Genomic DNA, 57,671 nt, shown 5'->3' with positions numbered 1-57,671 from the left:
TTTTTCAAAAACTTTTAATCGTTTATGTGAAGCTCATCAACATGTCAGTATTCCTTGCGACGAAGAATAATATACCATCATTTTCGCTCTTGTACAATAGTTTTACCGAAAAAAAGATAACTTTTATTTAGCTGTTTTTCAAGGGTTTACAGTATGTACAAGATACAGCGCTCAAATCACTTTTTAATACAAGATATAGTAAGATGATAACCCTTGAATCACACCCTAATTATGATACTCGTTTTCCGAATTCCTATTCCTACTTCCTCATAAAACCAAAAAGCCAGCACAGTGCTGGCTTTTTGATCTTAACTATTTCTCAGAATGACGCATTTGCGGGAATAATAGTACGTCACGAATAGATGGTGAGTTTGTTAACAGCATCACTAGACGATCGATTCCGATTCCTAGTCCACCTGTAGGAGGCATACCGTATTCAAGTGCTTCTACAAAGTCTTCATCCATCATATGCGCTTCATCATTACCTTCAGCGCGTTCTTTTAATTGTTCTTCGAAACGCTCACGCTGATCAATCGGGTCGTTTAGCTCAGAGAATGCATTCGCATGCTCACGGCCAACGATAAATAGTTCAAATCGATCAGTAAAGCGAGGATCTTCAGGATTCTTCTTCGCTAAAGGTGAGATTGCAACTGGGTGACCGTACACGAATGTAGGTTGAATCAGTTTTTCTTCTACAAAGTGCTCAAAGAATTCATTTACAACATGACCATAAGACATGTTCTCTTTTACAGGTACATTATGTTCTTTAGCTAGAGCGCGCGCTTCTTCATCAGTCATTTCTGGCCAGAAGTCTACGCCAGCTGTTTCTTTAATCGCATCGACCATGTGTACTCTTTTCCAACGCGGCTTAAGATCTACTTCATAATCTCCGTAAGTTACAGTTGTTGTGCCTAAGACATCTTCTGCGATGTGTGCGACTAAATTCTCCGTTAATTCCATGATATCAAGGTAATCTGCATATGCTTCATACAGCTCGATCATCGTAAATTCAGGATTATGACGAGTTGATACTCCTTCATTACGGAATACACGGCCGATTTCATACACTTTCTCTAGTCCACCCACGATAAGGCGCTTAAGGTGAAGCTCGATTGCGATTCGCATGTAAAGCTCCATATCAAGTGCATTATGATGCGTAATGAATGGTCGAGCTGAAGCTCCTCCAGGAATTGAATGCATAGTTGGTGTTTCTACTTCTAGATAACCATTGTCGTCTAAATAACGGCGCATAGAACGAATGATTTTAGAACGAGAAATAAACGTATCTTTTACTTCCGGGTTCATGATTAGATCTACATAACGTTGACGGTAGCGCTGTTCAACATCTTTTAGTCCATGAAACTTATCAGGCAGTGGACGCAGGGATTTTGTTAGTAACTGAAAGTCCTTCGCTTTAACAGAAAGTTCTCCTACTTTCGTTTTAAAGACAAGTCCTGTTACGCCTACCCAGTCACCGATATCAATCGTATTGAATAGTTCGTATTGCTCATCACCAACAGCATCTAATCTTACATAGATCTGAATCTTTCCAGACAAGTCTTGAATGTGAGCAAATCCAGCTTTCCCTTTTCCGCGTTTAGTCATGATACGACCCGCTAGAGTTACTGAGATCTCTTCATTATCAAGTTCTTCTTTTTCTTTTTCTCCGTATTCAGAAACAAGATCCGCTGCAGTATGTGTACGGTCGAACTTTGTACCGAAAGGATCTACTCCTTTTTCAGTTAATGCAGCTAATTTTTCTCTTCTAACACGAAGCAAGTCATTTAATTCTAATTCTTGGCTCATGGGAACACTCCTAGCTTTTAGCAGTTTTGAATATCAAGTATGGTATAAGATAAATCTTCGCCGAAAGGAACAGTAACAGTAAATGTCGCGTGTACAGTTTTTCCAATCGCAGCTTTCGCAATGAGAGACTGAACAGAAATCATATTTTCGCGTGGATCAGCTTCAAAAGGATGTACGATCGTATACGTGTACCGTTCTTTGTAAACTGTATCTTCTATAGTAATGGTTGAGCCGGGTTCTACATGGTAACCCGGTTCCCTAACCATTGGCCATGTGACAGATTGAGCTAAAATATCTTTTATCTCAGACACCCGCTTATGAATGAATTCTTTTTCTGACGTGTTTCGGCATTCCTTTTTACGTTTTGATAGGTATTGTAGTTCTTTTTCTAGATTCCTAGTGCCTTCTTGGGTGAGTTTGAGCATAGCCATAAGCTATTCCTCCTCCATTATAATAAAAAACACCGGATGCTGAATCTGTTGTATTTAAGCAAACAACAGCCAGTCATCTGATGATCTGGCTGTATGTTGCTAGTGTTAGCTGATTTTTTGTATTTCTTCTAATTGATCTACATAACCAAACAATAGTTTACTCATTTCTTCACGAGTAGTCATCTGGTTGATCTCATTTCGAACAGAACCCGTTTGAGGCAAGCCTTTGAGATACCAAGCGGCATGCTTTCTCATCTCTCTCGCAGCAACATCTTCACCTTTAAGGTCGATTAAACGATCCATATGAAGCATGCAGATGTTCATCTTTTCACGAGCAGTAGGTTCAGGTGCGATGATTCCGTTCTCTAAATATTGAACGGTGCGATAAAGCATCCACGGGTTACCAAGTGCAGCTCTTCCGATCATAACTCCGTCTACTCCATATTGATCCATGCGGTCTTTCGCTTCTTGAGGGGAAGAGATATCACCATTACCGATAACCGGAATAGATACATTCTTCTTCACTTCACCGATGATGTCCCAATCCGCTACTCCTTCATACATCTGAACACGCGTACGGCCATGTACAGCAACAGCGGCTCCTCCGGCACGTTCAACTGCTTGAGCATTTTTAACAGCATAGATATGATCTTCATCCCAACCGATACGCATTTTAACAGTTACCGGTTTTTGAACAGCATCAACCGTAGCCGCTACCATCTCATAAATCTTGTCTGGGTCCAGCAGCCACTTTGCTCCCGCATCACATTTTGTGATTTTCGGAACCGGGCATCCCATATTGATATCTATAATGTCTGCGTTCGTATTTTTATCTACGTATTTAGCCGCAGCAACTAAAGATTCACGTTCTCCTCCAAAGATCTGCAGGCTAAGTGGTTTTTCACGTTCATCTACATAAAGCATCTTTAAAGATCTTTCGTTCTCATGGAGAATCCCTTTGTCACTTACCATTTCTGCGCAAACGAGCCCGGCACCGAACTCTTTTGCGATCAAACGGAAAGCAGGATTACACACACCAGCCATCGGTGCTAGAACTACTGGATTCTTCAAAGTAATATCTCCGATTTTCAAGTTAACGATCACCTCGTTCCTTTTACTGTCTTTATATATCGATTACTTATTGTAATTCTTCTACGTTAATGCTGAATTGATCTGCTATTCTTTTAAGCAGATCTCCTTTAGGCTTTCGGCTGCCCCTTTCCACCTCACCAAGAACCGAAACTGAGATTCCGATGTCTTTAGCAAGCTGTTCTTGGGTATAACCTTTTAACTTTCTGAACGCACGGATGCGTCTTCCCAGTCGGTCTTCTTCCATATGCGTACACCTTCTTTATCTCTTTGTTCGCAAAGGACTTGATGTAACGAAATTGAATTCTCCGGGTAAATATCATCTGGAGCAATTTCACTTAGAGGTATGAGAACAAACGCCCTTTCAAGCATACGTGGATGCGGAATGGTTAACTCTTCCGTCTGTATACTTACACTATTATACAATAAAATGTCAAGGTCTATTGTTCGCGGTCCCCATTTTTGAACCCTTTTCCGGTCTAGTTTCGTCTCTACGTCTTGCAGTTTACTCAAAAGTGCCTGTGGAGAAAGGGAGGTTTTGAGTTTTAATGCTAAATTTAAGAATAATGGCTGATCCGTCACACCTACTGGATCTGTCTCGTAGATCGAAGAAACAGATTCAATACTTATGTCGGCAAGCTCTTCTAATAGAGAAATGGCTTGTTTCAGCAACCCTTCTCTATCTCCCATATTGGAACCGACAGATAGATAAGCAATGTTGTTACCGACCATCTATACACGTCCCCTTGTGATCTCAACGGCTACCGATTCATAATGCCCAGGGATCGGAGGATCTGGTTTGATCACTCTGACCATCACTTCGTCAACCATAGTAAACTTTCCAAGTATAGAAGCAGAGATCGCTTCAGCCAATGTCTCTAAAAGCTTGACCGGCTCACCTTCTACGATTTCTTTAACAGCTCCGTACACTTCTCCATAGTTGACTGTATTGTCTAGTTCATCGGACAGTCCCGCTTGGGAGAGGTCCATTGATAATACTACGTCCACATTAAAACGCTGTCCAAGCTTTTGCTCTTCGTTAAACACACCGTGATAGCCATAAAACTTCATACCGTTCACATACATTTTATCCATGAGACACCGCTCCTTTTTTGAGCATGATGTCCATCATCTTTGTCATTCTGCTCATTTCTTTTACATCGTGAACACGAACGATCGAACAACCACGTTCAATACCGAGGCAAACTGTCGCACCTGTTCCTTCCACGCGCTCTTCCACTGGCAGGTCGAGGGCCTTGCCGATCATCGATTTACGTGAAGTTCCTAATAAGACAGGATAGCCCATCTGAACAATTTCATTCAGTCTTCTAATCGTTTCAAGGTTTTGTTCGAACGTTTTCACAAAACCAACACCTGGATCTAGGATGATATTGTCAGGATTAACGCCTGCCTTCACCGTAATCGCAATACTATGCTCTAAATCTGCAATTACATCCGGCATGAATTCTTGATAGTTCGTATCAAAACGATTATGCATGAGGATGACTGGAACATTCGTCTCGGCCATCACACCTGGCATATCCGGATCAAATTTGGCTCCCCACACATCGTTGATGATATGAGCACCTGCTTTTATCGCTTGATAGGCAGTTTCTGCTTTATACGTATCAATCGACAACGGAACGTTCACTTCTTTTCTTAATGCTTCTATCACAGGAATCACACGTTCCAACTCTTGTTCGAGCGGAACTTTATCTGCACCCGGCCGAGTAGATTCTCCACCGATATCAATCATATCAGCGCCGTCTTTCACCATCTGCTTCGCGTGATGGATTGCCTGTTCGATTCGGTTGTGATGCCCGCCATCCGAAAATGAATCCGGAGTTACATTAAGAATACCCATCACATATGTTTTTTTTGAAAAATCAAGTACGTACTCACCGCAGTTCATTTTTTGCTGCTTTAGCATCATTTCGTGCATGGAGGATCTATCCTTTCAAAAAACTCAAATACTTCTATATTGTTTCTTCGTATGTTTCATGTAGAGTTCCCTAAACTTCTGATACATTTCACCTTCAGCTCCAGAGAACGTTGTATCTTGAAAATGACTGACTGGAACGAGCTCTTGTATCGAGTTCGTCAGGAATACTTCATCGGCTTCCGTTAAGGTCTCTATATTATAATTCCCCGTTTCTAGAGGAATGTTCAACAGTTTAGAAGCGTGCATGACCCATTTTCTTGTAATCCCCTCTAAAATCCCAGTGGACGAGTGAGGGGTAAAGAGCATGTTATCTTTGTACCAAAAAAGGTTCGATACTGTCCCTTCACTGATATAGCCTTCTCGAGTCAGGAAAATGCCTTCTTGATTCATGTTAGAAAGCTCTCTTTTGCCCAAGATACTGTTTAAATAATGATGAGACTTCAGCCGCTTTTCACCTTCTGGCGTATTCCGTTTCGTCTTGAGTTGAACCAACTCTTTTTCGGCTACTGCACTAGTTTTCATGAGAGGCTTTGTATACAGAATAACAACAGGTTTCATATATGGCTCCGTCTGCAATCCGATATCACCCACGCCAGCTGATACGTTCAGTCTAAAATAAGCGTCATCCATCTTATTTTTAGCTAGAAGCGTACTCACCATCTCAATAACAGTGTCTGAATCTATAACAAGATCAATATTTAATTCGTTCAACGCTTCACGCAACCGGTTCAAGTGTTCGTCGATTAAAAAAGGAAAACCATCATAGGTTCTGAATGTTTCAAACGCCCCTAAGCCATACATGAAGCCATGATCATACGGTGAGATCATAGCATCATCTTTGGAAACCAATTTTCCGTTTAAATAGATGTACATGAAACTTCCTTGCCTTTATAGTAATCAATAAAATTTCTAAGCAATTTCTTTCCGTCTTCCGTTAGTATGGACTCCGGATGATATTGAACGCCTTCGATCGGAAGCTCCTTATGGCGAATCCCCATGATTTCCCCTTCACTTGTCCAAGAAGAAATCTCAAAGCAATCAGGCAGTGTTTCTCTTTTTACGATCAATGAATGATAGCGTGTTGCTGGAAACTCTTGCGGAAGCCCGTTATATACTGTCTTTCCGTCATGAAGAACAGGGGAAACCTTACCGTGCATCAATCGCTCTGCACGCACCACATCTCCGCCGAATACTTGTGCGATCGACTGATGACCTAAGCAAACTCCGAAAATGGGGATCTTCCCTGCAAATTGGGAGATCGCTTCTAGGGAGATACCTGCTTCATTCGGAGAACATGGTCCCGGAGAAATCATTAAGAAATCCGGATTCAATTGCTCGATCTCCTGAATCGTTATCTCATCGTTTCGTTTTACGACAAGCTCCTCACCCATCTCACCTAAATACTGAACGAGGTTGTACGTAAAAGAATCGTAGTTATCAATCATTAAAATCATCTCGTCTCTTCTCCTCTCATGTGCTGTCTTATACCAAAATTGACCCGAGCTCACTCTGCTCTTTGGCACGCCACAGCGCCTCTGCTTTTTTTAAACTCTCCTTGTACTCACTTTCAGGTATGGAGTCAATAACGATACCCGCACCCGCTTGAACGTGTGCAGTTTCATTTTGACATACCATCGTCCGAATTGCGATATTCATTTCCGTATCGCCGTTAAAACCAATCCATCCAATGCTTCCAGTGTATACACCTCTTCGAACGGGTTCTAATTCTTCAATGATCTCCATCGTTCTCACTTTTGGAGCACCCGTGATCGTACCACCTGGGAATGTCGCTTTGATGCAATCAAACGCATCAAATTCTGGCCGTAATGTGCCCACTACATTCGAGACAATATGCATCACGTGTGAATACCTTTCAATCACCATGAACTCATCCACATTCACGCTGCCATAAACCGAAACTTTTCCAAGATCGTTTCGTTCAAGATCGACGAGCATCACATGTTCAGCTCGTTCTTTTTCATTTTGGATCAGCGTATTTGCAAGCTCGATATCCTCTTCCTCTGTTCTGCCACGCGGCCGTGTTCCCGCTATCGGACGCGTGCTGATCAGGTCACCCTTTTTCTTTACTAAAAGTTCAGGTGAAGCACTAACTAGCTGGAAGTCTGGTGTTTCTAAGTAACTCATATATGGAGATGGGTTGATTCTTCTCAATTCTTCATAAATGTTTAAAGGAGTTGTTCGTAGAGCCTTTGACTGACGAACAGAAAGATTCACTTGGAACACATCGCCATCAGAAATATATCGTTTAATCTTTTTAACCGCGTCTACAAAAACATCTTCTGTCATTGTAACGTGTTTAAAATCTTCAATAGAGTAGTTCAGGTTCTCTTGATCCACTTCTGTAGAAGCAGAAAACGGTGCTTCCCACATTTCTTTATAAGCTCGCAGCTTGTCTATGCAATAAGAGTCATCCTTATTTTCAGTCAGCGTTATCATCCATAACATACTCGTTTCATGTTCATAAACAAACACATCTCTAAACAGCAAGAAGTACAAATCTGGAAGACGTAAATCATCTTCTGAAGTTGCTGGCAGTTTTTCAAACTCGCGTGTCAGATCATAGCTCAAATAGCCGATCGCTCCACCCGTAAAGTCTGGAAGTCCTTCTACTCGCTCCACATCAAAATCTTTGAACCAGTTCTGAAACTGCTCATATATAGGCCCTTTTAAAACAGTCGAGCCTTCATCTGTTTTTATTGTTAATACATCTTGTTTTCCAGTGACTTCGGCAAACGGAGAAAGTCCGATAATGCTATACTTTCCTGTTCTCCCGCTCTCCAGCAAAACGTGGCGAGGTTCAGTTGCCGCTAATGATTTATATTTGTAAAACCACTCTTCTTTAGATAGAGGTATACATGAATGCATGACATGCCATTTTTTGTTCATCCCCATATGGTCACTCTCCCAAAAATCTTCTGCTTACATTGTACATGAGGTGTTTCACTTTGGCACACCTTTCTCCCAATTTCCTGCATTTACATGGGTATTATCTCCACTTCGAAAGTCTTTAGGAATGATGACCTTGTGCAGTAAGGAAAAAATGAGAATTGTTTTAGAAAAAGCTCTGTAAGAGAGTAAACCAACTAATGGAGCAATGTTGAGGACTTAAACACCAAATTTCTTAGCCCTATACCCCAAACATAATAAAAAAGCCCCCCAAAAAGGGAGGCTCATTTAAGGAATTAGTCTTCAAATTGGTATAGCGGCGTACTTAAGTAACGTTCCCCGTTACTTGGGATGATGGCTAATACCTTTTTGCCTTTTCCAAGCTTTTTAGCGACTTTTAACGCTGCCGATATGGCTGCACCCGAAGAGATACCGCCTAAAAGCCCTTCTTCACGCGCTGCTTTTCTCGCCCATTCGAAAGCTTCATCGTTTGAGATGGTTAACACTTCATCATAGATGTCTGTTTTTAGAATATCCGGCACAAAACCTGCACCGATTCCTTGAATCTTGTGCGGTCCTGGTTTACCGCCAGATAATACAGGAGAATCAGTTGGTTCTACCGCATAGATCTTGATGTCTGGGTATTTCTCTTTTAAAACCTGACCTGCACCTGTAATTGTTCCACCCGTGCCGATTCCAGAAACGAACGCATCGAGTCCGTCTGGGAATTGTGAGACGATCTCTTGACCAGTCGTGTTTCGATGAATAGCAGGGTTCGCTTCATTCTTAAACTGTTGTGGCATGAAGTAGCCTTTTTCTTTCGCTAGTTCTTCTGCTTTTCTAATCGCTCCGCCCATTCCCTCTGGTCCAGGAGTCAGTACAAGATCCGCTCCATAAGCTCTCAAAAGGTTTCTTCTTTCTAAACTCATCGTTTCAGGCATGACAAGAACTGTTTTGTATCCTTTTGCTGCAGCAACCATCGCTAAACCAATTCCTGTGTTGCCACTAGTAGGTTCAACAATCGTATCTTCTGGTTTCAATTTTCCGCTTTTCTCTGCATCTTCAATCATCGCTAATGCGATACGGTCTTTTACACTGCTTCCCGGGTTCATGAACTCTAACTTTAGGTAAACATCTGCCATATCCTCTGATGTGATGCGATTCAATTTCACTACAGGTGTTTGACCGATCAGATCTGTTATCGATTGTGCCACTCTTGCCATTTGCCATCACTCCTAAAACCGAGTATTTTTATTGGATTAATTGTAGCAACCCTGGAAATACTCTGTCAATTTTATTGCATACGTAGATCGTCTATTACCATGGTACGCAGATATTTTTATTTCATGTATAAAACAAAACCCGGAGAAAAGTCCGGGTTTACGCTTTTGCTTGATCAAGCAAGGTTTGAAGTTCTTCTTTTGTAAAGATATAAGTGGCGTTACAGAATTGACAGTTCGTTTCTGCTTGGCCATCTTCTTCTATAATATCTGAGATTTCTTGTTCACCCAGACTTACGATCGCCTGTCCAAAGCGCTCATGTGAGCACGTGCACTGAAAACGTACCGGGGATTTCTCAAGGATTTGGACTTGATCTTCTCCTAAAAGCTCAAATAAGATTTCTTCTGGTGTCATTCCTTTTTCGATCAATCGAGAAATCGGAGGAATCGCGTTGATTCTTTCTTCAAGTAAATCAACGATTGCATCCGAAGCATTCGGCATCACTTGTACGATAAAACCGCCTGACGCCTTGATCGAATTATCCGGATTCACGAGAACACCAACACCTACTGCAGAAGGTACTTGTTCTGAAGAAGCAAAGTAATACGTGAAGTCCTCTCCTAGTTCACCTGAAACCATCGGCACTTGTCCTGTGAACTTTTCGCGCATTCCGATATCTTTTAGAACTGATAAGTATCCTTCTTTTCCTACCGCTCTTGCTACATCCAGCTTTCCTTTGCTGTTCAGTTCAAAGTGAGTATGCGGATTCGTTACATAACCACGTGTCTCACCTTTTGTATTGCTGTCTACGATGATTACTCCGATTGGTCCGCCGCCTTCAACCTTCACCGTTATGCTGTTGTTCTCACCCTTTAACATCATACCCATCATGGTCGATGCAGTCATCGCTCTTCCTAAAGCAGCCGAAGCTGTCGGCCATGTGTCATGTCTTCTCTGTCCTTCACTTACCATCTCAGTAGAAGAGATCGCATAAGCGCGGATCTGCCCGTCATACGCAAGGGCCTTTATTAAATAATCATTCATTAAAACTCACCCTTTAACCATTCTTATTTTTATCGTATATCATTAATAGACCTTTTAATGTTAAAAATGGATCAACATGATCGATCACGTTGCTTTCCGCTGCAATTAGGTTTGCAAGTCCTCCGGTCGCAATTACTTTCGGTTCAACCTCAGACTGTTCTTTCATTCTTTTTACAATACCCTCTACTTGTCCTACATATCCATATAGAATACCTGCTTGCATAGCGTTAACCGTGTTCTTCCCGATCACACCTTCAGGCTTAGCGATTTCTATACGCGGCAACTTTGCAGCTTTCGTATAAAGAGCTTCTGTAGAGATATTTATTCCAGGCGCGATCGCTCCACCCATATACTGTTTGTTTTCATTGATATAACAATACGTAGTAGCTGTCCCGAAATCAACGATGATCAGCGGTGCATCATATTCATGAATAGCAGCAACTGCGTTAACAATCCGATCGGCTCCAACTTCTCTTGGGTTTTCATACTTAATATTAAGACCCGTTTTAATTCCAGGTCCCACCACTAATGGACGCTGGTTAAAATATTTCACACACATGCGTTCTAAGGCAAACATGATTGGTGGCACGACTGAAGATATGATGATTCCTTCAATCTGTTCTTTATGGATATTAACGTGACGGAACAGATCGAGTATAAGCATGCCATACTCATCCTCTGTTTTTTCACGTGAGGTATGAATTCTCCAATGATGCTTCAGTTCATCATTCTCGTAGAGTCCTAAAACAATATTCGTATTTCCGACATCAAACACAAAAATCATGGAATTTGTCCCCGCTTCTTATCTTAAGTTTCTATAATAGTTATAACACAAAACGTATAGGAGTAAAGCAAGGTGGCTTATTGGGAATTTTTCGCTTATTCAAGGGGGCGTTGAAAGTGGTTGATTTCCGTTACAGGTACTCGCTTTCCGCGGGGCAGACGGTGAGCCACATTCGTACGTTTCACGTATAAGTGTCTCACCTGCCCGCCTGTCCCGCAGGAGTCTCGCACCCTACACTCCAATCAACCTGTCAGTGAAGAAAAAAAACAAAAAACCAAATAAAATAATAATAGAAGCGTCTATTTCAAAGAAGGCATTTTCATTAATTATTGGAGTTATACTGTCATTCAATGAGGCTCCTGGTAACGCACCTCGCAAAATGATTCCATGTAGGAACAAACGCTTTCCCATTATCATCTGTGAGAGATCAGAAAGAATAAATTAGATATAATAGCTAACCTTTATAAGGCTTTTTTCTATTGCATTTATATTCTTCTTCATTTGACAAGTTGATTGTAGCGTAAGGTTGCCGACTCCTATGGGACGAGCGGTCAGTCCGAAAAGTGGAAGTGACTCGTTCAGCCCCGACAAGCAAAAGGTAAATGGGCTTGGAAGGCGCACTTTGCCTTCTTGACCGTTTAACTTTTGACCTCGAGGGGCTAGTCACTGCAACTAGACAGGAGGCTCACCGTTCGCCCCGTGGAAAGCGTGCAACCTGGAGCGGAAATCAACTACTTTCACAATCAATACAAAAAAGGACACCTCATCACTGAGGCGTCCTTTTAGAAATTAATCTTGTTTTGGCTCTTCATCTTTTTTGTTAAGTGTTACTTTAACATCATCAGATGGGTTAGAAATCGTTTTTCTGTCAGGTAGTTTACCTGTTTTAACGAGTTCTTTGATTTGTTCTTCATCAAGCGTTTCTACAGTTAGCAATGTTTGAGCAATGATTTCTAACTTAGAATTGTGCTCAGTAAGGATCTGACGGCAACGCTCGTAAGATTCTTTAATGATACGCTGAACTTCTAAATCAATTTCATGCGCGATTGCATCACTATAGTTTTGCTCGTTATTGAAGTCTCTTCCTAAGAAGACTTGACCGCCTTGTGATGAACCGAACTGCATCGGCCCTAGGCGTTCACTCATACCAAACTCTGTTACCATGCGGCGAGCGATTCCAGTCGCACGCTGGAAGTCATTATGAGCTCCTGTACTAACTTCCTTGAACGTGATCTCTTCAGCCACACGGCCTCCAAGAAGTCCAACGATCTTATCTTCTAATTCAGGTTTTGTCATAAAGTAACGATCTTCTTTCGGAAGCATTACTGTGTAACCACCTGCTTGACCACGAGGGACAACGGTAACTTTATGAACAGTGTCTGCTCCTTCAAGAACTAAACCGATAACAGTGTGACCCGCTTCATGATAAGCAACAATGTTCTTTTCTTTTTCAGAAATCACACGGCTCTTTTTCGCAGGTCCTGCAATAACACGGTCGATCGCTTCATCAACGTCATCCATATCGATCTTCTTCTTATTCGTACGAGCCGCTACTAAAGCAGCTTCATTCAATAAGTTTTCTAGATCTGCACCAGAGAAACCTGGAGTGCGCATCGCGATCGTTTTCAAGTTAACATCTTCTGCAAGCGGCTTGTTGCGCGCATGCACTTGAAGTACTTCTTCACGTCCTTTTACATCTGGGCGGTTAACCGGAATCTGACGGTCAAAACGTCCCGGACGAAGAAGGGCTGGATCTAGAATATCAGCACGGTTGGTAGCTGCGATAATGATAATTCCTTCATTAGCACCGAAACCATCCATTTCAACTAGCAATTGGTTAAGTGTCTGCTCACGCTCGTCATGACCTCCGCCAAGACCAGCTCCACGCTGACGACCTACCGCATCAATCTCATCGATGAAGATGATACAAGGTGCGTTTTTCTTAGCATTTTCAAACAAGTCACGAACACGTGATGCACCGACACCGACGAACATCTCAACGAAATCAGAACCTGAGATCGAGAAGAACGGAACGCCAGCTTCTCCAGCTACTGCACGTGCAAGAAGTGTTTTACCAGTACCCGGAGGTCCTACTAAAAGAACACCTTTTGGAATACGCGCACCTAGCGCAGAGAATTTACGCGGATCTTTTAAGAATTCTACAACTTCAACTAGCTCTTGTTTTTCTTCATCTGCACCAGCTACGTCTTTAAACGTAACCTTTTTCTTTTCTTCGTTGTAAAGTTTTGCTTTACTCTTACCAAAGTTCATTACTCGGCTTCCGCCGCCTTGTGCTTGGTTAAGCAAGAAGAAGAATAAGATAAAGATAATGACAAACGGAATTATTGAGGTGAAGAACGTCACCCAGCCACTCGTCTGTTCTTGCTGTTTAAATTCTACGTTTGATGAATCAGCAAGCTTTTCAATCTCAGCCAGTGTGTTGCCAGTCAGCGGAGCATTCGTTTGGAATACTTCTCCTTCTTTAGCTCCTTCAAGCTGGCCGCGGACAACATATACGCCACCCTCAGGCTGGTAAACGATGCTTTCCACTTTGCCTGATTCGATGTACTTAGTCAGCTGATCATAACGAATTTCTTTGACTTCGTTGTTGTTGCCGTTAAAAAAGCTGACAACCCCAACCACAACTAAAAAGATTAATAAATAAAATATAGTATTACGGAAGATGCGATTCATTCCTTACCTCCTTAGGCGAACAATCAAATCTTATGCGGTTTTTTAGTCTTTCTTTTCGTAGATCTCTGGCTTTAAAACGCCAATGTAAGGCAAGTTACGGTATCTCTCGATGTAGTCCAACCCATAACCAACAACAAAAGCATCAGGAACGATGAAGCCAGCAAGATCTGGAGCGATATCAACCTTACGTCCTGTAGGCTTATCCAGTAAAGTTACGATCTTAACCGATTTCGCTTTACGCGCCTTAAACAGTTGAACGAGATAACTGAGCGTTAAACCACTGTCAATAATATCTTCTACAATGATAACGTCTCGACCTTCTAAGGAAGTATCTAAATCTTTAACAATTTTAACTTGACCAGAAGAAACGGTAGATGCACCATAGCTGGACACTGCCATTAAATCGATCTCAAGATGGATATCCATACGTTTGATCAAGTCTGCCATAAAAGGTAGAGCACCCTTTAAAACCCCGACCACCAATGGAAAGCGTTCCTTATATTCCACAGAAAGCTCTTTTCCAAGTTCTTTAATCTTGTTTTGAATAGCTTCTTCGGAAATAAGTGTTTCTAAAATTTCATCATGCATGTTCAACAAGCCTCCTAGACGTCATGGCGATTTTTTATGAAAGCGTAGGATAACCCAAAGTTCTGATGGATTTATTTGATGACGTCTAATGTGTTTTAGCTCCGGAAGCCAAATGATCTTACCGTTTGCATCAACAACAACTGGCCAAACGTTTCTTTCTTCCTGCGGCACTTTAGCATCAATAAATATATCTTTTAATTTCCGAGAACCGACGCCGGCAATCGCCATCCGGTCACCTGGTTTTCGGGTGCGAACTCGTAACGGGAGATCTACCTCTTTCATTGAAAACACAAAAACATCTTTTCCTCTTTGTAGAGCGGGTTCACAATCTGTTATTTCAGCAGTTATACGTCCATTCGGCAGTTCTACATAACCGGGCAGCTCTAGTGAAAAGTCATATGACTCTTCCTCATTTTTGACGACGATATGCTCAAAACTTAACAAACATCTGTCATAAGTTCGGCTGACAACTAAACCTGACGGAAAATGCAACATTCCGGATGGATGCTCACTTCCGAGCAAACTAAGAAAGTTTTCCTTATGTACAGAGGAAAGAGATGAAGGATTAATTTTATACAGATAGTTCAATATTAGTGTAATCCCTCTTTTTTGTAAAGGAATAGGCATCTTGTTAAAAGCGGATACAGATAACTCTATTTTCCCCTCTGTTTGCCTGATTAAAACCTTTTCTAACTCTATTTCAGCCAGTTTCAATATATACGCTTCATCTTCTGAAATAGTTTCACTTAAATACTGAAATCTTTCATGCACGTTAGGGTTTTCTTGTTTTAAAAAAGGCAGAATTTTTTTTCTGAAACGATTTCGAACATATTTGTCACTTTCATTGCTCGAATCATAAACAGGAAACAGGTTTTCTACTTTACAATAATGCTCGATTTGGTCTTTTGTTATTCCTAAAAAAGGACGAATTATTTTACCGGTAGCAAACGGCCGTTTCACAGGAATCCCCGCTGCACTAAAACCTTCGCTGCCCCTCGTCATTCTCATGAGCATCGTTTCCACTTGGTCATCACCATGGTGCGCCAATGCAAGGGCTTCTGCATGATGTTCTGTCATCACTTTTTCAAAAAAATTGTACCGACAGATTCTAGCGGCGTTTTGTAGAGACAAGTTATGTTCAGCTTGATAGCTTGCAACATTCGCACTATCACCTTCAAATGCAATATTCCGCTCGTCGCAAAAGCTCTTAACAAATGCAACTTCTGATGCCGACTCGTCGCCCCTTAAGCGATGGTCGAACGAAGCTGCAACGATCTTGATTTTGTAAAACGAAGACCTTCTCCACAAAAAATGCAACAATGCCAAAGAGTCTGGTCCTCCAGAAACACCGATCACAACAGTTTGGGCGGCTGAAAGAAGCTGGTGTCTTTTAATAAAATTCTCCACTTCCTGCAACGTAAACCGCTCCTTCATTTCCGTTTTTTAATAAGGCTTGTTTTCGTTGGACTTGTTAACCCAAAAGAATAGGCTGAATATAAATATTCTTCTCTGTTAGATCGTTCATTTGGTCTCTTTAAAAACAAGTTGATTGAAGTGCAAGGTGCGAGACTCCTGGGGGATCAGCGGGACAGGTGAGACTCTTAACAGCGCAGAGCGCTAAGAGGCTCAACGCACGCCCCCCGGAAAGCGAGCAACCTGTAACGGAAAGCAACCACTTCCAAGAGCAACGAAGTTCTATGAAAATGCCTTTTAAAATCATAACAAAGAATTGCAGGAACGAACACTATTTACATCGTTTGACCGAGCATGTAAAAAAAGTACACAACAAAAACAAACGTGAATACTAAAAATGTTTCTACGATAAAGCTGCTTTTCTTTTTCTTTTGCGCTTGTCTTGATGCAGGTTTTTGCGTCGAATTCCTATGCGCTTGAGGAGTTTTCGCTTTATCGTTAGCGTTCAACAAAAGAACAAGCTCGTTTCTCATCTCTTCTGCATATCGGTATTTTCCGTTCCATGCTTTTTGTAAGATAGGTGCATACGGTTTAAGCATTGGACTGCCTGCAATTTTGGCTTGAAACTGTTTATCAGCATCTCCATTTTTCGTAAATCGGGAAGGATAAGCTAAATTCACCATCACCATGCCAGCTGAAAATAAATCATACGATGGCTCGGCTTTTCTCGTTCCTTTCCCCCAATATCCTCGATCATAGAATTCGGTGTATTCTTTGATCGATCTGTCCATCACCGTTGTTCCTCCGACATCGATCCAGCGAATTCGGTAAGGAGGGCCCGTCACAAGAAGGTTATCTGGCTTTAAGTCACCGAACGCCCATCCCGCTTGATGAAGCGTATGCAGATCCGTAAGCAGCTGTACGAGAAGGATTCCAGCCCATTCCGGAGATTTTGTCTTCATAAAGTCAAAGAGCGTCTCTCCTTTTAAATACTCCATCGCATAAAAAGGGTATGTGGTACTCTGCGTTACCCAGTCATCCACATCGATTAAAGAAGGTCCAAGGACTTTCCCCTGGACCTTAGAAAAACGCTTCAGTACATTTACTTCAGATGTGATCGACATCTGATCATGCCCGATCTTAAGGGCAACCACTCCTCGATCTGAATCAGCTAAATAGACGGCACCTGTTGCTCCATAACCTAAACGGCGCCGAATCCGATATCTGGAGTGATTCCACTTACCGCGTATTTCTTCACCAGCAACTAAGTTACATACCGGACTCGTTCGAATATCCTGGGGCATCATCGGACAAGAATCTCCTTTTTGACGATCGTTTACGACCAAAAGCCGCTATAGCTTCTTTTATAGCTGGACCTGTCGGTGTGATTCCGCCAAGTGATATCTTTGAAAATGTTTTACCAATCGATTCTAGTTTAGAAGACCAACTTAAAAGTTCTTCTGCCTCTGTTCTCTTGCCCGGAAAAACATAGAGTGCAAACTCGTTATCTCCAATTCTCGAGTTCAACGAGATGGACAGATCAAGCAGAGACTCTTGAACCGTTAACATCTTGTCTTCCATGGATCCTGAAGCATCAATCAAAACTAAGATCTCAAGGTTCATGGTCTCTCCCATCTCATCGACAACTTCAATAACTTCTCCTCGTTTGTCTGGAGGGAGGTCTTCCATCGAAGACTGACTTCCAAGTATCTGTTGCAGCTCTGCATTTACAACACCTTTTATCGTTTGAGCCATCGCTTTTTGAGTCACCATCTTAACCGTATGTGCGAGTTGCTTCGTATAAACAACCTGACTGATTCCACCCCCTGCCATGGCGATCTCTTCCACTTCTTTTAGACCTTGTCTATGATACTCAGGTGCATTCTCATTCAGTACGCCAATTACATTCACAGCTATTCCTTGTTCGTTAGCAAGTGCCGCCATTGCGATCGGATCTTCACCTTGGTTCGAGCACCCATCTGTAATAAGCAAAATTTGACGCAGCGTTCCTTTGTTTCGCATAACGCTAACCCCTCTCAAGTACGAATTTTAACTATTACCATCTTCGTCAAGAAAGCGGTGGTTTATACGCAGAGAACCCCGCGAAACATAATCACTAAAGGAAGTCGGATTGTGAATACTGTCTACTTTTACATAAATACTGTCCAGTCTTCCCCATTTACTGTCCACTTGTTGAATTTTACTGTCCACTTTTGCCAAAATACTGTCCACTTACAACAGCAAGGGACTACAAACAAAAAAGACCGTTCTTTTTCACATAAAAGAACGGCCTCTTATTCTCATAAACTATTGAGCTTTCTTCCGATTGATCGCGACTTTCGGATATTGAGGAACAGTTGCCCACTTTGGAATGTTCTTTTCAATCTTCGTCACAGCGACCGTCATGTCATCCTCGATCCCGTTATTCCCTGAACGAATCACTTCTTCCATGATGATATCTGCTATCTCTTGCGGGTCTTCGGTGTCGATCTCTCTGATCTTACGCTTTAGCCAAGCATCGATATTCTCGATATGACGGGGAGCTTCGTAGATTCCGTCACTCATCATAATGAGTATATCTCCCGCTTTTAGCTGTTCATCGACAACGTCTACATCAAAATCTCGAATGATGCCCATCGGAAGGTTGCTTGCTTCGACTGTCTTGATCTGGTCTCCTCGTTTAATAAAACTTGGTGTCGAACCGATCTTTAAGAACTTAGCAGATGCATCTTGCAGATCGATCATCGCAAGGTCTAGTGTTGAGAAGATTTCATCTGTCGTACGTAAGGAGAGCACAGAGTTGACTGACTTAATCGCCACTTCTTCTTCAATACCAGACTGAAGAATTTTTTGCAGAAGCTGCAGCGTTTCATTGCTTTCGATGAACGCTCGTTCTCCGTTACCCATTCCATCTGCAATGGCAACAGCAAACTTTCCAGCACCGATCTCTATCGTCGAATGGCTATCCCCCGAAAGCCATGCCCCGCCTTTAGCTGCTGAAGCAATTCCTGTCTCAACCACATATTCTCGCGCTGAATGAAAGGATAGATGACAGAAGCCAGTCGGATAGTTCGCGCAATCTTCATGCGTCACGAGAATCGTCTCTTCCAAAATGTCAGATAAGATCGGTGCGATCAGCTTCTCAGCGATTCCCGAACCATTGCAAGAAGGAATCGTCATTTCAATATCGACATTAGATGTTTCAAGACTGTAAATATCCACGTGACCTATATCAATTCCAGCTTGAGCAAGAGAGTCTTTGATCTGCTCTTCTTGAATTTGATGGTTTGCTTGTTCACGTTGGATCTCTTTTGCAAAATCACCCATCACTTGTGAAACACCCATCAGTTGATCTGCGACTAACCGACGGCTTTCTTGAACTTGTATCTTCAATTTTTGAGAAGCTCGATATTGCGTTAGTTCTTTTTTCATTAAGTCGGTTATCTTTTCTGGCTTGATACAATGCTTTTCCCATTCTCGCTTTAATTTTCGATCCTTAATATCACTATAATCTTCTTGTTCCACCATGAGCCTTGTCATAAGGTCGTAAGTCGTTGTGAAATTCTGCGCCCAACATTGTTCCTTCTTAAAACAAGTCTGGCACGTTTTCTCTGTAATATTACTTAAGAAAAGATCCACCTCGCGCGTACTATCCTCCTCATTTAAAGAAGAACCGACAGATTGGAACGAATGTGAGAGCGCTTGGAAAAGGCTTGAGAATCGTTCAACGCGACTCGCGGTAACATCGCGAATCTTTTTCAAATATTGCTGTTGATGCATGGAATGTTCTCTTGTACCTGGTACATATTTTGAAATATTGCTGATGGCCGTCTTCGGTGTTAACAAGAAGAGCAGAACAGCAAATCCTGATTCCATCAATGTAGATGTAATCTCAGATCTTCCTTCACCATACAAACCGATCATGACGGTTCCGATGATAAGCCCGAGACTTACACCGAATCGTTTCCCCTCTTTCAAAAGTCCGCCGAGAAGACCAGAAAATGCTAATAAACTCATCTGAGACAAGCTTGCTACTTGAGCGAGGCTCAGGATAAGACCTGTCACGACCCCAACAGTAGAACCGATCGCTGCTCCTCCTACAAAGGCGAACAGCAACACTAAGTAACGCGAAACTACATGCTCTACGGCAACGTCATTGATCTGCCAGCCGATCGTCCCGGTCATGACAGAAGCAAGAAGGATCATCAAGCAGACAATCTCTTCATTTTTTAATGATTGTGGAATCTTTTTATTCGTTAATAGCGGTATGCTTTGAAGAAAGATTAACGTAAGGACTAAGCTTAAGCCTCCTTCAACTAACGCAAGCATCGTATCGACCCGCTCTAATCCTCCTTCACCAAACATGGAGAACACGGTTCGCGTGATTAGTGAAGAACCGAAAACCAATAGGGGAAGACTTTGCATCCGATTCTTTATGAATAGATCTGCTCCTTTTTGAAGGCTTGCATAGACGAGTAATGCACTAATAAAAAACAAAGCGTTCATCGGTTGGTGTGACATCGCTCCTGCCAAAATGGCAAAGACAGCAATGCCTGTCCGCTCTTTTCTCAAAACGAACACACTAGCCGCAAAAGGTAAAGCAAATGGAGACATCTCAGCTAAAATCATAGCTCGTCCTAACAAAAAACCAATTCCAAACAACAGCATTCTCCAGTTAAAAATGCTCTGGTTCAAAATCTGAAGCCATCTCTTACTCGTCTTCGTTACCGCCTGCTGGCTCTTTTCTACCCATACCATTCCTCTAATCGGTTCGAGTACTTCTTGTTCCACCTTTTGCCACATCCCATACACCACCCGTTTCCAATTTGTGTAACCATTATAAACAGGTTTAGAACAAAGATTTTGTCAAAAGAGCAGTTAAGGTTTTAAAAACTTATCGACGGACTTCTCCACTATTTCACGAAAGAAGAGCAAAAGCGGACAACATTTTTACAAAAAGAGAAAAGGAAGTTTCATTTTTGAAGTTATTAAGGAGAATTATGAAGAAAAAAATAAAAGGATAGATGTTTAAAAAATTATTGAAGGGAAGCAAATAACCAAAATAAAAAAGAGCACCCGCTAGCGGATACTCTTGTACGTTTGTATGTAGATGTCAAAATTAAAAATGGTAGCGGCGGAGGGAGTCGAACCCACGACCTCACGGGTATGAACCGTACGCTCTAGCCAGCTGAGCTACACCGCCATTTGTAAAAGACACAAGTAGTATATTACATCTATCCGGGTACTCTGTCAACGGTTCTTTGAAAATTTGTCGAAAAAGTTTTTTGGCTTGTTTTTCAAAAGACTGTTTCGTTAAGCTTTGATGCTTTTGAAGGTAGTTGATTTCCGCTCCAGGTTGCTCGCTTTCCACGGGGCGTGCGGTGAGCCTCCTGCCGCTTTGCGCCATTAGGAGTCTCCACCTGACCGCTCGTCCCGTAGGAGTCTCGCACCTTGCGCTCCAACCAACTTGTCAAAGAAGAGATTTTTAAACATTCGTAAGCAAAAATCTTTGAGAAAAACTGGCTTCGTAAACTTTGTTACTTCTAGAAGCAGAGGTTTCCGTCCCAGGCTACTCTCTTTCCGCAGACAGAATCTTCGCACCTTCCACTACAATCAAACTGTCAAAGGAGACAAAGATTTGAAAACTACAAACTGTTAGAAAAGAGATTTTGTTATTGATCATTGAAAATTGAGGCATCCTGACATAAAGATTAACGACTAACTACCACAAACAAAAAAGCACTCTATTCTTGAAGAATAGAGTGCTAGCCATATATATAGATGAATGAGCATTAAAAATGCAACAATTATCCTCTTCGGCCGCCGCGGCCACCTCTTTTTGATTCAGTACTACGCTTTAAAGTAGTGAGTCGATCTTCACTATCTTTAAGGAATTTGTTCATCTTATCCTCAAAAGACAATGCCGTTGAATGGTTGTTACCGCCTCGGTTAGGACCTTTGCGAGATTTGTTAAATCCGCCTCTTGCAGGAGCTGGTCTACTAGCAGATGCAACATTTTCTTTTGCTTTCTTGATAGATAAACCGATCTTCCCGTCCTTTTCGACGCTCATAACCTTAACTTCGACTTGATCACCAACTTTAAGAAATTCGTTGATGTCCTTTACGTAATTATCCGCAACTTCGCTAATATGCACGAGTCCTGTTGTACCCCCTGGCAGCTCTACAAACGCTCCAAAATGAGTAATCCCAGTAACTTTACCTTGCAACTTGCTGCCTACTTCAATTGACATGCAAAAAATGCTCCTCCTTAAAAAATCTCCTAAGATATCATTACTTATTATACAATCGAAAAAATCTGCGTGTCAATCTACGCTTAATGCTTTATTCTGGAAGTTTAAAGATTGTTTCACCAGGTTTTGACATAAAAAAGTCGCGTCTGGCGATTTCTCCAATGTATTCTTCGTCTTTTAGTTTATTCACTTCATCTTTAAGTTGTGACTTTTCTTCCAAAAGAGCTTTGTATTCGTCACTTAACTCTTGTTGTTCCATCTGTTTTTCATTTAAAAGGGAGAGCTGTTCTGCAATACCCGTAATAATTAAAAAAGCAAAAAAGGAAAATACGATAAAAGCCCCCGTTAAGCGCCTGTATAAACCACGCTTACGCTTAGCGATCACTTGCTCATGACGCTCTTTATTCTGGATGTATTGTGAGTGAATCTCTGTTATTTTTTTCTGGCGCATTTGTTCGCTGTTCCCCTCCTTTACTTCTTTTTTCCCTTCCAATTGCTGACTTTATTCTTCGCAGAAATTAAAAACCCTGCAAATTTTAAATATTTCTCTTTTAAATTATACCATTTTTGCTTTGGTATGAAACGCCATATGAGTCTTCCAACCCACTTAAAAGGAGAAAAAAGAATCATGAATAGTACCATAATAATTTTTCGCAAGATGTTAAGTACATATAAAAGAATTGCGGATATGAGCATAATTAACCATTTTATCGGCATAACGATTAAAGAGTTAAGCAAACGGTATAAAAAACGAAAAAGTGACGCAACCGCTGAGACCATCCACTCAAGTATCTTTTTATAGATTCGTTCAAAGAGCGCTCGGTACGCCGCATATCCACAAATAAGAGCAATAAAAATATAAAATCGAATCTCCGCGTGATTCACATGCAGAAGAACGTAAAAGACCAGCAAAGCCTGTACCAGCCAAAACATCAGATCGTTAAAAAAATGAAGCCAATGCCACTTTCGTTTTTCATGGATGAATCGGCTGTACGTATCGACAGACATCCCGATCCAGATTCCCATGAAAACCATAGAAAGCATAGTTTCAAATTGTACAGTTAAGGTCATTTGAACAGTTTGCCGAAGAAGCCTTTAGTCTTTTCGCCTGTCTGCTGGTCCAGGTAAACGAGGTCGAATACTTTGCCTTCAATATTTACAACACCTGACTCCACATCAAGATTTTTCATCTTCAAGTTTGTCCCGCGGATCGCTAAAAAGCCCATCGTTGTTTCAAGCAAAAACTCTTCATTATCAAAGCTTTCAACTTGCTTAACACCCGTGATCTCTAAATTCTTTCTTCCTATCATTCTTACATCGTGATTTGGTGTGCTCACTTTTTGATTATATCCATTCAGATCATATCGTTGGTCCATACATTCCCCTCCTCTATTCCATACAAATGTATGAGACAAGAGTAGAGAATAGAACAAGCTGTATGGATTGCTGAATGTTTTGGAGCAACCATTAATGTATTTACTAAAAGGTTGTTACCTTTGGGTCTTGTTTCATTCACTTCATTGCAAGTTGACCGGAGTGCAAGGTGCGAGACTCCTGCGGGACAAGCGGTCAGGTGAGACCCTTAAAGGCACAAAGTGGCAAGGGGCTCACCGCCTGCCCCGCGGAAAGCGAGCACCTGGAACGGAAATCAACCACTTCCAAGACCAACAAGGATTGCGAAAACAGCAAAAAGAAAAGAACCTGAAAAAATCAGGTTCTTCACTCAGTCGTTTCGATGCGGTTTTCTTCGAGGACAGTATACATGTTATCCGCGTCCTCTTTTTTTGTCGTATCTTTGAGCTCGTTAATCTTAACTTTTACAAGCTTTTGACCAAAACGGATCGCAAGCTCGTCCCCTACTTTTACATCAGAGGAAGCCTTCGCCTGCAAACCGTTAATGGAGATACGACCTTGATCTGAAATCTCTTTCGCCACGGTTCTCCGTTTGATCAGGCGCGAGACTTTCAGAAATTTATCTAAGCGCATGCTTACTTAACAGCTTCTTTCAGCTTGTTTCCTGCTTTAAATGCCGGAACAGTCGCTGCTGGAATTTGAATTTCTTTACCTGTTTGAGGGTTGCGGCCAGTACGGCTAGAACGCTCACGAGTTTCGAAAGTTCCAAATCCAACAAACTGTACTTTGTCTCCGTCTTTTAGAGCAGAAGTAATTTCATCGATTACGCCATTAACGACTGTTTCTACGTCTTTCTTAGTAAGTCCTGACTTTTCTGAGATATTTGTTACCAATTCATTTTTGTTCATTTTAATTACCTCCTAAGGTTTCTATCAAAGATTTCGCTAGAAACCCCTTATAGTTAAGGGTTTCATGATATTTCTCGAGAAAATATTCTCTATTTTTCACTATAATCCTTCTTTGTTGAAAAAAAAATTATTTTGCCTCGTTCCAAAAACGGTCCATTTCCTCTAAAGTAACGTCCTCAAACGAAAGATCACGCTCCTTAAGTGCCTGCTCGATGTAGTTAAAACGCTTCTTAAACTTACGGTTTGTTTCATTTAGAGCTTCTTCAGGATCAATCTTGTAAAAACGCGCCAAGTTTACGACCGAAAACAACAGATCACCTAATTCTTTTTGTTGTTCGTCACCTTCCGCTTCTTGAAACTCTTTTAATTCTTCTAAGATCTTATCGACTACCGGCTCTACCTCTTTCCAGTCAAAACCGACTTTCGCTGCCTTTTTTTGAAAAAGAAACGCTTTTTGAATAGCTGGAATGCCCTTTGGCACACCGTCTAGTAAGGACTCACGATCTTCTTTCCCTGCTTCTTGTGATTTTATAGCATCCCAATTGGCAACAACTTCGTCTGCATCATCAAGAGAAACATCGCTGAATACATGCGGATGGCGACGAATCATCTTCTCGGTTAACGCCTCAATCACGTCTTCTAAAGCAAAGAAGCCTTCATCCTCACCAATTTGTGCGTGAAGCAGAACTTGAAGCAACACATCGCCTAACTCTTCAGCAAGAGCATCATCGTCTTCTTCGTCAATCGCCTCTAATACTTCATAAGCTTCTTCAATCAAATACTTCTTTAACGTAACATGTGTTTGCTTTTGATCCCACGGACAGCCTCCAGGGCCGCGCAGTCGAGCTATGACACTTTTTAAAAAAGCAAAGTCTCTGTACAGCAGTTCTTCTTCTTTTACTGGAGGAACATAGACAGCTGTTAAGTTATTTAATGTTACAGATTGATCTAGCTCGTATAGAGGGACGCGTTTGATAGACTCCTCTGCGCTGCCTGCTGCGGTGACTACAGTTACTTCATAATCATCTGGATACTTATCCATCAGAGTGAGCTTCACTTCAGAAGCGATAAAGTTATCGTATACTTGCACGATAACAAGATGATGTCTAATCTGAACCTCATCTTTTCTTAAAGAGGTCCCATCAAGAATCTGGCAACCCTCGATCGGGTCGATCTTAAGCGCCGTATACATTTCGTCAAGAAAACTCTTTCCGCCTGCTACCGAAACCTCGATCCCTTTACTTTCACTTTGATGAAGCAGAATCTGAACAGCTTGCTCTGCAACTAACGGGTGACCCGGCACAGCATAAAGGACATGGCCCTCTTCTTCTGCCTTATGGAATAAAGTTTCAGCAATTTCTTCATAAACCGGTTCGAACTGATCGTGTTTTTCGTAGATTTCATCAAACGCTACAAAGTGTTTTTCTTGTTTCATTAATTCTTCGACTGCAGGGTGATGAATGGTACGCACATAAACTTTTTCAGCTGATTCTAACATGCGATAGATGCCAAGTGTCATCTGGTCTAGATCTCCTGCACCTAAACCGATAATCGTAATCTTCTTCGTCATCATGGTCTCCTTTTTTTAAGACGTTTAAACACTTTTTGAATAAAACCAATAGAATGAAAGACTGAATTCCATTCACTTTGAGAAAATAGTTTGAACATAAAGATACATAGGATGTAAATTACTGCACCAATAAATGAAGCACTAATACTAATCAGCATCGCTTGAAACCGAGTGTCAGCCAAGAATAAATAGTTCTCAGCCATATATATCCATGTCCATACACCTGCACCCATCAAGCTTAAAGATATCAATAGTTTGAGTGGTGTTGTTATTCTGCTTCCGTTTAAAAACTTCGTAACGAACTGAAGCTTCAACAGTTGGGCAATCGCTGCAACCATGGTAGCCGATACAGTAGATACTGCCGCCCCCTCCATGCCGAAAGAAGGAATAAGAAGCAAGTTACCCGCAATCTTTATCAATACTGCTATAAGAACGGTGTAGGCCGCAAATCTTCCTTGACCGATCCCTTGTAAAAGTCCTGTTGTCGTATAGATGATCGATACAAAAATAATCGATATACAAAGGATAGCTAGAGCTAATGATCCATTATCATTTTTAAACAGCATAACATTGAGGGGTTTCATAATACAGATCAGCCCTACTGCAGCCGCTCCACCAAAAACGACTGAAATTTTTACAGCCAGTTTTGCAAGAGATCGAATCTCTTTTTGTTTCTTTTCTGAAACGAGAGATGCCATCTCCGGTACGACAGCAAGTGCTAAAGATGCCGCTGCTACTGTTCCTAATTGAAGAAGAGGCTGTCCACGATCAAAAACTCCTTTTAGAAGTTTCGCGTCATAAGCATCCATACCGCTTTCTATCCAGACATTAATGAAAAGAAAGGCATCAACAAGCTGCATTAACGCTAAGATCAGCGCGCTTAATGACAAATAGATGCTCGTCTTCAACAGCTCTGCGGCATATAGGAACCTGAATCTTGCTTCAGTACTAAAAGTACCCGCAGCTCTTTTTTTCCAAAAGTATAAAAGAAACAACCCTGACGCGAGTGCGCCAATGACTGATCCTGAGAGAGCTGCTGCTCCTGTTTCGTAACTCGAATACTCTTTTAATACGAAATAATAAGATAAAAGTAAGATGCCTGAAACTCTAATGGTCTGTTCGATCAACTGCGAAACAGCAGTCAGTTGCATATCGCCAAGCCCTTGATATGCCCCCCTAAAAAATGCGGAAAGTGGAATGAACAGAAATAGAACGGAGATTACCTTGATCGGCAGCTCAAGATGCCGATCCCCCATCCACCCTGCCATAAACGGTGCCGCGAAAAATAAGAATACGAACGACAATAAACCTAACATCACAGAAGTCCATGCTGCTGTTTTGATTAAATGATCATCGTTGTTCTTCTCTGAAATGATCATTTTTGATAAAGCCATTGGAAATCCTGTAAACGCAATAGCAACCGCAATCGCATAAAACGGATAAGCTTGCTGAAACACATAAAAACCAAAATCACCAGTCATGTTCTGATAAGGGATTCGATAAACGACGCTAAGTAACTTTACGATAATGGCAGCTGCAGTAAGCAGCAAAGCCCCTTCCCATACGGAATATTTCTTTGATTTCATGAAGTACCTCAAAATTTATAGCATTTATATTTCCCGGGACGACAATTGTCGACACATTCTGTTTTGGGTGAACATAATTTCAAGGTATTATACCATAGTCCGTGTATATCGCTCTGCGATATGAGATACACCACAGGTACGTAAAGAGAGCACATCATTAGGAAGACAACTCGTTCCAACAGCGCAAAAAAAAGAAAGAGCAGAATCGCTCTTTCTTATTGCTCCATCTGTCTTGCTAAAAATCCAGCTGCAGTTTCAGCAAGTTTTTGCTCTAGTTCTGTAAGCTTCTTGCCTTCTTTTCCAATCATAACGACTGCTCCGATCGGGTCTCCACCTGCGATGATCGGCGCGATAACATGGGATGTGTTTTCTTTGATCCCATCGATTAGTTCAGCATCAGCTCCGTTGGATTCAACCAAAGTTTTTCTGTCACTCATGGATGCTTCCACTACTTTACCGATGCTTTTATTATGATAATCTTTCTTGGATCCGCCAGCTACCGCAATGTATGTATCACGGTCAGCAATTAACACGACATGACCTGTACTGTCTGCAAGGCTCTCTGCATATTCTTTTGCAAAATCACCAAGCTCATTGATTGGAGAATATTTTTTTAAGATAACCTCTCCATCTCTGTCTACAAAAATCTCAAGCGGGTCTCCCTCACGAATCCGAAGTGTTCTGCGGATTTCCTTTGGGATAACAACGCGCCCGAGGTCATCAATACGTCGAACGATACCAGTTGCTTTCATATAAATAAATGCCCTCTCTTTCGGAAGATGATGAATCATTGATGCAACAACAAAATGGTTCCTTCACTGAAAGAATGTTCCATTTTCTAGGTTTATTATTTGTTACATCTCCTGTTCTATTCACGAATGAGAGGGTTATTATTTTTTAAGGTGTATTTGTTGTCTTTTCTTTCCTCGCATGCTTCATTTCTTTTAGGAAAAGATCAATCTGCTTCAACAGATCCAAGTCCTTCACCCGTTTGCGGTTAATGATAACTCTCATCAAGTTACCCTGCATCCCGAGATTTACATGTCGCCCTATCTTATTGGCGATCTCGAACATCTTTCCTCCATCAACCAATGAAGTCGTCTTTTCATTTAGAATCATGTTGACTGTATCCTGCTTCTGTTCGATCGACTTGATGCCTTCTCGTTTAGCACGGAGTTTAATGCCCGCCACTAAGAGCAGACATTCGACTTCTACAGGATAATCGCCGAAACGGTCGATAAATTCCTCTTGCAAGTCGGAAATATCTTTTAAAGCTTTCGCAGCACGTACGTGTTTGTACATCTCGATCTTTTGCTTTTCGTCACCGATATAATTAGTTGGAATATAAGCATCCACCTCAATATTGAGATCAACATCTTCTTCCACTTCTTTGGGCTTGTTGCCTTTTCTTTCTTGAATCGCTTCTTCAAGCATCTGGGAGTACAGATCGAAACCTACCGAATCGATGAATCCATGTTGCTGTGCACCTAGAAGATTACCAGCACCACGAATAGAAAGATCTCGCATCGCGATTTTAAAACCTGATCCTAACTCGGTAAATTCTTTGATCGCCTGCAGACGTTTTTCAGCGACTTCTGTTAACACTTTATCCCGTTGATAGGTAAAGTACGCATAAGCAACACGATTAGAACGCCCTACACGTCCTCTTAACTGATAGAGCTGTGAGAGACCCATCTTATCCGCATCGTACACAATTAATGTATTTACGTTAGGAATGTCTACACCCGTTTCAATGATCGTTGTAGATACTAACACATCATAGTTTCCTTCTAGGAACTCTAACATGACACTCTCCAGCTCATTCTCAGACATCTGACCGTGAGCATAAGCAACACGGCAATCAGGAACAAGCATCGAGATTTGCTCAGCCATTCGTTCGATCGAATCTACACGGTTGTATAAGAAATACACTTGACCACCGCGACCCATCTCTCGCTCGATCGCTTCTCGAACAAGAGAACCATTATAGTCCATCACATACGTCTGAACCGGGAAACGATTCTCAGGCGGTGTTTCAATGACAGATAGATCCCGAACACCTAGCATCGACATGTGGAGTGTACGCGGTATAGGTGTTGCCGTTAACGTAAGCACATCCACGTTTGATTTTAGCGTTTTAATCTTTTCTTTATGTGTAACTCCAAAACGCTGCTCCTCGTCAATGATGAGCAAGCCTAGATCTTTATATTGAACATCTTTAGAAAGCAGGCGGTGTGTGCCGATCGCTATATCGACCGTGCCTGCTTTTAATCCTTTAAGCACTTCATTCTGCTCTTTTTTGGATCGAAAACGGCTTAAACTGCCAATGGTAATCGGAAACTCGGAAAAACGCTCACGAAACGTTTCAAAGTGCTGCTGAGCTAAAATGGTAGTAGGAACAAGGAACGCCACTTGCTTGCCGTCCATGATCGCTTTAAACGCAGCACGGATGGCCACTTCCGTTTTTCCGTAACCTACATCTCCACAAAGCAGCCGATCCATCGGACGGATGCTTTCCATGTCTTTTTTGATCTCTTCGATAGCACGAAGCTGATCGTCCGTTTCTTGATAAGGAAAGCTTCCCTCAAACTCACTCTGTTCTGCACCATCTTCTGCAAAAGCATATCCTCTACTTGCTTCACGCTCTGCATAAAGCTTGATCAGATCATCTGCAATATCTTGAACAGAAGACTTAACCCTGCTCTTCACTTTCTTCCAATCACTACCGCCTAGAGAATATATCTTAGGTTCTTTGCCTTCAGATCCTACATATTTTTGAACTTGATCGATCTGCTCAACCGGTACATAAAGGTTATCATTGCCGGAATATTTAATATGCAGGTAATCTTTATGAACCCCTTTAATCTCAAGCGTTTCAATCCCTAAATACTTACCGATCCCGTGATTCACGTGAACGACGTAATCGCCTACTTTTAATTCTGAGTAGCTCTTGATCCGCTCTGCGTTCGTCATCTTCTGTTTTCTTGCAGGACGCTTCGCCTTTTTCGTAAATACTTCTTCTTCTGTGATAACAACAAGCTTTTGCTTTACAGATTCAAATCCACTTCCAAGATCTCCAAGTAAGATCTGACTCGTCTTCGGCTGAATGTTTTGATCTGGCCCCATGATACCTGCGTCCATCTCATAATCCGCAAGTACGCGTTCAAGCCGGTTCGCCCGCTCTTTGTTCATCGCTATAAAAACGATCGCAAATCCGAGTTTCTTCCACCGGTCCATCTCACCTTTTAAAACGTTCATCTGACCGTGGAAATTCTGCATGCTCTTACATTCAACGTTCAAAATATTTTGAGGCTGTGTGTGAGGCACATGCCTTAAGAACAGCGATAGATAAATAATAGGAAATGCTTTTTTATCACCTAGCAAGCCATTCGTATCTGGCGAAATCGTAAGGTCCTGAACAAGCTCCCCATGCTCAAGAAGTGCCGTCTGCCATTCTGCTTCTTCTTTATCCAACTGCTGACTTGTTTCTTGTATTCGGCCGATCTCATCCATAACCACTAAACTATCAGGAGATATGTATTGCAAGAGGCTCGCAGGTTCATCGTAAAAGAGCGATGCGTATTTATACATGCTTTGAAACTGCTGCTTCTCACGCAATCTTCCTGTTTCATAGCTAATATTTTCAACGAGTGTTTCTTTAAGTGCATCATCTTTAATATTTTTTAAAGTAGATGCCAGCTTCGCATCAATGCGGTCTGCTGCGTTTTTATAATGTTCATCAAAAAGAATAAGTTCTTCAGCTGGTGCAATAGAAATTGTTTTTACCTTATCCTGCGAACGCTGTGTTTCTGCTTCAAAATATCGAATAGAATCGATCTCTGTATCAAAGAGCTCGATCCGAACAGGATTTTTTTCTGTAAGCGGGTAAATATCGATGATCCCCCCGCGAACGCTAAACTCACCAGGTGTTTGGACCATCGATGACCGTTCATAACCCATCGCAACTAGTTTCTTTAATATTTCATCCGAATCGATATCTTCCCCTATCTGAAAAGAAAGACCTGCTTTTTCCCATACCTCAACTGGTGGCAAGTATCTCCTTAATCCTGCGACAGGTGTAATGATGACACCTTTAAAAGATCGACTCAGTTGATTTAAAGCCTCGATTCTTTGGCTTTTTAATTCAGGACTCGATATGGCCATCTCAGATGAGATCAGATCATTTACAGGATATAAATAAACTTCATCTTCAGATAAAAGAGAAGTTAGATCTTCATATAGTTTTTGGGCTTGAAACAGATTATGGGTTACGATGAGTTGAGGTTTTCCTGTATTTTCGTGAAGACTGCTGATGAGCATCGTCCTGGCAGAGCCCGAAAGACCAGCGACGAGTTGCTCTTTCAGCCCCCCATTAATGCCATCCATTATGGATTTAAGGTCCTCTCCCTGACTAAAATATTTCTTCAATCCAAGCATTTCTTACTCCCCCTCTCACAAGAGCTAGTCATTGGTTCTATTGCTTTGAAAGTGGTTGATCTCCGTTCCAGGATGCTCGCTTTCCGGGGGGCGTGCGGTGAGCCTCTTAGCGCTATGCGCTATTAAGTGTCTCGCCTGTCACGCTGATCCCCCAGGAGTCTCGCACCTTGCACTCCAATCAACTTTGCTATGATGAAGCACAATCTAAAGCATAGAATCTATTTTGTATCAGCATTTTAAACAGAAAAAGGCTTTGGCCCGCTTAGATAGGCTGTGGCCAAAGCATTACTTATTGAATAAAGGATTTCAGCGTATGATACTCCGGATTACGTTCTAGCGTATCCTGACAATCCTCACATGTCGTTGTTACTTCTATATCTCCATTCTCTTTATAGGAGAGTAATTCCTGCCGTTCTTCGTTACTTAATGTTTCAAATCCAAGCTGTGCCGCATTAACAGTATGATGGTCTATTGAGCCAACATGTGTTTTACAATGCCTGCACCGGTAATGAATAGCCATGCACAGTCCCCTTTCGGTTAGCATTATACTAACCATTATGAGCGGAACATGTGTAATCTATTCTTTAGCCGTTAAACTTATTCATAACTTTATCAAACGATGTGTCTAAAAAAGCTTCACAAGCTTTCACAGATCGGTCGATACCCTGTTCGATATCTACGAGTTCCTCTTTAGAAAAACGGTTTAATACAAAATCAGGAACTGGCTGTTGATTCGTCGGGCGTCCGATACCAAATCGGATCCTTTTGAATTCTTGGGTGCCAAGGTGAGCGATCATAGATTTAATACCGTTATGCCCACCCGCACTTCCCTTTGTACGAAGTCTTAATTTTCCTGGTACAGTATCAAGGTCATCGTACACGACGATCATGTCTTCTAAAGGGATCTGAAAATAATCCATGAAAGGCCCTATACATTCTCCAGATAAATTCATATACGTTAGTGGTTTTAACAAGAATACTTTTTCTCCTCCAACCACACCGGTTCCGTAAATTCCTTTAAATTTGGTTTGCTGCATGGGGATATTTAAGGAGTCTGATAATGTATCGATCACTTCAAAACCTATATTATGCCGGGTGCCATCAAAACGAGATCCTGGATTCCCGAGCCCAATAAACAATTTCACTCTATGTTCACCTTACCTTCAATTGTCTTATAAACATTATACACAATTGGGATAACAGAATAAAAACGCAGCGGCCGCTGCGTTTTTATATTCATTTATTCTATTCGACTTACTTTTCTTCTTCTTGACTGTCATCAGCAACAGATTCAGAGGATTCTGGAGCATCTCCTTCAGCATCCGCTTCTTCTGTTTCTTCATCCGTTTCTTCGTCCTGAAGTTTTGGAGGTGTTACACTCGCAATCACTTCGTCTTCTTCATGAAGAATTTCGTATTTCTTACCTGAAGGCAAATCCTTAACAGATAAGGAGTCACCAATATTTAAATCGTCTACAGAAGCTTCCAATTGTTCTGGGAAATCAGCAGGTAGTGCTTTAACATTTACAGTTGCAAGCACACGCTGAAGAACTCCGCCTTCTTTAACACCAACAGATTCACCTGTTAAAACAACCGGCACCTCTGCTTCTGTTTCTTTATTTAAGTCAATTGCTAGGAAGTCTACGTGCGTAACAGAATTTTTCAAAGGATGAACTTGCATATCCTGTACCATGACAGAATAATTCTTTCCATCTACTTTTAATTTAAGTACGCCATTCTTACCAACTTCTCTGTAAGCTTTAATAAATTCTGGCTCATCAACAGATAGAGCTACAGCTTTAGTCCCATAACCATATAAGTTTGCTGGGAAATGCCCTTTACTTCTTAATTCCGTTAAAATCGAACGTTTGTCTGTATTTCTTTTTTCGACTGTTAGATTCGTTGCCATAATGAGATCCACCTTTCCTATTTCGAGTCTCTTTAAAGCATTACCCGAACTGAAAGATTTTAAAACGTGAAGTTAGAAATCGATTTAGCAAGCACTTCTTAAGCGAAAGTTGATTAGTGTTTTACTGGTTGCTCTTGAAAGTCGTTGATTTCCGTTTCAGGATGCTCGCTTTCCGGGGGGCGTGCGGTGAGCCTCTTAGCGCTATGCGCTGTTAAGAGTCTCACCTGTCCCGCTGATCCCCCAGGAGTCTCGCACCTTCCACTTCAATCAACTTTTCAAAGATGAGAGTGAAAAAATCTCATATGCAACGATCTCTATAGAAGAGCTTTATAAGATCTTAATCAAACAATTTAGATACAGATAGTTGCTCGTGAACGCGAATGATTGCTTCTCCTAATAAAGGAGCTACAGAAAGCTGTGTTACTTTATCGATCTTCTTCTCTTCAGGAAGAACGATCGTGTTTGTAACAACTAGCTCTTTAATAGAAGAGTTTTGGATACGATCCATTGCAGGGCCTGAAAGAACAGGGTGCGTACAGCATGCATAAACTTCTTTCGCGCCGTTTTCTACAAGTGCATTAGCTGCTAGAGTGATCGTTCCAGCCGTATCAATAATATCATCGATTAAGATCGCTGTTTTTCCTTCAATGTTACCAACGATGTTCATAACTTCAGATACGTTCGGGCGAGGGCGACGCTTATCAATAATAGCGATTGGTGCTTTTAAGCGATCAGCCATCTTTCTTGCTCTAGTAACTCCGCCATGATCAGGCGATACAATAACGATATCATCTAATTCTTTGTTTGCAAAATAATTTGCTAAGATCGGCACACCAAGTAATTGATCAACCGGGATGTCGAAGAAGCCTTGAATTTGAGTCGCATGAAGATCGATTGCAATAACACGTGTTGCACCAGCCGTTTCAAGCAGGTTAGCTACAAGTTTAGCTGTGATCGGCTCACGGGCACGAGCTTTACGGTCTTGGCGTGCATAACCATAGTAAGGCATTACTACGTTAATTGTTTTTGCAGATGCACGCTTTAAAGCATCAATCATGATTAACAGTTCCATCAAGTGTTGGTTAACCGGGTCACTCGTTGATTGAATAACGTAAACTTCACAACCACGAATACTTTCCTCAATGTTAATCTGAATTTCCCCGTCACTAAACTTGGTTACTGAACTTTCTCCAAGCTCAATTCCAATGTGCTGAGCAATCTCCTTTGATAATTCCTTGTTAGAATTTAACGTAAAAACTTTCAATGTAGGATCTACATACGTACTCATTGATGGCTCCATCCTTCCCCACTCTTAAAATTATTGGTTTTGCTTTTCGTTTAACTTTTGAACGTAGTTTTCTTTTACAGTTTGACGCGATCTTGCAATGGATAATGACTCTGCAGGAACATCGTTTGTGATTGTTGAGCCTGCTGCAACATAAGCATTTTTGCCAACGGTAACTGGAGCAACTAAGTTAGAGTTACAACCAATAAACGCCCCATCTTCTACTTTTGTTAAGAACTTATTCTTACCATCGTAATTCACTGTGATAGATCCGCAGCCTAAGTTTACATCTTTTCCGATCTCAGCATCACCGATATAGCTAAGATGAGACGCTTTACTTCCTGTACTCATCACAGATTTTTTTATTTCTACAAAGTTTCCGATCTTTACTTTGTTCTCAAGTACGGACTTCGGACGGATGTGAGCAAATGGACCGATAGCTGTCAGATCTCCAACTTCACTATCGTGAATAACAGATTGACGAATCGTGTTTCCATTTCCAATAACACTATCTTTGATCTCTGATTGAGGACCGATAATGTTTTCTTCGCCTATTTTCGTTTGTCCTAAGATTACAGTCCCAGGATAGATGACCGTATCACTACCGATTACCGCGTCATCTGAAATATAGGTTTGATCAGGGTCGATCAAAGTAACACCATTTCTCATGTGGCGTTCGTTGATTCGTTTCTTCATATAACGTTCAGCTTGCGATAATGCCACTCGATCATTTACACCAAGTGTTTCATTGAAATCTGATGTTTGATAAGCAGCTACTACTTCGCCTGCATTTTTTAAGATCTCTATAACATCTGGCAAATAATATTCACCTTGTACATTTTCGTTGTTCACTTGTTTAAGCGCATCAAATAACGCTTTATTATCAAAGCAGTAAGTTCCTGTATTGATCTCAGTTACTTTACGCTCTTCTTCTGAAGCATCTTTGTGCTCGACATTGCGTTCTACAGTTCCTTCGCTGTTACGGATAATACGTCCGTATCCAGTAGGGTCTTCCGCCTTAGCTGTTAGAATCGTTGCTTTTGCACCAAGAGACTCATGTTCAGCAATCAGCTTTTCCATTGTTTCCGAAGTAATAAGAGGTGTATCACCACAAACAACAAGTGTGATTCCTTCTTTGTTTGCTAGGGCGTCTTCCGCCTGCATAACAGCATGTGCTGTACCAAGCTGCTCTTCTTGAAGCACGTACTGAACGTCAGAGCCTAGTTGATCCTGAACTTTTTCAGCACCATGTCCGACAACAGCCACCAACTGTTTCATTTGAAGAGAGTTGATCTGATCAACAACATGTTGAACCATCGGTTTCCCACAAACAGGATGTAACACTTTATATAACTTGGATTTCATCCTTGTTCCTTGACCCGCAGCAAGAATGACCGCATAGCGATTTGTCATTGTGAACCTCCATCCATTTTCCTATATCTTTAATAATTCTTAACATACCATTACGAATATATCTTAAACCCGTATTCATTTCAAGAAGTGACGCGGGATTGTCAATGGTTTGATAAATTTTATTTAAAAAAGAGGTGATTTTTATGAATGTAAGGGGTATATATAGGAAGGTTCTTTCTTATGAGGAAAAAAAGAGCAAATAAAAAGAACCTAATCATTCTGACCAGGCTCTAAATTCTTATTGAGATATTAAGAAGCTCCTGCTTCTTCTAAAGCAGACTCCATCTCTCCCATACGGTGATATTCTGTTAACACCGCGTTTTGGATCTTCTCACGTGTACTAGACGTGATCGGATGCGCGATATCACGGAACTCTCCATCTGGTGTTCGTTTGCTTGGCATAGCTACGAACATTCCATTATTGCCATCAATTACCCTAATATCATGAATGACAAATTCATGATCGATTGTAATGGAGGCAATCGCTTTCATACGGCCTTCTGTATTTACACGGCGTAATCTTACGTCAGTCACTTCCACTTACAAACACCACCTTTTTCCAAAATAAGAACGTAATACTACAATTCTGCAGCTTTTTACAAAATCCTTCTTGGAATAATAAAAATTTTTAAAAAATTTGTGATGCCCCATCTAGTCTAGTGTTTTGAAGTTCATATAGAGTATTTTATTACCTTTTAAATGGTGTTAATTAGGTTACAGCGAAAATGGCTTGTAGAAATAGAAGCAAGATCCCTTTTTGCTCAATGATCACCCATTTAGAGTTCAATGATTATTTTTTGTATGAAAAGAACCCATTCCCAGAGTGAAATGGGCAGGAAAAAATTTCAAGAGAAAAAATAGATGAATTTCAGCTATTTTAAATTGTTCAAAATCGGCACTCCCTATACCTAATAGGGTGTTTAGCAAGGTGATTCAAGAAATATTAAACTTAATTCTAGAAATTTTGAAGATAATACAGCGATATTTTCATATATTCCGGCGAGTTTACAGATTTCCACAACTAAAAGGCATCCCTATACCCTCAAGCCATTAAAGAGCGGTGGTCTCCTAGTTGCTACATAAAGGGACCTATTAAAAAAAGGTAAAAAAATAAGCCCCAGAGGGACTTATTTTGTAAGTGCGATTACTTCGATTTCTACTTTTGCATCTTTAGGGAGACACGCAACTTCTACGCAAGATCGTGCTGGCTTATGCTCGCTAAAGTATTGACCATATACTTCATTAATATCAGCAAACTCGTTCATGTCGCTAATAAAAACCGTTGCTTTCACGACTTGATCAAGAGAAGATCCCGCTTCTTTCAAGACCGCTTGCAGGTTTTGAAACACTTGATGGGTCTGTTTCTTCACATCTCCGTCGATCATGACGCCTTCTTTCGTAAGAGGAATCTGACCTGAACTGAAGAATAAGTTGTCGATTATAATCCCCTGAGAATAAGGGCCGATTGCTGCCGGTGCTTCTTCTGTATGAATTTTTTTCATCACGCTTGACCTCCGTTTAGAAAGTAGTTACCTTTTTCCACTTCGATGCGATTTTCCTTTTCGTTCACTTGTGCAAGTCGTGCAATGGAAACATAATCATCTACAAGTCGTTCTGAAACCTCTTGCGCCTCAACGAGTACACCGATTCCTTCAATGTGCGCCTGAAACTCTTCGATCAAGCTGATCATTCCCTTGATCGTTCCGCCCGCTTTCATAAAGTCATCGATGATGAGTACACGTGAGCCCTGTTTGATGCTTCTTCTCGCCAGAGCCATCGTCTGGATGCGTTTTGTTGAACCCGAAACATAGTTGATACTTACGGTAGATCCTTCTGTTACCCTGCTGTTGCTTCGAACAACGACTACAGGAACGTTCAAATGTGTCGCTACTGCGTAAGCAAGTGGAATCCCTTTTGTAGCAATCGTCATGACGACATCTATTTTTCGTGAAGAGAATGCAGATGCGAACAGCCTGCCGATCTGGTTCACCAATCTTGGGTTTCCGATGATATCTGTTACGTACAAATATCCTCCAGGTAAGATACGGCTCGGATCTTCGAGCAACTCAACGAGTTCTTTAACTGTTTCTTCAGCTTCTGCTTGGTCTATGCCTGGAATATATTTAACACCGCCGGCCGCACCAGGGACCGTTTGAACATGTCCTAAACCGTGTTGCTCAAAGTGTTCTTTAATAATAGCAAGATCTTCACTTATAGATGATTTAGCCGATTCGTACCGTTCTACGAAATAAGACAAAGGGATGAGTTGGTGGGGATGGTGAAGAAGGTAACCTGTTAAATCTACCATTCTTCCGCTTCTTTTTAATTTCATATTATCCTCCAAAACCGAATGTTTGAAGATAATATACCATTTTTATACGGATTTTATCAATCATTCCCCTAATAAACGAACAGCATAAACTTCATGACAGAAACCTCTTAAACCGTTGTACACTCTTTGGAGGCGAGATTCGTGCTGAAACAGCCCAAATACAGTCGGTCCGCTTCCACTCATAAGAACAGCGTCTGCCCCGAGTCGCATCATCTGTTCTTTAATATGTTTAACTTCCGGATACATCTTGAGCGTAACCGATTCTAGAACATTTCCTAAAAGGCTGCAGATCTTATCATAATCTTTCTCTTCAATGGCTTTAACCATCCCTTCCACATCAGGATGTTTGATTCCTTGAAGTTTTAAGTTACGATACACTTCACCTGTTGAGACTCCGATCGGCGGCTTAGCTAAAAGCACCCAACATGGCGGTGGCGAGGAGATGTGATGAATCTTTTCACCTCTACCTGTCGCTAATGCAGTTCCTCCGTACACGCAAAAAGAAACATCTGAACCTATCTTCGCACCAAGCTCAGCCATTTCATCTAGTGACAGACCTAGTCCCCAAAGTTCATTGAGCCCTTTTAAAGTAGCCGCTGCATCACTGCTTCCACCAGCTAAGCCAGCTGCAACAGGGATGTGCTTTGATATATGTATATAGACACCTTTTGAAATGTTAAATGTTTTCTTTAAAAGCAATGCTGCCTGAAACGCAAGATTGCGTTCATCGAGTGGAACAAACCCACCTGAACTTTCAATTTTAATTTCATCTGCCTCTAATAAAGTGAGTTCGATCCGGTCAGCTAGATCTACCGTTGTCATTACCATAGCCACTTCATGAAATCCGTCTTCTCTTTTACGCAAAGCATCAAGAGAGAGATTAATTTTTGCTGGAGCTTTAATGGATACTTTATTAATTGTCATCATTATCCCTGCCTACCATCTTGCACAATTTTGATATTTTTAATAGTAACACAGTATGTGGAATGAAATATAGAAAAAATCAAACCATCTCTGTAGAGGAAAACCGGAGACACAATGGCCTCCGGTTGTAACTACCGCATATTTATCTGTTTTCGTTGTTATAGCGTTGTTCAGCAATTTCTAAAGCGCGTTTAACCATGTTTCCTGCGTCTTTAGAGCGGATTCCGCCCCAGCCTTCGCGCTGGACCGTATCGTAAAAACCAAGTTCTTTTGCGATTTCTGTCTTTAAACCTTCAGACATCATTCCGTTTTTTCTTCGTCCCATAAGAAAACCCCTTTCATATGCGATACATCATAGTATCTCCAAAAGGGGTTTTATCTTACGTGATGATGCTGATTATATGTATTTATTATGCCGATCACAACCAGCAAGTAAAAAAAATAGCAGTAAAGATTCTTACTGCCCGATTGCTGCTTGTGTATCTTCTAAGAATGTAAGTTCTACTGTCTCTGTGAGTACATCCGCGTAACTATAAGAAACACGTTCAAAAGCGTTGGTGTCCTGATCTAATTTGATAATAAAAACTGCCGGGTATGTTTCTTCCAGTGTTCCAAGTCGTTCGATTGTTTTGCGTCGACCACCGTTCGCACGTAAAGAAAGTCTTCTACCCACGTTGGACTCTAAAGAGCGTCTAATGTCCACTATTGTTTTACCCATTTTAGGCTCCACCTCACTTAGACAAATTATAACACAAATCGTGTTTTTTTGTCAAATTAAAATTTTTATTATAGCAAGCAAAGCATTTTCATGTCAATGACCAAATATCCTTTTTTTGCTTTTTTTAGTATGCCAAATTTCCTGTACATTATGTATAAAATGAGTATTTCTTACAAATAATTGTTTAATTCGGGCACTTTTGATATAAATTTCTTTTATTTATCTTTTCAAAAAAACGACAGAAAGCGCGTTGCAGCCAAGCATCTTTCACGTTCGCTTCAGTTGGATTTTCAACGCAAAAAAACTCCGAAATGTTTCGGAGTTTGACGGTTCATGGCTTTCCTTTTATCGGCATCCCTGTTCTAAGGAATCCCTTTGTTTCGACACCGCCTAATCCTTCTTTGCCTGTTAAGGTGTTCCGGAGGACATCCATGACGTTTACACGGTCCATAAAAGAAGTCAAACTGATCTTAGAGACAATATAGACCGGATCGAGCGCATGGATATTAATACGAGCGGGTGAGCTGGCAAAATTAGAGCCTACCTTTATTAAGGATTCAAAATGAGACTGACAAGCACCTGCAAAGATCATTAAATGGTCTAGGTGCGTATATTTTCTTCTCACTTCACGAACGGTTCTAACGAAATATTTCGTATGACGATAGGCATTTACATCAGATACATCGCCTTTTGACTTCATATACGCATCATGTCCCGTAATGACCAGGATGTCAGGCCTTACCTCATCTACGAGCGCAGGGACTTTTTCAGGCATCTCTGATTCCTTCATATGAATGCCATACACAGGCACCCCAAGCTTTTTATAAAGCTCCAAGCATTTATTTAAGTATAAAGGGTCTCCGTCAATATGAAGTACTCTACCAGGAAGCTCAAAGTAGGATTGATCATATTGATATCCGTTCGTCGATAAATACTCTCTCTTTTGCCTTAATAAATAGTAGTCCTGTCTGAATAGTTTTAATGAAGACTCTTCTTTTTCTTTTTCAACTTGCCTATGTTCAGACATATGCTTGTCATCAACGACAAATAAGTCATCGACAGGAGCATCTGCCCATAGTCTGAGCTCTTCTCCAGCGAGTTCAGCAATCGTTCGATCCTCACTGAATCCTACAACTCGAAATAGTAAATCTCGTTTGTAAGAGTTTCGGCTTACAATTGATCCAATCTCTAGTTTCATTTTACTCCCCCTATTCGGAGTAACAAGCTCCATAGCTCCCTCTGTTCCTTTTATAAGGTTATGTGAGAGACGGGGGAAAAATGAGGTTTATTTTACAAGAGGTAAAAGAGCATCTGCCAATTTTCCAAATTCCTCAATAGAAAGGGTTTCTCCTCTACGCTTCGGATCAATATCGATCGATTCTAGGATCGTTTGCAGCTCTTCTTTTTTATCTTTTGGAACGAGCTGGCTTGTTAGGTTGTTCCAAAGCGTCTTTCTTCTTTGTGCAAAAGATGATCTTACGACATGAAAGAAGAAATCTTCATCCTTTACGGAAACTGCTGGTTCTTTTCGAAGCGTCAGCTTAATGACAGAGGAATCAACATTTGGAGCTGGTACAAAAACGGTCTTAGGTACCTTGATCATCGTCTCAGCTGTTGCGTAATATTGGATGGCGATAGATAACGAGTTATAGTCCTTCGTCCCAGGCGAAGCTGCAAGACGGTCTGCAACCTCTTTTTGGATCATACATACGATTCCTCGAATCGGAAGTTTGTCTTGAAGAAGCTTCATAATGATCGGTGTTGTAACGTAATAAGGCAAGTTCGCGACAACCATCAAATCTTGTCCTTCTTCAAAGTGTTCATTAATGACAGCATGTATATCCGCTTTTAAGACATCTGAATGGATGACATCTACATGTGGATAGGGCGCTAATGTTTCTTCTAATATAGGTAGAAGGCGTTGATCAATTTCAAATGCTACCGCTTTTTTTGATGATCTCGCAATAAACTCCGTTAATGCTCCGATTCCAGGGCCGATTTCAATGACCCCTGAATCCTCTGTTAAGTCTGCCACATTTACGATATTGTTCAAGATATTACGATCGATCAGGAAATTTTGACCTAGACTCTTTTTAAACGTAAAGCCATGCTTCTCCAATATGGCTTTCGTCGATTGCGGAGTCGATATATCTTTTCTCATATGTTTTTATTCCTCCTCATTGCTATAAAGCGCCTTTAACGCCTGCTCAAATTCCTCTGGTGTGACTCTGAACATATTAAGACGTTTATGTAATTGTTTTGCATTCATATAACCCAACCGCAGCTCTCGTCCTATCACTTCACGTCTATGTTTGGAATCAGGACCGCCCGTTAATCCTGCAGCCATCAGATCTTCCCATGAGATCATCTCATCTTCCACTTCTAAGAGTTCTTCTCTAACATGTTCGAGCGCTTCCACTATGGCTTCTCGTGATGCATGCTCCACACCGACACCTTTGTCGCCCTTAGCAATCGCGTCAGCCTTTTCTAAGTAAGCGTGTTTACATCCCGGCACATACTCCGAAATAATTTCACGAATTCTCTTACCTGGAAAATCCGGATCGGTAAAAACAATGATTCCTCGAGTCTCATGTGCTCTTTTGATGCGATTCAATGTATCTATGCTAATTTCTGAACCATTTGTTTCTATTGTATCTGCTAATACAGATCGTTTTATGGCAAGCGTATCGCTTTTTCCTTCGACTACAATAATTTCTTTAATCTTTTTCATGATTTCCTCCAAAACGGTGAAACCTTTTTAGGTATTGCAACGTCTAATGTATTGAACGACAAAACATCTTTTACTAGTATACCCCAGGCGTCAAGAAAGTCTAGGTCTCTACAGTATTGAGGGTGTTTGTTTTCTGGTTGTCCCGCGCACAAAAAAAGCACAGGGATTTTTCCCCATGCTCTTAATATTAATTAATGATGCGAATTTTAACTGATTTTCTTCCCCAAGACTCTGCTCGTGACTGTGAAGAAAAGAATACGTCAATCTTATTACCCTTAATTGCTCCCCCAGTATCTGAAGCAATGGCATATCCATATCCTTCAACATACACTTTTGAGCCAAGCGGAATCACACTAGGATCGACTGCGATAACTTTCGCATTTGGATTAGATTTTAAATTAAATCCAGTAGCCGTAATTCCTGAGCAACCAGCACAATTAGCTGTATAAGCTGTACTTGTTACCGTTATTTCTCGCCCGCCAGAACTGCTTGATGCAGATGCGGATTGGCTACGAGATACAACAGGCTGTGGCTTTGGCTGTGCCTTCGTCCCAACAGCAACAATTTTATCCGAGCTATCTGATAACGTTTTTTCGCTGATCAGTTTTCTGGAAATCTCTTTGCCATTTTCCATAACAACTTCAAAGCGCTTTTCACGTTTTCCTTTTTTTCCATCTTGCACGACACGCTCTTTACCTTTCGTTAACCCGCTATCTTTACGGTTAACAACAGCAAACGGTGTTTCTTCTTCCACTACATCGGTGACCTTTTCTACTCGGATGACTTCAACCTGCGTTTTGCCAGTAATTTTATCTGATTTTGCAGGTGTTACTCGATCAATTTCACCTAAAGATACCTTTTGTTGCTTCAAAAGGTCAGCGACGGTAGTCGAAGTGGTCCAAACTTGCTGAGCTTTTCCGCCTACAACAAGCTTAACCGGGAATGCTGATTCAATTTGGATCGTTCCTTGATCCTTAATATCAGCAGTCAGATTTGGCTTAATAGAATCATGCTCTTTTAACGTTAGCTGCTGTTCTTGAACGAATTGTTCAACAGTCTTCGCTGTCGTCCATATCGTTTTTTCCTTGCCGTTCACGGTAAGGTTGATCTCTTTTGCTTGTAAATAATCAATCTTCATGTTGTCAGTCACCTTGGCATCAAGACCCGGTTTAACTGAATCATGTTGAGTTATGTTTATGTTTTGTTCGCTTAATAGTTCTCTAACTGTGTTAGCATGCGTCTTCACTTCTGTTTTCTTTCCGTCTTGGATTAGCATTACGTCAGCTTTCGTAGTTTCATAACCTACGAAGCCACAAGTTACGGCTAAGACGAAAAGAGCAACGATCGAAAGATATACTTTCTTGTTCGTGAAACGTGAGAACAAAGCTGTAATATTCCTATTCATTCATTTTCCTCCCCTACAAGGACTGCATTATAAATATCTTTTTTCTCTCTGTCAAATCACCCTCCTTTTCGCCATGAATTGACCCAAGGCCATTATGAGCGGAAAAGAAGAAAAAAATAAAGGAAAACCGTTTGACAAATTTCCTTTACCTTTTGTCAATTCTTGAAAGATTAACGCGATATTTCTTATGCTTTGATAGTTTCCGACAACATCCCCTATCGGTTCATGTTAAAAATTCGGAACGCGTTGTCGGATGTTTTCTCTATGATGTCTTCAAGTGGAAGATCTTTTAATTCAGAAAGTGTTTCTGCGACATACTTTACATAAGATGGTTCATTTCTTTTCCCTCTTAACGGATGAGGGCTTAAATAAGGACAATCTGTTTCAATCAAGAGCCGGTCCATCGGAATTTCAACAGCGACTTCCTTAACCTTTTTTGCATTCTTGAACGTTACTGGTCCACCAAAGCTTATGTAAAAATTCATATCCATGCATTGACGTGCAACCTCTATGCTACCGCTATAGCAGTGCATGATACCGCCAACTTCATGGGCTTCTTCCTCTTTCAATATGTCTACAACATCTTGCGTTGCTTCACGGTTATGAATAACAATCGGAAGCTTCACTTTTTTAGCAAGTCGAATCTGGCGTCGGAATACCTCTTTTTGAACATCTGCAGGCGACTTGTCCCAATGGTAATCCAGTCCCATTTCGCCAAGGGCGACAACTTTTGGGTGTGCTGCTAGTTCTTCAATCCAATCCAGATCTTCATCCGTCATGTCGATCGCATCTACTGGATGCCAACCTACACAAGCATAGATAAAGTCGTATTGCTCTGCCAGTTGCATCGCACCTTCAATGGTTTCACGATCAAAACCAACAACAACAATATGTGTTACACCTTCATCTAACGCTCGCTGAATTACTGCTTCGCGATCTTCTTCAAACTGTGTAGCATTTAAATGTGCGTGTGTGTCAAACATAGTGTACATCCTTTCAACTTTACAAATCTTATCACATTTTCCATTCATTCGGGTAACAGTAGCATTACAAGTTAGTTACAACGTAGGTTAAAAGTCCTATCTTTGACAGTGAAATTACAGGGAATGACTGCCAAATGGACTAAAAATGACAAAAAAGCGGGGAAATGCTCCCCGCTTTTTGTGTTTATTTTACTTTTGAACCGTTTGGAAGTAACGGGTCAACAGTAGCTAGTGTTAACTGACCATCAGAAGATCCCGCCAGGATCATTCCTTGAGAAAGTTCGCCACGTAATTTAACTGGTTTCAAGTTTGTTACGCAGATCACTTTTTGTCCCACAAGGTCTTCTGGCTTGTAGTGCTGTGCAATGCCAGACACTACTTGACGCTTTTCATAGCCTAGATCTAATTGAAGCTTTAATAATTTATCTGCTTTCTTCACAGGTTCTGCTTCAATTACAGTTGCTACACGTAGATCCACTTTCATAAAATCATCGATTGAGATTTCTGGTTTCTCGTCAGCAGCTGGCATTTCCTCTTTCTTCGGTTCTTCTGCTACAGGAGCAGAAGAGCCCCCCATAGAATTTTTAATAAATTCTACTTCTACCTCTGTCTCTAAACGAGGGAAGATCGGATCACCCTTCTCAACCTTCGTTTTCGCAGGGATTGCACCGAACTCTTTTAGAGAATCCCATTCTGTAAGACTATTGTCAGTAAGACCTAACTGACTCCAGATCTTCGCTGGCGTTTCTGTCATGAATGGCTGGATCAACACAGAAACAATACGGATAGACTCTGCTAAATGATACATAACACTTCCGAGTTCAGCTTTTTTAGCCTCATCTTTCGCTAATACCCATGGTTGAGTCTCATCAATATATTTGTTCGTACGGCTGACTAGCTGCCAAATCGTTGAAAGCGCGATGGAGAACTCGAGTTTTTCCATTGCTTCTTCTGTTTTTCTAACTGTTTCTAACGCAAACTCTTGAAGTGTTCCGTCAAACTCAGTTACTTTTCCTTCATATGAAGGGATCTCTCCATCAAAGTATTTACCGATCATCGCAATCGTACGGTTTAGCAAGTTGCCTAGATCGTTTGCAAGATCAGCATTTACTCGATCTACGAAGCTCTCTGGAGTAAACACCCCGTCTGAACCAAATGGAACTTCACGAAGCAAGTAGTAGCGAAGTGGATCTAATCCGTATCGGTCGATCAGAACATTAGGGTCCACTACATTTCCTTTGGACTTAGACATCTTGCCATCTTTCATAAGTAGCCATCCGTGTGCAATAACTTGCTTCGGTAAAGGCAGATCTAACGCCATCAGCATGATTGGCCAATAGATCGTGTGGAAACGAACGATTTCTTTACTCATCAAGTGAACATCAGCCGGCCAATACTGTTTGAATTTCTCTTCGTTATCACTGCCATATCCTAGTGCCGTAATATAGTTAGACAGCGCATCGATCCACACATAGATCACATGCTTCGGATTTCCTGGAACTTTTACTCCCCAATCAAAAGAAGTACGTGATACAGCCAGATTTTCTAACCCAGGCTTGATAAAGTTGTTGATCATCTCACGCTTACGGGACTCTGGGAAAATAAATGAAGGATTTTCTTCATAATAAGCTAATAAGCGATCTGCATATTTACTCATGCGGAAGAAGTAACTTTCTTCTTTAACTTTCTTTACTTCACGACCGCAATCTGGACATTTTCCATCTTCAAGCTGACGCTCTGTAAAGAAGGATTCACAATCCGTACAATACCATCCTTCATATTCACTTAAATAGATATCATCTTGATCAAGAAGCTGCTGAAAAATCTTTTCGACAGATTTCTTATGTCTGTCCTCTGTTGTACGGATGTAATCATCATAAGAGATGTCCATCTTTTTCCAAAGCGCCTTAATATCATCAACAATGCCGTCTACGTATTTTAGAGGATGAAGGCCTTGTTCGTTTGCTTTCTTTTGAATCTTTTCACCATGCTCATCCGTTCCTGTTAGATACATAACGTCAAAACCTTTAAGACGCTTGTATCGAGCCATCGCATCTCCAGCTGTTGTTGTGTATGCATGACCAATATGAAGTTTGCCACTTGGATAATAAATAGGTGTAGTAATATAGAATGTTGGTTTCGCCATTCTCGCCGCCTCCTCAAAATAATAACCTTATAGTAAAGAAAACTTGGCTGACGCCAAATCTTTCGCGTCAGCCTTAGTTACGCTTGTACTATTTAAACTTGTCCAATGTCTAAAAACATCGTGCTAACAAGTTACACTTTCTGATAGTGGAAAAAAAGTCCCTCCATTTATAGGGACTACTTGTTCTTTAATTTAGGAAAAATATAACTGTAACGGGAAATGTATCTTTTTACAATATTATAAGAAACTGTTTGCATTAGGACATAAAAGTAAAAAAGTAAGCGAAAGATTTCTATGTAAATACTTTCATTATTCTCTTTTCTTCCTTCAAAATATACCTAATGCATGGAAAGCGTGTCAAGGCATACTAGCTGATGGACGAAAAGGAAAATTGGATAGTATTTTTTCGTTGTTAGTTTTGTCGAAATTTGACGTATTATTTTAGCGATATTTCCAGTTAATTTTTTTCATCTTTTACACATTCTTGAATTTTTTATGACAATATATGAATATATCTTCCAATTCAGGGTTTTGGAAGTATGATAATATGGGTATAGTCTAGTAAATTCAATGGTAAAAGATAATAAAATGTTTAAGTCAAAACTATTGACGACAATTGGAAATCTTGGTAAGATGTTCTCGTAGGATTTTGTCGAATTCTGACGATTTAAATAGATAGGGAAATCTTTTATATATTTGAGAGGAGAGATTTTATTATGAAATCTACAGGAATTGTACGTAAGGTGGACGAACTAGGACGTGTCGTTATTCCAATCGAATTACGCCGTACTTTAGGAATTGCAGAGAAGGACGCTTTAGAAATTTATGTTGATGACGACCGCATCATCCTTAAGAAATACAAGCCAAACATGACTTGCGCAGTAACTGGTGAAGTTTCAGATGATAACTACACAGTTGCAGGCGGAAAGATCATCCTTAGCCGTGAAGGTGCTAAAGAAGTAATGGACGAGCTTCAAAAGCAACTTCAAACATCAAAATAAGCCTAAAAAACAAGAGCCTTCGCTTTAGAAGGCTCTTTTCCTTTGTTTAAGTTTAATCTTCGTTGCTCTTGAAAGTGATTGATTTCCGTTTCAGGTGCTCGCTTTCCGCGGGGCAGGCGGTGAGCCACATTCTTAACGTTTCACGTTTAAGTGTCTCACCTGCCCACCTGTCCCGCAGGAGTCTCGCACCTTGCACTTCAATCAACTTTTCAATGAAGAAATAAAAGATATAAAACAACAACCTTAAAAAAGATAAAGCATTCTTAGGCTGTTATTGATGATTGTAAGCTCAGCTTTTTATGACCCTCTTCCTTATCGCCTACAACCCGTGATATTCTTGGTAGACTTCACGCTTTGGTACGTTTCGGTCTACTGCTGCTAATTTTATGGCTTCTTTTGGTTTTTCGCCTTTTTCGATGTAGTGTTCGACGTGATCTTTTACGGATAAGGGTTCCCACCATTGTTCTTCGTCTTCTGCTTCGAACTCTTTATTGCCGCTGCCTTCTACTACTAAACAGAACTCTCCCCGGATTTCTGTGTCTCCTTGGCTAAAGAACTCTGATACTTCTTGTAAGGTTCCACGAGTGATCTCTTCGTATTTTTTTGTAAGTTCACGAACGACAGCGATGTTTCGATTTTCTAGTACGACGCTCATGGCTTGGAGTGTTTCTTTTAGACGGTGTGGTGCTTCATAGAAAAGAAGGGTAGATGGAAATCGTTTCAGATTTTCAAGTTCTAGCTTTTTTTCTTTTTTTCCACGTGGTAGAAAACCGTAGAACGTAAATAATTCAGTATTTAGTCCTGATGCCACAAGGGCAGGCAGTGCTGCATTTGCTCCCGGCAACGGGATAACGGGTATGCGCTCTTCTACGCACTGAACGACTAGTTCATAACCAGGGTCTGAAACTCCAGGCATTCCTGCATCTGTAACAAGCGCGATCTGTTTTCCTTTCTTTAATTCTTCTAACAACTTCTTCCCGCTCTGCTGTTTATTATGATCATGATAGCTTGTTAGAGGTGTGCTGATTTCAAAATGGTTGCATAGCTTTTTTGTTTGTCTTGTATCTTCTGCTGCGATCACATCAGATTCTTTTAATATACGAATCGCTCGATATGTCATGTCTTCCAGGTTGCCGATCGGTGTTGGAACTAAGTACAGCATGCCGCTATCTGTATCATTCTTGTAGCTCTTTTGCTGCCACATACGAAACACTTCCCTCTTTTATCAATCGTTCTTTTTGAGCACGGCTAAGCTTCTTTACAGCAAACTCCATGCGCATCGCTTCTTGTTTAGTAGAAAAGACCGCTTGAAAGACAAGCTTTAAAGGCCCTCTTCCTCTTGTATACTTTGCGCCTTTTCCTTCTTCATGTTTTTTGAGACGCTTTTCTATATCATTTGTATAGCCTGTGTAATAGCTTCCGTCTTTACATTCCAGAATATATATATAGTGCTTGTTATTTTCCATCTTCGCCATAGAACATCTTTTTTAGTTGCTCGGTGTATTGGCCGTCTTCCCCATAGACCGTTACAGGAGGCAGAATGTGCAGATCGGGTTTACCGTTCTTCATTCCTTCTATTAAAAGCATGTTAGCTTCACTGCCTGCTTTCGGATAGATGAGCTGCAGCTTCTTTGGTTCAAGTTTATATTGTCTCATATAAGCTAAAATTTCCATCAGCCTATTCGGCCGGTGAACCATAGCAACTTTTCCGCCTTGTTTCACGAGTTGGCTGCTTACCCGGATAACATCTTCTAGCGAACAATGTATTTCGTGACGCGCGATAGCCAGGTGTTCATTCTGATTAAAATCTTCTTCATGTGCAGATGCGAAGTACGGTGGATTACAAGTGAGGGCATCGAACGAACCATAACCATATGTAGCTGGAGCGTCTTTAATATCTGCCAAGTCCATCTGAATCTGTTCCTCTAAATGGTTTAACGCTACACTCCTAGTCGCCATACTGTGCAATCTTTCCTGAATTTCTACTCCAGTAATCTGTGCTTTTGACCGCTTGCTTAACAAAAGAGCAACTGCACCGTTACCACTACACAGATCAATAATCTTACCCTTTTGAATCGGAACCCATGCGAAACGACTTAATAAAACAGCATCTAGTGAAAAAGAAAAAACAGAGGGACTTTGTATGATTTTTAAATCTTCGTGTACTAAAAAATCAATCCGTTCATCTTGTATTAGATCACTCACAGTCTTCCCTCTCTTTCTTCTATATAATAGGTAGAGTTTTTAATGTTTTTTGATTTACAGCTGTGAAAACTGAACCTGAAACTAGTCATGTATGTATACTTAGGTGGGTATTTTGCTCGTCCAATCCAGAAGTTTTTGGCTTCAATCCAGAAGTTTCGGCCGTTTATCCACGAGTTTTGGCTCTCAATCCAAAAGTTTTTGCTGTATATCCACGAGTCTACAATCGTCGACAAATTCCGCAAGCTACTCCCCCTCGTATACCCCGATATGAATAATGTTCACCTTTCAGGAGTTCGCTGCCTGCCGCACAATTACAGTCAGACTTAGTTACGCACAAACACTGCCATATAAAAAGAAGCCTTCCCATTTGGAAAGGCGTTTATTTCTTATTTAAAAATGAAAGACAAAACAAACAATCTCCCTCTGAACGAACACTGCCATAATGAAGGTTGCAAATGTGGAATCCTTCTTGGTAGAGCCGCGCCAGGTTATCATAACCTTCACCAATATCAGTGGGTTCCTTTTTGGCTTTAGAGGTTACAGACTTTTTAACAGAACTCCGTTTCTGATCGGCATTCAGCTTGTTTCGCAGATTTTCATTTTCCATCACGAGATGGTGGTTTTCTTCAATTAGTGCAGCCAAATGAGTCTTGAAATCTTCCAGTTGCTTTGACAGCACCGTGATTTGCTCTTCCATCTGTACTACGCGGGAAAATATAGTTTTCTTTTCCACGAATTCCACCTCTTTTACTCTGTGGCCTGACTGAATAATTCCTCTCTCTTACCAGCAGCAAGCTCGTCCAATGTGAACTCTGTCGTTCTTTCCATTGCAGGAATGTTCACTTGAATGACCTTTTCTAGCAAGTTCAAGCCGACAACGCGACCAACACCATGAGGGGTCATAATCTCTTCACCAACATCAGGCATTTCTTCTTTAGCTTCTTCATAATAGTCGTTCTCATACTTCAAACAACACATCAAACGGCCGCAAAGGCCTGAAATTTTAGCAGGATTCAAAGAAAGGTTCTGATCTTTTGCCATTTTAATCGATACTGGTTCAAAATCTCCAAGGAACGTTGAACAGCAAAGCATTCGGCCACATGGACCTATTCCGCCAAGCATCTTCGCCTCGTCCCTAACACCGATCTGCCTGAGTTCGATTCTAGTACGGAAGATAGAAGCCAGGTCTTTAACCAACTCCCGGAAATCGATTCTTCCATCTGCTGTGAAATAAAAGATAATCTTGTTACGATCAAACGTATATTCAACATCGACAAGCTTCATATCCAGCTTATGCTCGATGATTTTTTCCTCACAACTTTGAAACGCTTCCTTAGCGGCTGCTTTATTTTCTTCTACAGACAAAATGTCCTTCTGTGTCGCGAGCCGAACGACTTTTTTTAAAGGAAGAACAACATCATTCTCCCCGACTAGTTTCTTATCGATAACTACCTTGCCATATTCTATTCCACGCGCTGTTTCCACAATGACAAACGCGTCTTTTTTCACTTCAAGGTCGCCGGGGTCGAAATAATATACTTTACCCGCTTTTTTAAAGCGGATTCCCACTACCTCATACAAGGTTTTATCCCTCCCGTAATCGTAAAACCAACTGCTCCATCACCATCAAGGGGCTGACGTTGCTCCTGAGTCTAGCTTGAGCAGTCAGTATCGCTTGCAGGGCTTCACCCGTCTTTTTTTGCGAAGTGTGAAGAGCCTGCTGCTCTAATGCTTGAAGCTGATCGAAAAACACAACGTTTTCCGAGTTTGATAAATGTATAGATAAAAGATCTCGATACCAGATCAAAAGTAAGTTTAAAGCTAAACGTAACTGATCTTTTTCTTTAAAAAAACTTAAATACTGATCTTGCAGTACAACAAGACAGTAATCAGGCCGGAGCCTCAAGTCCTCCGTTAATTGTATCACTTTGGCTCTTGCTTGTGCAAACCACTCTTCCCTACAAATTTCGAGTGCTTCCGCATAATCCGAAGTCAGAGAGGACGCTAACATGGCTACCGGTTTTGGAATATCGTCTTGTAGTAATTTTTCTAAAATCCCTTGTGGGGGAAGGGGTGAAAAGGTTAATGTCTGTGCTCGCGAACGGATCGTATCAAGCAGACGATGGACCTGTTCTGTTAAAAGAAGTGCGATCGTATCGTTTCCTGGCTCTTCTAAAAACTTTAAGAGGCTGTTCGCCGCCTGAACGGTCATCTTATCAGCATGCTCAATAATGTATACCTTTTTCGAAGACTCCATCCCACTGTATGCAAACTCTTTTTGAAGTCCTCTTATCTGGTCGATCTTAATGTTTTGGCCATCTGGTGCGATGATATGCACATCAGGGTGGTTGCCAGATGTGATCCTCTTGCAGTTCGGACAGCTTTCACAAGGGTTTCCATCCTCACTGTTTCTGCAAAGAAACGTTTTAGCAAGAACCGTTGCAGTAGCCATCTTTCCTGTCCCATGAGCCCCTTCAAAAATATATGCATGAGCAAGGCGCTGTTTTCGTATACTGTTTTTTAATAATTTCACAACACGAGGCTGTGTTTTGCTGCACTCTTCCCAGCTCACCATATCGTACTCACCTACTACGTATATAAATTAACTAACAAACCTTTAATTTCTCCGATTCTATCAAGCAGAGTGATCGAATCCTTCTCTTGACTGAGAACGGCTTCTGTTAGCTGTATCAAATGTTCATCTACTTCTTTTACAAGTTTAAGGGTGCGTGATCTTCCTTGTTCGTTCCAGCTTTTGTTCTGCTTAAGCTGCATACCGAAATCAACGGCTTCTTTTACGAAGCGTTGAACCAAGTTTTTATATAGCTGCAGATCTCGTACCGTTTGTGATTGTAGCAGTCTCTTGCCTTGATTTTCTATATCACCTAACAGTCTTGTTAACTGTTCAGAATGTAATTTCTCACTTTGTTTGGATACCGCTTCACCAAATGAAAGAGAGGGCTTTTTCCCGATCTTTCCATCGTTTTGTTTCGTATCCAGAATGGGTCTTATATCTTGGCCAATTTTCATAATAACCCCTCAATATATTTAAAATTGCTGAAAGCTTTCAACGGGAAGAACAAATACAGTCGCCCCGCCTACTTCAACTTCGACCGGGTATGGAACATACGCATCTGCATTGCCGCCCATCGGGGAAACAGGTGCCACCATCTGATTACGGCTCTTGCAGTTTTCCCGGATAATCTCCATAACATCATCGATTTGAGCATCTTCCACACCAATCATAAACGTTGTGTTCCCTGCTTTCAAAAATCCTCCTGTAGTTGCGAGTTTTGTAGCACGGTAGTTTTTATCAACAAGCGCATCTTGCAGTCGGTTGCTGTCTTTATCTTGAACAACGGCTATAATCATTTTCATGGCGAATGCCCCTCTCTACTTTTTCTTATGATTCGATAAAAGTTGATCTAAATCCTTTACGATTTCTTCAAACACTGCATCAGGGCTCTGTTCACCATTAATTCGAACGATTCGATCAGCTTGTCTTGAAAAGATTTCAGCAAATCCTTCTCTCACTCGCTCATGATAAGAAAGATCTTTTTGCTCGATTCTGTCTAAGTTCTCTGTTCCATAGCGAGCTTTCATTCGCTCTTTTCCAACTTGCGGTGATACATCTACAAAATAACTGCGGTGGGGAACAAGTCCACTCGTTGCAATGTTATTAACTTGAAGCACTCGTTCTTCTCCAACTCCAAGTCCAAATCCTTGGTAAGCGAGCGATGCGTCCACAAATCGATCACACAGTACGACTTTTCCTTCCTCTAATGCAGGAATGATTTTTTCATGTACATGCTGTGCACGCGAAGCCGCATAAAGCAGAACCTCTGTTAGATCATGCATTTCTTTATGCTCTGGATCTAAGACAAGTGCTCGTATTTTATCGCTGATACTTGTACCGCCTGGTTCACGCGTTTGGATAAAATCCACCTGATGCTTTCGTAAATACTCAGCAACCTTCTCGATCTGTGTTGTTTTTCCTGACCCGTCCGGCCCTTCTAAAGTTATAAATAAACCTTTCACAATTACTGCCCCTTACCTATGATCAAAAACATATATCACGTGGTCCTCGTTAATTCCTTGGAACCGAGCACCCTTCTTTTTTAATGAAGAATACTCTTCTATATGTTTCGAAGTAATTTGTTCTCCTTTTGCAACAAGCGGAATTCCTGGAGGATAGGGAATAACAGCTTCTGCTGCAACCTTTCCTTCTGAATCCTTTATCGACTGAGGTTTTGCTTGTAACCCTTTCATTTCTCTATAAGAAAGTGATAATCTGCTTACTGGCGACAGCCCTTTTAGAGATTGATCCGTTCGTTGTCTCGTATCATAACGAGCGAGCTGATCTGATATCTTTTTAATTACCTTTTGCAAGTCCTTCGTATCATTTAGCGGACCTAGCGGCATTACAAATAAGACATTTCTGTCATCTGCCAACTCTGTAAACAATCCTTCTTTTTCAAATAATTCCTGAAGCTCATATCCTGATATTTCCCTATCTGACTGAACGGTAATCTTTAATGGATCAAGCTGATAACGACCTGGAGCTTTCATAACCATAAGATGAGGAAGAGACTCGATATACATTCTTAGTTCTTCAGATTGAGACAAAATACGTTTGATCTCAACACTGCTCAAATTTTCAAGGTATAGTCGGCTAAGATCAAGTGAAGCCATGATCAGATAGGATGGAGAGCTAGACTGCACCAACTGCAGTGCATGTTTTAATCGGTGAATATCCACTCGTTCGCTGTTTACATGTAAATAAGCGCCCATTGTCAGTGCAGGGAGAGTCTTATGCGCAGATTGCACAACCATATCTGCCCCTTTATGTATCGAGCTGATCGGCATATCCTTTAATCCGAAATGTGCTCCATGAGCTTCATCGACTAATACGACACCACCCAAACTATGTATAAAATCAGCAATTTCTTGAATGTCTTGCTGCATTCCATAGTAAGTAGGGTTAGTTAGAATGATACCTTTCACATGTGGATGATTCTCAACCGCTTGTTTGATGGTGAGTAGATCCACACCTAATGGATATCCTCCCTCTTCATCCATTTCGGTATGAAGAAAAACTGGAGTAACACCAGCCAGCTCTAATCCATTCAGCACAGACTTATGACAGTTCCGTTGTACAAGTACGATATCATCATCTTTAAACGATGCAAGGATCATGGCGTGATTGCCACAAGTGCTTCCATTTACTAAAAAAAAGCTTTGCTTCACTTTGTAGTAGGAAGCCAACAGCTCTTGTGCCTCTAAGATCACACCTTCAGGGTGATGCAGGTCATCAAGTCCTGAAAGCTCAGTAACATCAAACGGTAAAACAGATTGAAAGTGGGCTCTAGCCTTCTCTTCAAAAATGTGTCCGTTCTTATGTCCTGGTACGTGAAAAGACCATTTATTTGTACGACTATGATTAATTAATGCTTCGTAAAGCGGTGCATATTTCATCACATAATTCCTTTATTTTTCAAACATTTTTTGCTTTGATTGCTATCTTTATTCTATCACAGTTTCCCTTCCTACGAATTTACAGCAACAAAAAAACAGGCTGACGAACAGCCTGTTTTCTTATGAAGACGCATTTACTAACTTTAATTTTCTTAGTTGTGATAAGTAATGTTTATAATATTCGTCATTGGTTTTCGCGGTCAGAATTTTATGCTCACATTCTTGGCAAATAAACTGATGAAGAATGTGTAATCCTCGATCTTTCTTCTCTTCACATACCATACAAATTTCCCCGTACTGTCGTGTCGCTTTCATTCTTCCACCTCCATAATTGCCATTATAGCCAGAAATATTTATTCATATACGTTTATTCAGATTATTTTGGATACTCTATAAAATGTATGAGACTCTGGGCTTTGTTGTGTCTGTCTTCATTCAATTCATGAAAATAAACCAAGTTCGCGCCTTCATGGTCCATTAATCCCCCCTGTGACGCGGTTTAAAACTATTTGATGTGCTGGATAGGCAAATAATTTGCTTTTTGGGAAGTTTTGAGGGGTTTGGCGGGTTTTGGGCAGGTTATAGTGTGTGGTAACGGGTAGCCGTCCTAGCTGGTAAAGGATGCTTGTCGAAAATCGGATAAAAATGTTTATCTACGGAATTATGATGAAGTTTTACGGATATATTCAGAATTACCTCGTATAAAAAGCAGTTTACCTCGTAATTGTGTGCGGTGGAGTTGATAGGGAGAGCTAATTAGGGGTTTTGTGTGTGGCATCTGAGGTGTTTATGTTGGTTTTTGGCTTGGGTGGTGGTTGTGGGATCTGCTTGAGGGGCTTTTGGGATGGATTTTGGAGCTTTTTCTTAAGAATATCGGGAGGTGGAAGATGGCTTTGGCCATCTTCTTCGTATTTTGAGGGTTTTGAGAGGATTTCGTGGTTGTAACTGATCTATGAAGTATACGGAGTGGGGTATATCAGAGCTCTATTTAAGTCTAAATAAAAAAAATTAAGTCAAAATGAGAGCGAATTAAGTCGGAACGGACCTCAATTAAGTCTAAAAACACAAATAAAGGCCGTTCGCTAAATCTCGACAACCGCTCTCAGCCTGATCCAAGCGCC

58 protein-coding genes and 1 tRNA gene are annotated in these 57,671 nt (G+C 41.1%); 1 reads left to right on the top strand and 58 read right to left on the bottom strand.

All coding sequences use genetic code 11. From position 1 onward, the window contains the following. Positions 1-312: 312 nt before the first annotated feature. The 47 genes from lysS to metG form a co-directional block, all read right to left on the bottom strand. Positions 313-1,806, bottom strand: coding sequence for a lysine--tRNA ligase (gene lysS, locus IHV12_RS21810; RefSeq protein ID WP_197192209.1), 1,494 nt, complete (start codon positions 1,804-1,806; stop codon positions 313-315). Between the two features lie 17 nt (positions 1,807-1,823). Then, on the bottom strand, positions 1,824-2,237 hold the full coding sequence (locus tag IHV12_RS21805; protein WP_197134403.1) for a GreA/GreB family elongation factor: 414 nt from the start codon (positions 2,235-2,237) through the stop codon (positions 1,824-1,826). Between the two features lie 105 nt (positions 2,238-2,342). Further along, positions 2,343-3,329, bottom strand: a complete 987-nt coding sequence (gene dusB / locus IHV12_RS21800) for a tRNA dihydrouridine synthase DusB (protein WP_255520121.1) — start codon at positions 3,327-3,329, stop codon at positions 2,343-2,345. Positions 3,330-3,375: 46 nt separating this feature from the next. Then, positions 3,376-3,573 carry a helix-turn-helix domain-containing protein gene (locus tag IHV12_RS21795; protein ID WP_197134406.1) on the bottom strand — a complete coding sequence of 66 codons (198 nt, stop codon included), beginning with the start codon at positions 3,571-3,573 and terminating at the stop codon, positions 3,376-3,378. After that, positions 3,525-4,058, bottom strand: coding sequence for a 2-amino-4-hydroxy-6-hydroxymethyldihydropteridine diphosphokinase (gene folK / locus IHV12_RS21790; RefSeq protein ID WP_197134409.1), 534 nt, complete (start codon positions 4,056-4,058; stop codon positions 3,525-3,527). Before folK ends, IHV12_RS21795 begins: the two co-directional genes overlap by 49 nt. Beyond that, positions 4,059-4,421 carry a dihydroneopterin aldolase gene (gene folB, locus IHV12_RS21785; protein WP_197192208.1) on the bottom strand — a complete coding sequence of 121 codons (363 nt, stop codon included), beginning with the start codon at positions 4,419-4,421 and terminating at the stop codon, positions 4,059-4,061. After that, the gene (gene folP / locus IHV12_RS21780) at positions 4,414-5,259 is read right to left on the bottom strand and encodes a dihydropteroate synthase (protein WP_370568863.1); all 846 of its coding nucleotides are present in this window, start codon (positions 5,257-5,259) and stop codon (positions 4,414-4,416) included. Before folP ends, folB begins: the two co-directional genes overlap by 8 nt. A 33-nt stretch (positions 5,260-5,292) precedes the next feature. After that, positions 5,293-6,141, bottom strand: a complete 849-nt coding sequence (pabC, locus tag IHV12_RS21775; RefSeq protein WP_197192207.1) for an aminodeoxychorismate lyase — start codon at positions 6,139-6,141, stop codon at positions 5,293-5,295. Further along, entirely contained in the window at positions 6,126-6,722 is a 597-nt protein-coding gene (gene pabA, locus IHV12_RS21770; RefSeq protein WP_197192206.1) for an aminodeoxychorismate/anthranilate synthase component II, read from the bottom strand. Before pabA ends, pabC begins: the two co-directional genes overlap by 16 nt. A 28-nt stretch (positions 6,723-6,750) precedes the next feature. Further along, positions 6,751-8,175 (bottom strand): anthranilate synthase component I family protein, encoded by a 1,425-nt coding sequence (locus IHV12_RS21765; RefSeq protein ID WP_197134533.1) that lies wholly within the window; start codon positions 8,173-8,175, stop codon positions 6,751-6,753. 296 nt (positions 8,176-8,471) lie between these two features. Continuing rightward, positions 8,472-9,398, bottom strand: a complete 927-nt coding sequence (gene cysK / locus IHV12_RS21760) for a cysteine synthase A (RefSeq protein WP_137792152.1) — start codon at positions 9,396-9,398, stop codon at positions 8,472-8,474. 157 nt (positions 9,399-9,555) lie between these two features. After that, on the bottom strand, positions 9,556-10,440 hold the full coding sequence (gene hslO / locus IHV12_RS21755) for an Hsp33 family molecular chaperone HslO (protein WP_197192205.1): 885 nt from the start codon (positions 10,438-10,440) through the stop codon (positions 9,556-9,558). 13 nt (positions 10,441-10,453) lie between these two features. Continuing rightward, entirely contained in the window at positions 10,454-11,224 is a 771-nt protein-coding gene (locus IHV12_RS21750) for a type III pantothenate kinase (RefSeq protein ID WP_197134426.1), read from the bottom strand. Positions 11,225-12,013: 789 nt separating this feature from the next. Further along, complete coding sequence (gene ftsH / locus IHV12_RS21745; RefSeq protein WP_197134428.1) at positions 12,014-13,918, bottom strand: ATP-dependent zinc metalloprotease FtsH; 1,905 nt, start codon at positions 13,916-13,918, stop codon at positions 12,014-12,016. Positions 13,919-13,960: 42 nt separating this feature from the next. Next, positions 13,961-14,506 (bottom strand): hypoxanthine phosphoribosyltransferase, encoded by a 546-nt coding sequence (hpt, locus tag IHV12_RS21740; RefSeq protein ID WP_137792156.1) that lies wholly within the window; start codon positions 14,504-14,506, stop codon positions 13,961-13,963. A gap of 21 nt (positions 14,507-14,527) precedes the next feature. Next, complete coding sequence (gene tilS / locus IHV12_RS21735) at positions 14,528-15,940, bottom strand: tRNA lysidine(34) synthetase TilS (protein WP_197192204.1); 1,413 nt, start codon at positions 15,938-15,940, stop codon at positions 14,528-14,530. A 314-nt stretch (positions 15,941-16,254) separates the two neighbouring features. After that, positions 16,255-17,226 (bottom strand): serine/threonine protein kinase, encoded by a 972-nt coding sequence (locus IHV12_RS21730; protein WP_197134445.1) that lies wholly within the window; start codon positions 17,224-17,226, stop codon positions 16,255-16,257. After that, complete coding sequence (locus IHV12_RS21725) at positions 17,189-17,941, bottom strand: vWA domain-containing protein (protein ID WP_197134447.1); 753 nt, start codon at positions 17,939-17,941, stop codon at positions 17,189-17,191. Before IHV12_RS21725 ends, IHV12_RS21730 begins: the two co-directional genes overlap by 38 nt. A gap of 285 nt (positions 17,942-18,226) precedes the next feature. Continuing rightward, positions 18,227-20,722: a stage II sporulation protein E gene (gene spoIIE, locus IHV12_RS21720; protein ID WP_197134449.1), complete on the bottom strand. Its 2,496-nt coding sequence runs from the start codon at positions 20,720-20,722 to the stop codon at positions 18,227-18,229. Between the two features lie 323 nt (positions 20,723-21,045). Beyond that, positions 21,046-21,122 (bottom strand) — tRNA-Met (locus IHV12_RS21715). A 604-nt stretch (positions 21,123-21,726) separates the two neighbouring features. Next, complete coding sequence (locus tag IHV12_RS21710) at positions 21,727-22,170, bottom strand: S1 domain-containing RNA-binding protein (protein WP_066390538.1); 444 nt, start codon at positions 22,168-22,170, stop codon at positions 21,727-21,729. Positions 22,171-22,261: 91 nt separating this feature from the next. Further along, a complete protein-coding gene (locus tag IHV12_RS21705; RefSeq protein ID WP_197134451.1) occupies positions 22,262-22,621 on the bottom strand; it encodes an FtsB family cell division protein in 360 nt (119 codons plus the stop codon). A gap of 20 nt (positions 22,622-22,641) precedes the next feature. Beyond that, on the bottom strand, positions 22,642-23,241 hold the full coding sequence (gene yabQ, locus IHV12_RS21700; protein ID WP_197134453.1) for a spore cortex biosynthesis protein YabQ: 600 nt from the start codon (positions 23,239-23,241) through the stop codon (positions 22,642-22,644). Continuing rightward, positions 23,238-23,546: a sporulation protein YabP gene (yabP, locus tag IHV12_RS21695; RefSeq protein ID WP_066390532.1), complete on the bottom strand. Its 309-nt coding sequence runs from the start codon at positions 23,544-23,546 to the stop codon at positions 23,238-23,240. Before yabP ends, yabQ begins: the two co-directional genes overlap by 4 nt. 343 nt (positions 23,547-23,889) lie before the next feature. Beyond that, positions 23,890-24,156, bottom strand: a complete 267-nt coding sequence (locus tag IHV12_RS21690) for an RNA-binding S4 domain-containing protein (protein ID WP_066390530.1) — start codon at positions 24,154-24,156, stop codon at positions 23,890-23,892. A 2-nt stretch (positions 24,157-24,158) separates the two neighbouring features. Beyond that, positions 24,159-24,431 carry an HU family DNA-binding protein gene (locus tag IHV12_RS21685; RefSeq protein ID WP_066238167.1) on the bottom strand — a complete coding sequence of 91 codons (273 nt, stop codon included), beginning with the start codon at positions 24,429-24,431 and terminating at the stop codon, positions 24,159-24,161. Positions 24,432-24,558: 127 nt separating this feature from the next. After that, on the bottom strand, positions 24,559-26,001 hold the full coding sequence (mazG, locus tag IHV12_RS21680) for a nucleoside triphosphate pyrophosphohydrolase (RefSeq protein ID WP_197192210.1): 1,443 nt from the start codon (positions 25,999-26,001) through the stop codon (positions 24,559-24,561). Further along, a complete protein-coding gene (locus IHV12_RS21675) occupies positions 26,001-27,587 on the bottom strand; it encodes a putative polysaccharide biosynthesis protein (RefSeq protein ID WP_197192203.1) in 1,587 nt (528 codons plus the stop codon). Before IHV12_RS21675 ends, mazG begins: the two co-directional genes overlap by 1 nt. A gap of 215 nt (positions 27,588-27,802) precedes the next feature. Next, positions 27,803-28,339 carry a stage V sporulation protein T gene (gene spoVT, locus IHV12_RS21670; protein WP_197134462.1) on the bottom strand — a complete coding sequence of 179 codons (537 nt, stop codon included), beginning with the start codon at positions 28,337-28,339 and terminating at the stop codon, positions 27,803-27,805. 145 nt (positions 28,340-28,484) lie between these two features. Beyond that, a complete protein-coding gene (gene mfd / locus IHV12_RS21665) occupies positions 28,485-32,024 on the bottom strand; it encodes a transcription-repair coupling factor (protein WP_197192202.1) in 3,540 nt (1,179 codons plus the stop codon). A 289-nt stretch (positions 32,025-32,313) separates the two neighbouring features. Next, positions 32,314-32,544, bottom strand: a complete 231-nt coding sequence (locus tag IHV12_RS21660; RefSeq protein WP_191755355.1) for an anti-sigma-F factor Fin family protein — start codon at positions 32,542-32,544, stop codon at positions 32,314-32,316. A 64-nt stretch (positions 32,545-32,608) separates the two neighbouring features. Next, positions 32,609-33,169 (bottom strand): aminoacyl-tRNA hydrolase, encoded by a 561-nt coding sequence (gene pth / locus IHV12_RS21655; protein ID WP_197134466.1) that lies wholly within the window; start codon positions 33,167-33,169, stop codon positions 32,609-32,611. A gap of 109 nt (positions 33,170-33,278) precedes the next feature. Then, positions 33,279-33,932, bottom strand: coding sequence for a 50S ribosomal protein L25/general stress protein Ctc (locus tag IHV12_RS21650; protein WP_197192201.1), 654 nt, complete (start codon positions 33,930-33,932; stop codon positions 33,279-33,281). A 337-nt stretch (positions 33,933-34,269) separates the two neighbouring features. After that, positions 34,270-35,220, bottom strand: coding sequence for a ribose-phosphate diphosphokinase (locus tag IHV12_RS21645; RefSeq protein ID WP_066390512.1), 951 nt, complete (start codon positions 35,218-35,220; stop codon positions 34,270-34,272). A 30-nt stretch (positions 35,221-35,250) separates the two neighbouring features. Then, the gene (glmU, locus tag IHV12_RS21640) at positions 35,251-36,630 is read right to left on the bottom strand and encodes a bifunctional UDP-N-acetylglucosamine diphosphorylase/glucosamine-1-phosphate N-acetyltransferase GlmU (RefSeq protein WP_197192200.1); all 1,380 of its coding nucleotides are present in this window, start codon (positions 36,628-36,630) and stop codon (positions 35,251-35,253) included. A gap of 249 nt (positions 36,631-36,879) precedes the next feature. Beyond that, positions 36,880-37,170: a septation regulator SpoVG gene (spoVG, locus tag IHV12_RS21635; protein WP_066238133.1), complete on the bottom strand. Its 291-nt coding sequence runs from the start codon at positions 37,168-37,170 to the stop codon at positions 36,880-36,882. A gap of 587 nt (positions 37,171-37,757) precedes the next feature. Beyond that, positions 37,758-38,132: a RidA family protein gene (locus tag IHV12_RS21630; protein ID WP_197192199.1), complete on the bottom strand. Its 375-nt coding sequence runs from the start codon at positions 38,130-38,132 to the stop codon at positions 37,758-37,760. Next, entirely contained in the window at positions 38,132-38,962 is an 831-nt protein-coding gene (gene purR, locus IHV12_RS21625; RefSeq protein ID WP_144704810.1) for a pur operon repressor, read from the bottom strand. The genes IHV12_RS21630 and purR overlap by 1 nt, the downstream gene beginning before the upstream one ends. A 60-nt stretch (positions 38,963-39,022) precedes the next feature. Next, positions 39,023-39,886: a 4-(cytidine 5'-diphospho)-2-C-methyl-D-erythritol kinase gene (gene ispE, locus IHV12_RS21620; RefSeq protein WP_197134536.1), complete on the bottom strand. Its 864-nt coding sequence runs from the start codon at positions 39,884-39,886 to the stop codon at positions 39,023-39,025. A gap of 142 nt (positions 39,887-40,028) precedes the next feature. After that, a complete protein-coding gene (locus IHV12_RS21615; protein WP_197134475.1) occupies positions 40,029-40,211 on the bottom strand; it encodes a small, acid-soluble spore protein, alpha/beta type in 183 nt (60 codons plus the stop codon). A gap of 132 nt (positions 40,212-40,343) precedes the next feature. After that, positions 40,344-40,604, bottom strand: a complete 261-nt coding sequence (veg, locus tag IHV12_RS21610; RefSeq protein WP_066238125.1) for a biofilm formation stimulator Veg — start codon at positions 40,602-40,604, stop codon at positions 40,344-40,346. 331 nt (positions 40,605-40,935) lie between these two features. Next, the gene (yabG, locus tag IHV12_RS21605; protein ID WP_197134478.1) at positions 40,936-41,802 is read right to left on the bottom strand and encodes a sporulation peptidase YabG; all 867 of its coding nucleotides are present in this window, start codon (positions 41,800-41,802) and stop codon (positions 40,936-40,938) included. An 87-nt stretch (positions 41,803-41,889) separates the two neighbouring features. Further along, positions 41,890-42,765 carry a 16S rRNA (adenine(1518)-N(6)/adenine(1519)-N(6))-dimethyltransferase RsmA gene (rsmA, locus tag IHV12_RS21600; RefSeq protein ID WP_197192198.1) on the bottom strand — a complete coding sequence of 292 codons (876 nt, stop codon included), beginning with the start codon at positions 42,763-42,765 and terminating at the stop codon, positions 41,890-41,892. Positions 42,766-42,771: 6 nt separating this feature from the next. After that, the gene (gene rnmV, locus IHV12_RS21595; protein ID WP_197134485.1) at positions 42,772-43,335 is read right to left on the bottom strand and encodes a ribonuclease M5; all 564 of its coding nucleotides are present in this window, start codon (positions 43,333-43,335) and stop codon (positions 42,772-42,774) included. Positions 43,336-43,522: 187 nt separating this feature from the next. After that, a complete protein-coding gene (locus IHV12_RS23000) occupies positions 43,523-44,740 on the bottom strand; it encodes a G5 and 3D domain-containing protein (protein WP_197192197.1) in 1,218 nt (405 codons plus the stop codon). Positions 44,741-44,955: 215 nt separating this feature from the next. Further along, complete coding sequence (locus IHV12_RS21585; RefSeq protein ID WP_197192196.1) at positions 44,956-45,723, bottom strand: TatD family hydrolase; 768 nt, start codon at positions 45,721-45,723, stop codon at positions 44,956-44,958. 184 nt (positions 45,724-45,907) lie between these two features. After that, positions 45,908-47,869, bottom strand: coding sequence for a methionine--tRNA ligase (metG, locus tag IHV12_RS21580; protein WP_197192195.1), 1,962 nt, complete (start codon positions 47,867-47,869; stop codon positions 45,908-45,910). 716 nt (positions 47,870-48,585) lie between these two features. On the opposite strand from metG, the gene IHV12_RS21575 reads away from it, so the two are divergent. Continuing rightward, a complete protein-coding gene (locus IHV12_RS21575) occupies positions 48,586-48,870 on the top strand; it encodes an AbrB/MazE/SpoVT family DNA-binding domain-containing protein (protein WP_066285380.1) in 285 nt (94 codons plus the stop codon). A gap of 319 nt (positions 48,871-49,189) precedes the next feature. On the opposite strand, the gene rsmI is transcribed toward IHV12_RS21575, so the two are convergent. The 11 genes from rsmI to IHV12_RS21520 form a co-directional block, all read right to left on the bottom strand. Continuing rightward, entirely contained in the window at positions 49,190-50,074 is an 885-nt protein-coding gene (gene rsmI / locus IHV12_RS21570) for a 16S rRNA (cytidine(1402)-2'-O)-methyltransferase (RefSeq protein ID WP_197192194.1), read from the bottom strand. Further along, entirely contained in the window at positions 50,046-50,336 is a 291-nt protein-coding gene (locus IHV12_RS21565) for a GIY-YIG nuclease family protein (RefSeq protein WP_197134538.1), read from the bottom strand. The genes rsmI and IHV12_RS21565 overlap by 29 nt, the downstream gene beginning before the upstream one ends. After that, complete coding sequence (locus tag IHV12_RS21560; RefSeq protein WP_197134509.1) at positions 50,326-51,075, bottom strand: tRNA1(Val) (adenine(37)-N6)-methyltransferase; 750 nt, start codon at positions 51,073-51,075, stop codon at positions 50,326-50,328. The genes IHV12_RS21565 and IHV12_RS21560 overlap by 11 nt, the downstream gene beginning before the upstream one ends. 379 nt (positions 51,076-51,454) lie before the next feature. Next, positions 51,455-51,808 carry a DNA replication initiation control protein YabA gene (gene yabA / locus IHV12_RS21555; RefSeq protein WP_197134512.1) on the bottom strand — a complete coding sequence of 118 codons (354 nt, stop codon included), beginning with the start codon at positions 51,806-51,808 and terminating at the stop codon, positions 51,455-51,457. A gap of 14 nt (positions 51,809-51,822) precedes the next feature. Beyond that, positions 51,823-52,656 (bottom strand): PSP1 domain-containing protein, encoded by an 834-nt coding sequence (locus IHV12_RS21550; protein WP_197134515.1) that lies wholly within the window; start codon positions 52,654-52,656, stop codon positions 51,823-51,825. 4 nt (positions 52,657-52,660) lie between these two features. Then, a complete protein-coding gene (gene holB, locus IHV12_RS21545) occupies positions 52,661-53,650 on the bottom strand; it encodes a DNA polymerase III subunit delta' (RefSeq protein WP_197134518.1) in 990 nt (329 codons plus the stop codon). 14 nt (positions 53,651-53,664) lie between these two features. Beyond that, the gene (locus tag IHV12_RS21540; protein WP_144704784.1) at positions 53,665-54,105 is read right to left on the bottom strand and encodes a YaaR family protein; all 441 of its coding nucleotides are present in this window, start codon (positions 54,103-54,105) and stop codon (positions 53,665-53,667) included. A gap of 18 nt (positions 54,106-54,123) precedes the next feature. Next, positions 54,124-54,453, bottom strand: a complete 330-nt coding sequence (locus IHV12_RS21535) for a cyclic-di-AMP receptor (RefSeq protein WP_066390471.1) — start codon at positions 54,451-54,453, stop codon at positions 54,124-54,126. Positions 54,454-54,468: 15 nt separating this feature from the next. Beyond that, entirely contained in the window at positions 54,469-55,113 is a 645-nt protein-coding gene (gene tmk / locus IHV12_RS21530; protein WP_197192193.1) for a dTMP kinase, read from the bottom strand. Positions 55,114-55,125: 12 nt separating this feature from the next. After that, entirely contained in the window at positions 55,126-56,550 is a 1,425-nt protein-coding gene (locus tag IHV12_RS21525; RefSeq protein WP_197192192.1) for an aminotransferase class I/II-fold pyridoxal phosphate-dependent enzyme, read from the bottom strand. Positions 56,551-56,670: 120 nt separating this feature from the next. Further along, a complete protein-coding gene (locus tag IHV12_RS21520) occupies positions 56,671-56,865 on the bottom strand; it encodes a sigma factor G inhibitor Gin (protein ID WP_066390463.1) in 195 nt (64 codons plus the stop codon). Between the last annotated feature and the right edge of the window lie 806 nt (positions 56,866-57,671).

Origin of the sequence: Fictibacillus sp. 7GRE50 (assembly GCF_015903875.1) — a bacterium.
In the GTDB taxonomy this organism is placed as follows: Bacteria; Bacillota; Bacilli; order Bacillales; family Fictibacillaceae; genus Fictibacillus; species Fictibacillus phosphorivorans.
Note: the sequence above shows the minus strand (reverse complement) of the source record. Positions and strands in the feature narration are given on the sequence as shown.

Bases quoted from the DNA above. Each gene is read 5' to 3' on its own strand.
- IHV12_RS21795 (WP_197134406.1), bottom strand. From the start codon at position 3,573: ATGGAAGAAGACCGACTGGGAAGACGCATCCGTGCGTTCAGAAAGTTA.
- IHV12_RS21690 (WP_066390530.1), bottom strand. From the start codon at position 24,156: ATGCGCTTAGATAAATTTCTGAAAGTCTCGCGCCTGATCAAACGGAGA.
- veg (WP_066238125.1), bottom strand. From the start codon at position 40,604: ATGGGTAAAACAATAGTGGACATTAGACGCTCTTTAGAGTCCAACGTG.
- mfd (WP_197192202.1), bottom strand. From the start codon at position 32,024: ATGCTTGGATTGAAGAAATATTTTAGTCAGGGAGAGGACCTTAAATCC.
- yabG (WP_197134478.1), bottom strand. From the start codon at position 41,802: ATGAAACTAGAGATTGGATCAATTGTAAGCCGAAACTCTTACAAACGA.
- IHV12_RS21535 (WP_066390471.1), bottom strand. From the start codon at position 54,453: ATGAAAATGATTATAGCCGTTGTTCAAGATAAAGACAGCAACCGACTG.
- IHV12_RS21585 (WP_197192196.1), bottom strand. From the start codon at position 45,723: ATGTTTGACACACACGCACATTTAAATGCTACACAGTTTGAAGAAGAT.
- IHV12_RS21520 (WP_066390463.1), bottom strand. From the start codon at position 56,865: ATGAAAGCGACACGACAGTACGGGGAAATTTGTATGGTATGTGAAGAG.
- IHV12_RS21675 (WP_197192203.1), bottom strand. From the start codon at position 27,587: ATGAAATCAAAGAAATATTCCGTATGGGAAGGGGCTTTGCTGCTTACT.
- spoIIE (WP_197134449.1), bottom strand. From the start codon at position 20,722: ATGTGGCAAAAGGTGGAACAAGAAGTACTCGAACCGATTAGAGGAATG.
- metG (WP_197192195.1), bottom strand. From the start codon at position 47,869: ATGGCGAAACCAACATTCTATATTACTACACCTATTTATTATCCAAGT.
- yabP (WP_066390532.1), bottom strand. From the start codon at position 23,546: ATGGACCAACGATATGATCTGAATGGATATAATCAAAAAGTGAGCACA.
- IHV12_RS21685 (WP_066238167.1), bottom strand. From the start codon at position 24,431: ATGAACAAAAATGAATTGGTAACAAATATCTCAGAAAAGTCAGGACTT.
- IHV12_RS21805 (WP_197134403.1), bottom strand. From the start codon at position 2,237: ATGGCTATGCTCAAACTCACCCAAGAAGGCACTAGGAATCTAGAAAAA.
- IHV12_RS21725 (WP_197134447.1), bottom strand. From the start codon at position 17,941: ATGCGAAACAAAGGAACGCTGCGTCAAATTTTGCTTATTACAGATGGG.
- IHV12_RS21750 (WP_197134426.1), bottom strand. From the start codon at position 11,224: ATGATTTTTGTGTTTGATGTCGGAAATACGAATATTGTTTTAGGACTC.
- IHV12_RS21540 (WP_144704784.1), bottom strand. From the start codon at position 54,105: ATGAAAATTGGCCAAGATATAAGACCCATTCTGGATACGAAACAAAAC.
- cysK (WP_137792152.1), bottom strand. From the start codon at position 9,398: ATGGCAAGAGTGGCACAATCGATAACAGATCTGATCGGTCAAACACCT.
- folK (WP_197134409.1), bottom strand. From the start codon at position 4,058: ATGGTCGGTAACAACATTGCTTATCTATCTGTCGGTTCCAATATGGGA.
- purR (WP_144704810.1), bottom strand. From the start codon at position 38,962: ATGAAATTAAAAAGAAGCGGAAGAATGGTAGATTTAACAGGTTACCTT.
- tilS (WP_197192204.1), bottom strand. From the start codon at position 15,940: ATGAAGGAGCGGTTTACGTTGCAGGAAGTGGAGAATTTTATTAAAAGA.
- lysS (WP_197192209.1), bottom strand. From the start codon at position 1,806: ATGAGCCAAGAATTAGAATTAAATGACTTGCTTCGTGTTAGAAGAGAA.
- folP (WP_370568863.1), bottom strand. From the start codon at position 5,259: ATGATGCTAAAGCAGCAAAAAATGAACTGCGGTGAGTACGTACTTGAT.
- ftsH (WP_197134428.1), bottom strand. From the start codon at position 13,918: ATGAATCGCATCTTCCGTAATACTATATTTTATTTATTAATCTTTTTA.
- rsmI (WP_197192194.1), bottom strand. From the start codon at position 50,074: ATGTGGCAGCAAAAGAGCTACAAGAATGATACAGATAGCGGCATGCTG.
- holB (WP_197134518.1), bottom strand. From the start codon at position 53,650: ATGGTGAGCTGGGAAGAGTGCAGCAAAACACAGCCTCGTGTTGTGAAA.
- mazG (WP_197192210.1), bottom strand. From the start codon at position 26,001: ATGACGAAGAAGATTACGATTATCGGTTTAGGTGCAGGAGATCTAGAC.
- IHV12_RS21645 (WP_066390512.1), bottom strand. From the start codon at position 35,220: ATGAGTACGTATGTAGATCCTACATTGAAAGTTTTTACGTTAAATTCT.
- IHV12_RS21525 (WP_197192192.1), bottom strand. From the start codon at position 56,550: ATGAAATATGCACCGCTTTACGAAGCATTAATTAATCATAGTCGTACA.
- spoVT (WP_197134462.1), bottom strand. From the start codon at position 28,339: ATGAAAGCAACTGGTATCGTTCGACGTATTGATGACCTCGGGCGCGTT.
- IHV12_RS21615 (WP_197134475.1), bottom strand. From the start codon at position 40,211: ATGGGACGAAGAAAAAACGGAATGATGTCTGAAGGTTTAAAGACAGAA.
- IHV12_RS21660 (WP_191755355.1), bottom strand. From the start codon at position 32,544: ATGGCTATTCATTACCGGTGCAGGCATTGTAAAACACATGTTGGCTCA.
- rsmA (WP_197192198.1), bottom strand. From the start codon at position 42,765: ATGAGAAAAGATATATCGACTCCGCAATCGACGAAAGCCATATTGGAG.
- IHV12_RS21575 (WP_066285380.1), top strand. From the start codon at position 48,586: ATGAAATCTACAGGAATTGTACGTAAGGTGGACGAACTAGGACGTGTC.
- glmU (WP_197192200.1), bottom strand. From the start codon at position 36,630: ATGACAAATCGCTATGCGGTCATTCTTGCTGCGGGTCAAGGAACAAGG.
- IHV12_RS23000 (WP_197192197.1), bottom strand. From the start codon at position 44,740: ATGAATAGGAATATTACAGCTTTGTTCTCACGTTTCACGAACAAGAAA.
- IHV12_RS21650 (WP_197192201.1), bottom strand. From the start codon at position 33,932: ATGGCAACGAATCTAACAGTCGAAAAAAGAAATACAGACAAACGTTCG.
- IHV12_RS21565 (WP_197134538.1), bottom strand. From the start codon at position 50,336: ATGGAAAATAACAAGCACTATATATATATTCTGGAATGTAAAGACGGA.
- IHV12_RS21765 (WP_197134533.1), bottom strand. From the start codon at position 8,175: ATGAACAAAAAATGGCATGTCATGCATTCATGTATACCTCTATCTAAA.
- hpt (WP_137792156.1), bottom strand. From the start codon at position 14,506: ATGCATGATGAAATTTTAGAAACACTTATTTCCGAAGAAGCTATTCAA.
- IHV12_RS21710 (WP_066390538.1), bottom strand. From the start codon at position 22,170: ATGTCAATTGAAGTAGGCAGCAAGTTGCAAGGTAAAGTTACTGGGATT.
- rnmV (WP_197134485.1), bottom strand. From the start codon at position 43,335: ATGAAAAAGATTAAAGAAATTATTGTAGTCGAAGGAAAAAGCGATACG.
- pabA (WP_197192206.1), bottom strand. From the start codon at position 6,722: ATGATTTTAATGATTGATAACTACGATTCTTTTACGTACAACCTCGTT.
- ispE (WP_197134536.1), bottom strand. From the start codon at position 39,886: ATGACAATTAATAAAGTATCCATTAAAGCTCCAGCAAAAATTAATCTC.
- pabC (WP_197192207.1), bottom strand. From the start codon at position 6,141: ATGTACATCTATTTAAACGGAAAATTGGTTTCCAAAGATGATGCTATG.
- folB (WP_197192208.1), bottom strand. From the start codon at position 4,421: ATGGATAAAATGTATGTGAACGGTATGAAGTTTTATGGCTATCACGGT.
- IHV12_RS21705 (WP_197134451.1), bottom strand. From the start codon at position 22,621: ATGCGCCAGAAAAAAATAACAGAGATTCACTCACAATACATCCAGAAT.
- hslO (WP_197192205.1), bottom strand. From the start codon at position 10,440: ATGAATGATTATTTAATAAAGGCCCTTGCGTATGACGGGCAGATCCGC.
- IHV12_RS21730 (WP_197134445.1), bottom strand. From the start codon at position 17,226: ATGATGCCCCAGGATATTCGAACGAGTCCGGTATGTAACTTAGTTGCT.
- yabQ (WP_197134453.1), bottom strand. From the start codon at position 23,241: ATGACCTTAACTGTACAATTTGAAACTATGCTTTCTATGGTTTTCATG.
- IHV12_RS21630 (WP_197192199.1), bottom strand. From the start codon at position 38,132: ATGAAAAAAATTCATACAGAAGAAGCACCGGCAGCAATCGGCCCTTAT.